The organism is Leucobacter sp. (genome assembly GCF_053528595.1).
The window spans coordinates 1-56,147 of record NZ_JAIVPF010000002.1; the positions used below are offsets into that span (position 1 = coordinate 1).

Here is a 56,147-nt window from a genome sequence, read left to right on the forward strand (position 1 = left end):
GATCTTCGCCCGCTGAGCGGCGTCTGAGATGTGTTCGACCTTCTTCTTGCGGATGTCCCGTGCGGCCTGGTCGGAGCGCATCGGGGTGCAGATCAGCGAGAACGACCGTTGGATACCGGTGGAGAGCAGCACTGGGGACAGGAAGCCGGGATAGACCATCGAGCGGGGCCACTCGGAGACCCAGAGCACGGCGTGGTGGGCGGAGTCGGTCCGCAGCCGGGTCCAGGACTCGTTGACCGCGACCGGTCCGGCGGTGGCGAGGGATTGGCCGAGTTCGCCGTGGCGTTCCAAGGTGGCGGCGATCGCCGGGTCATACGCCGAGCGCAGGATCACCGCGATCTCACCCGGGCTCAGCCAGCCCGAGGGGGTCAGGTCAGCAGACCGCAGAGCGGCCACGAGGGTGGACATCTCTTGGCGCAGGACGGCGGCGGCGCCGCGGATACCGCCGCCGGCGGTTCTGATCTGCCGGGCGGCGTTCTTCATGTCCAACGACAAGCTCAGGGTGGTGCCGTGGCGTTCGCCGGCGGGGCCGGCGCGGTCGATCAGCTCGGCGTAGGTGGTCGCGGCCCAGGTGCCGTCTGCGGTGCCGTGGCTCGCCCACCATTCCGCGAGCCCCGTGCCCGAGTCCGGCAGGGTGCGTTCGAGGACTTGGAGGGTGGCGATCCGGCCGGAGCGGCACACCGTCGCCAGGACCCGGCCCCAAGACGTGACCCGCCGTTCCTGCTCACCAGGGTCCAACAGGACGAACGCCGGATGGGACACCTCGCAGACCACGGTGAGCGTCTGGGCGTGGGGGTCGTGGATCATCCCCGCCCCGGTGTCGGGGTCGGTGTACTCCCGCAGACGCGCCCGGTCGCCGGGCAGCGCGAGGGTGCCCACGGGGCGGGGTGTGACGACGCGGCGGCGATAGAGGAGCTGTCCGCCGGTCGAACGCCAGAGCCACCAGAACGCCACCGGCAGCCACTCCACCGCGGGCCGCCCGGCGATGGGTATCCACGTCAAGGCGGCGGCGATCACCCAGACCGGGGCGGTGTAGGCGAGCAGGATGCCACCCCCGGCGTAGAGGGCTCCGACGATGGACAGGACGCCGGTGGCGAGGGTGATGAGCTGCGACAGGGACAACCCCAACAACACCCCGCGGCGGGTGAGACGGGAGAACTTCACCGGCACCAACTCCGCCGAGGCCACAGCACTCTCGTTCTGCTTGGTAGGCACGAGGGTTCACTCCTTCCCGGTCGGCTTCGGTGCAGGCGGCGGAGGCTGCTTCGGAGGACGCACCTCCGCACCCGACGGCCCGCCGGTGGGTGTCTTCGGTGCCGGCGTTGATCGCGGTGGCGCCTGCGCGGCCGGTGGGGTGCTGCCGGTCTGGCCGGCGGAGTCGGCGGCGGCCTCGCCCTGGTTGCCCAGGGCCTTGCCGGCCTTGGGTCCAGCGGTCGCGGCGTCCTTGGCGACCTTCGCCGCGACCACGGCCGCGGCTGCGGGACCAGCCGCCGCAGCACCAGCGCCGGCGCCTGCTCCACCGCTTGCCCCGGCGCCGCTGCTCGCGGCCGCCTTCCCACCACCGGCCCCCGCCGAGCCAGCAGTGCCGCTGGATGCCTGCGGCTTCGGGTTCTTCGGCTCCGGCGGCTTCTTCCCACCACCACCGCCGTTGTCGCCCTTGCCCCCACTGCTGTCGTCGAGGACCTTCTTCGGCTCATTCCCGCCCTGCGGCTTCGCCGGAGTCGGGACGGGCCGGTTGAGGGCGTTCTTGGCGTCCTGCTCCGATCCGATCGCGTGGTACATGTCGAACCCGACGAAGCTGAGGAACTTGTAGGTCAGGTAGGGCGCGAAGGCGGCCATCGCCATCAGCACGATCCCAGCGATCGGGTCCGCCACCGAGGCCAGGTCCCCATCGATCGGTGCCGACACCTGCGTGATGGCGACCAGGAACATCACGACGAGGACGAGCTTGGAGACGATCAGGGCGATGACGAACATCGCCCACTTGCTGATCCACCCCTTGGTGGCATCCCAGGAGGCGCCAGAGAACGCCAGCGGGGCGAGGACGATCGCGACCAGCAGCAGCGCCTTCCGCACCAGAAGACTGAGCCAGACGATCGCGGCTGCGCTGATCGCGAGACCGGCGAGGAAGATCGTGATGATCGCCCCGACGCCGGGTGCGGCGATGTTGATGCCCACCAGCCCGGCAGCGAGGAGGGTGATCTTGTCACCCATCGACTCGGTGGTCTCTCCGGCGGCTTGGATGATCCCGATGCAGAGCTGATCGACGATCTCCAACAGCAGCGCGGTCAGGGTGATGACCACAAAGCTGCCGAGCACAGACTTGGCGAGCCCGAGGGCGGCACGACTGAGCGCGGTGGGGTCGCGTCTGATGAGTCCGGTGATGAGTTGGAGGCAGAAGAACAGCAGCATCACGAACACGGCGATGCCGAACAGGATGTTGTAGACCGCCACATACTCCGGCGACGTGACGTCGACGAGGGTGGTGGTGTCGAAGACCGTCCAGACGGCTTCGAACAACCATCCGGCGGCGGCGCCCATCGCGCCGGCGAGCCAGTCGAACGGGGCGGAGACCAGGCTGGCGGCGGCTTCGCCGGCGGTGTCGCAGACGGTTGAGACGAGGGGGATATCGCATACACCCACCGCAGATCACTCCCTAACGCAGAGTCGAAGGTTGGTGGATGGGGTCAGACCTGCTGGCCGACGTCCCAGAAGAAGTTGATGAGCGTCACTGACGCCCCGCAGATGACGGCGGCGCCGCAGCTCACGAGGACGCCGATCTTCCCCCTGCCGGCGAGGTTGGGGTTGGAGCTGTTGGCGCCGAAGCCCCAGACGATCGCCGAGATGATCAGCGCCAGGACGGAGAGGATGAGGCCGATGGTCATGACGGCGCCGACGATCGTGCGGAGCTGGCTGATGCCGGGCAGGCCGGTGTCGTTGGGGTCAATGTCGACGTTCATCGGCAGCACGGCCGGCAACGTGGTGGCGGCAGCGGTGGTGGTTTCGGTGAGCAGGCTCAGGACGGTCATGACGGGGTGCTCCTTCGGGGCGTCGGCGAGAGACGGGGTTCTCGTCGATCAGGTGCACCGCCCGCCCCACACGGTCGGAGCCGATGAGGGGGCCGCTGGTGGGGTGTGGTTCAGAGTTGTCGGCCGAGGTCGATCAGCCAGTTCAGCCAGGCCACGCCGCCGCCGGCCAGGACTGCGGCACCGAGGGCGGTCCAGGCGCCGATGCGGGCTTTGGTGGCGGCGGAGTGGTGGCCGTTCGCGGTCGACAGCGCCCACACGATGGCGCAGACGATCAGCATCAGTACCGCGATGATGAGCACGAAGGTGAGCAGGGCGCCGATGACCTCGCGCAGGTCACCGATCCCTTCGAGGCCGTCGAAGTCGGGGAACACGTCCATGACCGATCAGCTCCCCACCGGCAGGGTCCGATGATGGAGATGACGGAATAGCCCCGGCCAAGACTGGCCGGGGCTATGCGTGAAGAGGGAGAGGTCCATGCCCGGCAGGTGCGCCGGGCGACCCGGGGATTAGGTCAGTTCGGCGACGAGGCCACAGACGCGGTTCTCGATGTCGTCGCGGATGGTGCGCACGGCGTCGAGTCCTTGCCCTGCGGGGTCGTCGAGCTGCCAGTCTTCGTAGCGCTTGCCGGGGAAGATCGGGCAGGTGTCGCCGCACCCCATCGTGATCACCACGTCCGCGGCGCGCACGGCATCCGTGGTGAGCAGCTTCGGGCGCTCGGCGGTGATGTCGATACCGACCTCCGCCATGGCCTCGACCACGGCGGGGTTGAGCTGGTCGGCGGGTTCGGAGCCGGCGGAGCGGACGTGGATCTTCCCGGCGGCCATGCGGGTGAGGTAGGCGGCGGCCATTTGGGAGCGTCCGGCGTTGTGGACGCAGACGAACAAGACCATCGGGATCGGCGGGGTGGTCATGATGCTCCGTTTTCTGCTTGGTAGGGGTTGGTGTGGAACCAGGCGCGTGCGGTCCAGAGGGAGACGTAGACGAGGCCGACGAGGACGGGCACCTCGATCAGCGGCCCGACGACTCCGGCGAGGGCTTGGCCGCTGGTGGCGCCGAACGTGCCGATCGCGACGGCGATGGCGAGTTCGAAGTTGTTGCCTGCCGCGGTGAATGCCAGCGTCGTGGACCGGGCGTAGCCGAGGCCGAGGCTCTTGCCGAGCAGGAGCCCGGCGAACCACATGAGCGCGAAGTAGACCAGCAGCGGCAGGGCGATCCGGGCGACGTCGAGCGGGTTGGAGGTGATGGCGTCGCCTTGGAGGGCGAACAGCAGCACGATCGTGAACAGCAGCCCATAGAGCGCCCACGGCCCAATGCGCGGGATGAAGCGGTCTTCGTACCATGCCCGGCCCTTGCGTTTCTCGCCGATCCAGCGGGTCGCGAACCCGGCGATCAGGGGCACGCCGAGGAAGACGAGGACGTTGAGGGCGATCTGCCCGACCGACACGTCAAGGCCTTGAGTGTCGAGGCCCAGCCAGCCGGGGAGGATGGTGAGGTAGAACCAGCCGAGCACCGAGAACATCACGACTTGGAAGATCGAGTTGATCGCCACCAGTACGGCGGTGGCTTCCCGGTCGCCGCAGGCCAGGTCGTTCCAGATGACCACCATCGCGATACAGCGGGCGAGACCGACGATGATGAGGCCGGTGCGGTACTCCGGCAGATCGGGCAGGAAGAGCCAGGCGAGGGCGAACATGACCGCCGGGCCGAGCAGCCAGTTCAGCACCAGCGAGGAGATGAGGAGGCGCTTGTCGCTGGTGACGGCGGCGATCTTGTGGTAGCGGACTTTCGCCAGCACCGGGTACATCATCACCAGTAGGCCCAGGCCGATCGGCACCGAGATCCCGCCGATCTCCATCCGAGCAAGCACATCCGAGAGGACGGGCACGAACCGGCCCAGGAGGAGCCCGGCGATCATGGCCAGGCCGATCCAGGCCGGCAGCCACTTGTCCAGCGTGGACAGGCGCTTCGCGGCCGGGGCCTGCGTCGGGGTCGCGGTGCTGGTGGTGTTCTGGTGTGCGGGCATTCTCGGTCTCGGGCTCCTCGTCGTCGCTGCTGGCGCGGGCTGGGTTAGCGGGTGGGCTTGGTGGCGCGGATGATTGCGGCGTGCATCCCGTCGGCGGCTTCGTGGGTGAACTCCACGCTCGCATCCGCGAAACCAGCTTTGGCGAGCCCGTCGAGGTATTCGGTCTGGGATAGGGCTCCGGCGATGCAGCCGACGTAGGAGCCGCGCTCGGCCCGCTGTGCCGGGGTGAGGCGGTCTTCGGCGACGACATCGGAGATCCCGATCCGCCCGCCTGGGGTGAGGACGCGGAACATCTCGGCGAGCACGGCGGGCTTGTCGGTGGAGAGGTTGATGACGCAGTTGGAGATCACCACGTCGACCGCCCCATCGGGCAGCGGCACGTCCTCGATGGTGCCCTTGAGGAACTCCACGTTGGTCGCTTCGGCCTTGGCCTTGTTCTTCTCGGCCAACGCGAGCATCTCGTCGGTCATGTCCACCCCGTAGGCGAATCCGGTCGGCCCGACCCTGCGGGCGGAGAGGAGGATGTCGATGCCGCCGCCGGAGCCGAGGTCGAGCACCCGCTCACCCTCGTGCAGTTCGGCGACCGCGGTCGGGTTGCCGCAGCCGAGGCTCGCCTCGATCGCTTCGAGGGGCAGGCCGGCGGCGGTCGCGTCGTCATAGAGGCCCGCGCCGAAGCTGCGCTCGGTCGGAGCACAGCACGAATCCGAATCGGTCTCCTCAGCAGCAGGCGTGTTGGCGCAGCACGAGCCTGCCGGGGTCTCCTCGGCCAGGAGGTCGGCGTTGCGGGTGCCGCGGGTCACGGCGGTCGCGGCCTGCGCGTAGCGGGCGCGGACCTGCTCGCGCAGCTCGGTGTTCTCACTCATCATGTCCTCCTCGGGGTCAGGCAATCCGACTACGTATTGATACTCTTCGATGTATCGACAGTTGTCAATGTGTGGCGTAGGATCAGAGCCATGACGACTCCACTGCCCCTGATCACCGCCAATGCGGGCGGGTGCTGTGCTCCGGTCACGGGCGGGGTGCTCGCGGTCGAGGACGCCCAGCGGTTGGCGCGGATGTTCAAGGCTCTCGGTGATCCGACCCGCGTCAGGCTGCTGTCGATGATCGCGGCGCAGTCCGGCGGTGAGGCGTGCGTGTGCGACCTGACCGAACCGGTCGGGCTCTCCCAGCCCACGGTTTCGCATCATATGAAGCAGCTCGTCGACGCCGGCCTGGTCACCCGCGAGCAGCGCGGCAAGTGGGCCTACTACGCCATCGTGCCCGAGATCCTCTCGATGCTCTCCGCCGCGCTCGACCCGCACACCTTGGGTGCGGGTACGCCTGCCTCGTCCTGCTGATCGCTGGGGCAACGGGGCTGGCCTGCGTAACGGCGCCAACCCCGTGCATTAAATGTACGAATCGCACATTAGATGTAACTTCGGGCCTTAGTCCCGGACGGTGACATGCAGGTGGTCGTCGTGCCGGGTGGTGACGTCGGTTCCGCGTTCGTAGGGCCGCCAGCCCTCATCTGCTCGGGCGGTCGACCAGATCTGGTTCTGCCAGATCAAATACTCGATGCCAAGGGTCTCGGCGTGCTCTTGCATCCAGTTCGTGACCTCCCAGCCGAGGTCAAGTGCCGGTCCGGTTGCCGCCTCGCCGATGGCGTTACCGAACGTCCCGTCGCAGGCCCGCCCGAGCGGGTGCTCCGAGACCGTGCCGGGCCGCGGTGAGTAGCAGGCCCAGGAGGTGTCGGGGAACGCGGCGATGGTCTGGGTGTAGAGGTGCAGCATCCGCGCGGTGATCTGCCCATCCGAGGTCGGGTCGGGCACGAGGCGGTCGGGGTCGCCGTCGACCGGCTCCGGCTCACCACCGGGACTACCGTTGCTGGTGTCGCAGTCGCCTTGGGATGTGCCGGTCTCGGGTTCGGGGAGGTCGGCGGCGTTGTGGGTGTTGAGCCAGGCGGCGGGGTCGGTGTGTTCACCGTTCGTGCCGCCGAGGCGGACCTCGAAGTGCAGATGTGGCCCGGTGGAGTTGCCGGAGCTGCCGGTGTCTCCGATGTGCTGGCCGGCCGTCACCTGGTCGCCGACCTGGACGCGGATGCCGTGCTCCCACATGTGCGCGTACACCGTCGCGACCGTGGTGCCGTCGATCTGATGCTCAATGACGATGAGGCCGCCGTAGCCGCCGGAGAACTCCGCCACCGTCACCGTGCCGTCCGCAGCGGCGAGGAGGGGTGTGCCGTCGGGTGCGGCGAAGTCGGTGCCGGTGTGGAAGGAGTCCTCGCCAGTGATGGGGTGGCTGCGTGGCCCGTACTCGCTGGTGAGGACCCAGGTGCCCTCGGGCATCGGAAACACCACCCGCGACGACCCCACCGCCACCGTCTGCACCACAGCGTCCCCGGTCGATCCGCTCGTCCCGGTGGCGGCTGTGTTCGTCGTGGTGAGCGCGGTGAGGATGGTTTCGGCGACCGGCTCGTAGTTGCGGTACCGGTCCGGGTAGGCGGAGACTTCGACGGCTTGGGCGGCCTCGCCCTTGTCCATCTCCTCCCATCCGGGAATGTCCAACAGCCCCCGCGGTGAGGGGTGGTTGGGTCCGGTGGGGCCGCCGAAGAACGCCTCAGCCTGGTAGACGGGGTCCATCAGCTCGGCGACCGTGCCCCACCCGGATTGCGGCCGCATCTGAAACAGACCCAGGGAGTCGTGGTCGGAGCCGTCGCCGTCGTTGGGGTAGTCCGCGGACTCCGGGTAGGCGGAGGTGTTGGCGAGCATCCGCAGGGTGGACTCGGTGAGCGCGGCCATCAACGCGATCTGGAGGCCGTCGCGGGTCACCCCGTCGATGCGGTTGCCGGTCTCGATGATCATTGCCGCGTGAGTGAGCTGGGTTCGGTTCAGCGTGAACGTCTCACCGTTCGCGGTGGTGACCTCCAGTTCGTCGGGGACGTCGCCGACGGTGACATTGGAGCCGCCGGGGATGGTGCAGGAGCCGGTGGCGCTCAGGGCGGGGTTCATCACCACGCCGATCCCGATCAACACTAGCGATGGTGCGAGGAGGACCAGGGCGAGGGCGGCGATGGCGAGCTTCTTCAACACAACGCGTCACCTGCCTATCGGAGGGGGTTGTCGAGTTGGGACAGCCGCAGCAGGTGACAGGTCTCGTAGGTCGGGCCGCAGACCACGAACACCGTGAACGCCACCGAGTGCTCGGAGGTCGCCTGTTCGTCGTTCCAGAGCCCGGTGCGGTGGCGGGTGCCCTCGATCGTGACCGCGACAGTGCCCTCGGCGAGTTGGCCGGGCTGGGCCTGCTCAACCGCTGTCTCCCAGGCTTCGGGGACGAACGTGTTGTCGATGGTGAGGTGCTGGGTGGTGGCGTACTGCCGCAGCTCCAGCCAGGCATCGCGGGACGGGAGGTAGGCGGCGATGTCTGAGGCCAGCCCGGCCTGCTCTTCGCCGGTGGGGTCGCCGACGTCGAGGACCACGCTGGTGTAGTCCAGAGGCATGAACCCCGACGCGGTGTCCCACTCGAACAACGCAGTGGCGACGTTGCGGGCGAAGGCCTGCGGATCATCCGAAGCCCGCACCACCGGCAGCCGCGGTGTCGTGGTGGGCACCGGATCGGATGGTGCGGTGACGCTCGGCTTAGGGCTGCCGCCGTCATCGTCGCGGTCCGGGTTGGGTGGTCCGGCCAGGAGGCCGTAGACGCCCACACCGGTCAGCACGAGGACGATGACCGCCGCGGCGAGGGCGGTGATGACCCGGCGGCGGGTCCGGGGTTCGGAGAGGTCGGGAGTCTTCATACCCACCAGGTGCACTCCCACCACCAACCGAGGCAGGTCAAGGGTGGCCGTCAGAGAGCACGCAGATGGGCGCGGGCCGGCACCGGCTCATCGTCAGCGGCCTCGCGGTCGCGGTCGCGCAGGGTGCGCAGTTCGTCGGCGAATCGGCTGGTGCCCTCGGCCGTGGCAAGGAAGGACTCGATCTGCTCATCGCTCAGCTCGACGGCGAGGTGTTCGGCGTCGTAGTGGGTCCACCACTGCTCCAGCTCGCCCCAGGTGAGCACGAATGCCCGCACCGGGTACTGGGCGGGCTCGCCGTCGTCGTCGGTGACCGGTCGGGGACGAGGCGGGCGCTTACCGGTCTTCGTCTGCTTAGCGCGGGCGAGGGCGTTGGCGGCAAGCTGATGCAGGTCCACCTCCCGTCGTTCTCTGGCGGTCTCGGCGGCGGCGCGGATCGCCTCATAGATCGGATGCACGGCAGCGCCGGCGTCGATGCGCTCCAGTTCAGCGCTCACCTGTGCTCGGAGTTCGGCGGGTTGGGCGGGGTCTTCGGCGATCTTCTGGAGGTAGCCGATCTTCTCCAGCGTCGTGTGCGAGGCCCCGCCGGGGATCATCGCGGCCGCCTGCTCGCGTGTCCTGCCAGCGGGTCCGAGCGACGGGGGTGCAAATTTTGCCCGCCCGTCAGTGCCGGGCTGATTCTCCGAGCTGAACTGGGTCGCCTGCTCGCGCCGCGCGGCGTCCTCGGCCATCAGCGCCTTCAGCTCCCGATACAGGGCGGCGGCTTCGGTCTGGGTCAACGGCTTGTGGAGCACGTTGTCGTCTTGCTCGGCCAGCAGATGGCCCAGTCGATCCGAGACGCCCGAGCGGACCCAGACGTTGACCTTGCGCCAGCCGAGCTTCTTGATCGCCGCCAACCGCCTGGCCCCACACACCAGCACCCCGTCGGGGGTGATGGTGATGGGCTGCAACAGCCCGTCCCGCCCGATCGAGGCAGCGAGTTCGTCGATGTTGCCGAACGCGGTGCGGTGCCGGCGCCCGACCCGGATCGAGTCGACGGTGCGCTCCAGCTCGATGTATCCCGCCGGTGCGGTCACGACCGATCACCACCAGGCTCGGGGTGGCCGGGCGCGGCCAGGGCGATGGTCAGGATGAGGTCGTCGTCGCGCAGCAGCACCGGCAGGGTCTCGCCGATCAGCAGCCGGAGCAGCACACCCCGCCCGGTGCCGGTGGCGGCGTAGGCGGGGTGCGGGTTACCTAGCAGTGCGCGCAGCAGCGCTGTCCACGAGGAGCGCGGGATGTCCAGCAGCGCGCGGGCGTGCTTGTCCCGCCGCAGCGCCTCGTAGGCGCTCTGGCGGGTGCCGGTCTTGGTCAGCGCCCCGCAGACATGCTCGACCCCAGCCCTGGCGGTGGCCGGCTCCCAGCCCAGCAGCGTAAACAAGGCGATGGCGTCCTCGGCCGCCGACCCGGCGGACATGCACGCCCGATCCGAGCCGCGCCCACCACCATCAGAGCCCGCCCCGGCAGCGTCCGTCTCCGCGTCGGCGTCCTCGTGGTTGTGGGGGTCGGTGATATGGAAGGCCGGGTGATAGTCGGCCAGGGGGTTCTCCCGGTCGGAGAACCGCTCCGGGTCGTGGAACGCCGAGACGTGCGGGCGACGAGCCTGGTGCACCGAGCAGAGCAGTCCTTGGGCGCGTTCTTCGAAGATGCAGGTGATCCGCACCGCGTGCGTGATCACCGCCCAGGGGTCACGTGCTTCGCGGGCGGCGCGGGTGATCATCACCTTGAACGCCGCGCTGGCGGCCTCCCACGGGTCCAAGCCGTGCTTCCTGGCGAGCGGCTCGTACTTCTCGGCGGTGTGGGTCATCAGTCCCGCGGCCGTCGGATCATGGCTCCATGAGCCTGGTCCCGCTTCGTGGAGCCGGTGCAGCAGGGCGCGGAGCCCGTCGCTGCTCGTGAAGTCCTCCCCGCCCTCGCCGTCGGGAGCCTGTCGGACGTGCTGGTCGGTGGTCGTGGTCATGGTCTGGCACCTCCTGACAGGTAGGTGCACGCGCGTCCCCACACCACCGGCCGCAGCGGCGGAGTGATGGTGGGGGCGCACATCTGTGGTCACCCCAGCCCGATCCCCGAACGGCTCACCCACGACTGGTGCCGACTCCCGCGGCCGAACTCTGAGACGTCCGGCAGCCGCCGGGCGCGCTCACTGATGGCTTTGCCGGCCTTGCCGAGACCGCGGCCGCTGGCCTGCGTGACGTGGCCGGTGAGATTGCGGGTGCGACGGGCCAACTCGACCTCAAAGTCGATACCCCGCCCCGCGAGGGTCGCCGACTGACGGGCGAGCAGATCGGCGGGCCGCACCCATTCCACACCCCGCGCCCGCCGCGCATCGGCCACGCTCTTCGGGTCCATACCGCGGTTGCGTTGGGCGGCCCTGGCCGCCCGTATCGCCTCCGGCGCCGTCTCCTCCGCCGGTTCGCGGACCCCGCGGGGCGTGTCCTGGTCAGCGGACTGGCGTCGACGATCAGTGGGGTGCTGGTGGTGGTGCCGGTCGCGGCCGGGGTCGGTGGTGGTGCTCATGGTGTCCTCGCCTCCCTGGAGGTGCCCTTGTCGGTCGTGTCGTCGGGAAGGTGCGCGGCGGTGAACCAGCGACCGACCGTGGAGGGATGGACCCCGAGGTGGCGGGCGATGCGCTTGTTGGACCACCCCTGACCGCGCAGCGAGGCGGCGACATCTCGCCTATCCCGCCCGACCGGCCCATCGACCACGGTGGTCTCGGCCTGTTCCTCGTCATGGGGTGTCTCAGCCCGCACCGACTCAGCAGTGGCCCGGTCGCCAGGCAGGGCGGGCGGTGGGCCGGACACGGTCTCAGTCGGCTCGTTGCGTGCGTCTCCGATTCCGACGAGCGGCTGTAGTGCTTCGAATCCCGGCACGGGCCGGGTCAGGATCACGGTCAGATGGGTGATCGCCAGCAGCACCAACGGTGGCACGGCCGCCACCGACGCGGCCAGCACACCGGGCACATCGGCGTCGGCGGCGACCACCGCGTGCAGGGCGTTGGCGGTGACCGAGACGATGGCGCCCGCTGCGAGGAGTGCCCAGGGGTACCAGGCGGATCGTTGGCCGGCGAGGGCGACGACGGAGACGGTGGCGACGACGATGATGCCGTCCACGATCAGGGGCCACGCCCACGCCTGCCCTTCGTCGACGCCCGAGCGGCGCGCGAGGTCGGCCAGCGCGGTGAAGGAGAGCCAGAACGCGCCGAGGGCGATCAGCACCGTCCCGGCCACGGCCGTGATGACGGCGAGGCGTCCACCGCGACGCCGCACCACCAGACTGCTCGGCGGGCTCATGACAGCACTCGCTCCGTCGCGCGCTGTGGCACCCTGCGCGGCTCCTCGCCAGGTTGGTCGGCGGATGGGTGCGGTGCGGGTTGGGCGGTGCGGTAGGCCGAATGGATCGTCGCCGAAACCTCGTGCCTGGTGAGACCCGCATGCTCGGCGGCAGGCGCGAGAGCCGCGTAGGCGTCTGTTGGTGGGGTGTTGTTCTCGGCCAGGCGGCACGCTGCCCAGAACAGGCCGCGGTTCCGCTCGCCCTCAGGTCGTTCAGCGACCCAGGCGGCCAGTCGTTCGGCGCTGACGTCGCGCACCTGGCCGGCCGGACGCGTTGCCGGTGTGGGGCGGGGGTCGAGGAAGTCCCGCAACCGATCCGAACCCAACGACGCCGCCCGGCTGGGGTTGATCCGCCGCACCCGATAGGACGCGCGGCCTCGCTCACCGGCCACGGCTGAGGGTGGGACGACGATGTAGCCGCCGTCGCCACGGAAGTCGACCCCAGCGCGGGCCGCCTGCCACGACCGCTGCGCGCCACCGGGCATCGCTGGGTAGTAGGCGTGCATCCCTCCTGAGGGAGTGGAAACTAGGAGCTGCCAGCCGTCCACCAGGCCCGCCTCATGCGCGCGACCAAAGGCGTCGAACCCGTTGGTCGGACCGTGGACATCGACATCGACCACCACGACCCCAGAGGCGACGCCGGTCGGCACGCCGATGTTCGCTGTCGGGTGCTGACGCCACCACGCCGCGATCTGGTCGGGGTCGGTGGTGGCGTCGTGGAAGCCATGCTCGGTCAACGGACGCTTGCCGCCCGGCACGCACGGGAACACCGGCACCCCAGCGGCGAGCTTCCGCGCCGCCGCCGACAGAGACGGTGCATCCGCGGCCCGCGCCAGGACGCCGGTCAGGACCTCCGGCGCGACCATCACAGCCCCCGTCCAGCCGGAGCCACCGAGACGGTTGTGGGACGTGGCTCAGGCGCAGAGGCCACCGGTCGCCGAGACGCCACACGTTCGTGCGCTGGCTCGCTGCGTTGGGGTGTCTCGCGGCCAAGGCACGGCGGGGTGCCGTCGGCGACCTGGGTCGTGTCGAGCTGGTCGAGGATCGCCAGGGCGGTCTTGCGGACCCGCTCCCCGGTGGCCTTGACGACTTCCACCGGCTCTTTCCCGTCGACGCGAGCCGCCCAGGTTGAGACGTACGGGATCGTGTACCCGGACGTGTCCATTCCGTGTGCGGCACCGACCATCAAAGCGACGGATTCGGCTTCTACTTCCCCGATGCCGCGATGCTGACGTGCCTCCTCGGCGTCGGGACCGTGCAGGAGGACGTGGCCGAGTTCGTGGGCGAGGGTCTTGACCTGCGCGGCGGGGTCCATGTTCTCCCGCACCGCCACGGTGTTCGCGGTGTAGTCGGTCATCCCGTTGGCCCCGTGGATCATCCCCTCATGCGGCACCCCCAAAACCGAGAAACCCGCCGCCTCGACCTGCGCCGACAGGCCCTCCCACAGCCCTGCCGCGGCCTGGCCCTCCAGCAGCTTCGGCGCAGGTGCTTCGGGGATCGGGTCACCGGCGGTCTGCGAGGCGTCCCACACGTAGGCCGGACGGACGCCGACCATCTTGGAACGCACCACCTCACCGGCACGTGGCTTCTCGCCCTTCCCGAGGCGGCGCCACGACTCCGCATCCGCCGGGGTGGCGGTGGCGAAGCGTCCGGTGACCGGGGCGAGTATCTGATACCCCGGCTGGCCCCTCTGCACCTGCCTACCCAGGCCCTGCCACTGCCGATACCCAGCCACATAGGACGGGAACGGGTCGGGCACCAGGCCGGCCTCGAACGCTGCCTGGTGCTGCTCCCAGATCAGCAGCGTGTTGGAGAACGATCTGGTCCTGAACCGTGCCGCGAACGCGAGCGCACGCGCCCAGTCCTCACCGGAGACGAGCTGCTCGACCGCGCCGGCCAGGCGCTCGTGCAGCTCATCGAGCTTCGCCTCCCGTGCGGCTTTGGCTTGCTCCCTTGTCGTGGCCATCGTGGTGTCCTCCCGCTACCCTGAGCACCGGGCCAAACTGGGCTCGGTGACCATCAGGTACGCCGGGACCACCAGCACAGACGAGACGGACAACGACGGTGACCGTCAGGAACGGCGGTGAACCCAACGAGTCCCTCCCGGCCTACCAGCCCGTAACCCGGATACGCGCCGGATCGGTCGATGATGCGGATAGGCGTATCGCAAATGCGAAGATGCGTATCGAAACGGTCAGGCTTCTTCGTGCCGACTGAGCTGCCGGTACCGGCCGGGGGTGAGGCCGACGGCCTGGCGGAACAGTCGCGCAGCGTGGCCCCGGCTGCGCCAGCCGACCTCCCGCATCGCCTGCTCGACAGGCAAGTTCGTCTCGCGTAGCAGGCGGGCTAGGTGCTCGGCACGCAGCGTCGTCAGGTACGTCATCGGCGTCTTGCCGTAGGCATCGACGAACACGCGCCCGAGCTGGGACGGGGAGAGGTGCACGGCGCCGGAAAGTTCTCGCAACGTCCACCGACGGGCTGGATCAGCGCGCAGTAGATCGGCAGCGGCCCTGGCCTCTGCCCGCAGGGGCGCGAACCGGCGGTGGCGTGGCAGACCGGGTCGCATCGATTTGCGTTGTGTTGGCGACCTCCGCGTCGCGGTCGTTTTGACGTACGGCGCTACCACATCCAGGACGGCAAAAAGGAGCGCTTGCAGCCGATAAAACTGCTCTGGTGAGGGGCCATCGATGCTCAGCGCAACAAGCTCATCAAGCCACGGCATCAGCATCCCGGCACGGTCCTCGCCGAGGTGCAGGATCTGAGCTGGCTCCGAGTACAACTTCTGGGTAAAGTCCTGCGCGTCCCATCGATCCGCTAGCTGTGCTACGTGTTGCCAGAACACCTGATCGACCACGTAGTCGTGATCGAGATAGAGAGTGGTCACGGTGATCACGCGCTCAGGTTCACTGCCACACAATGTATTGGTACCTAGCGCGACGACGTCTCCGGCGGCTACGGGCTTCTCGCCGAACTCGCTCAACAAGATCGCTGAGCCCGCGCGGACAAAGATCAACTTCACACAGTCGTAAGCCACAGGCGCGATAGGGCGGCGTACCGATCGCGTGCGTGCGACGACCGGCGCGAACCAGCCGATATCGGGTGAATCTAAGCCCTCCATCTCTACTCGCCTGCCTTGCGACTTATAGTCGCGGCGGATGCTCCACAAATGACGTTCACCGAAATGGATATGCCCTGCCCGAAGGTGCCGGGCCCGCGACCGCGCCTGACTTCAACGACACCTGGCTATACATGCCCACCACGGGCGCTCTGATCGACGGCGACGGCCAAGGCACGCGCCTGCCCGTCCCGGCCGATCGCGCTTGCCGTCTTGCCCTGGGCCTCCGCGACCTGCTTCGCGCCTCGAAGGTCCCCATGAGGCACCGGGACAACGCGGCTAGCATCGCGTTTCGGTAGGCAAGAACGGTGTGGCCGTCGACAACGCCTTGGACGCCTTTGCCTTCGGTGTTCTCGAAGGACTCCGCCGCGGACAGCCCACTGATCTTAGGCGTCGACCGACCGATCACCATCTTCGTCGCTGCCGCCGCAAAGTAAGTGCGTGCGGGTCAGCGCTGCTGCTCCGTCTGGTGAGCGGGGGCCCGTCCGACGCTGCCAATGGCCTCAAATAGCAGCGAGGGTCGTCCGCCGAGGGAGTTGACGAAGATGGCCGTGACGGAAAGGGCCATCGCGATCATCGCCCAGACGGGGTAGATTAGGCCGGTGGTGGCTGCCGGAATGCCGATGCCGTTGAAGAGGAACGCCAGGGCGACGTTCTGCCGGGTGCGGCGGTAGCTGAATTGGCTTGTCTCACGCGCGGTTAGGATCGCGCGTAGGTCGTCGCGGACGATGACCACATCGGCGGATTCCACTGCGATGTCGGTGCCGCCGCCCATGGCGATGCCGACATCGGCCTGCATCAGGGCGGGGGCGTCGTTGATGCCGTCACCGACCATGGCCACCCGGGTGCCGCCAGCCTGGAGCTCGCGCACAAGTTCAGCCTTGTCCTCGGGCAGCACCCCGGCCCGGACCTTCTCGATGCCGACCTGCGCGGCGACGTGGGCAGCGGCGCGGGCGTTGTCGCCGGTCGCCAGCACCGGGGTGATCCCCGCGGCGCGCAGTTGCTCGACTGCCTCGACCGCCTCGGAGCGGATCTCGTCACCGAGGGCGATGACCCCAAGCAGCTGCCCGTCGGCGGCGACGGTCACCACGGTGCGCCCGATGCTCTCCAGCCGCTCGACGGTGGCCGCGAGGGGGCTCAGGTCGAGGCCGTAGTCGATCAGGAAGTCGGGCCGGCCGACCAGCACGGCGCGGCCATCGACGGTGGCGGTGACACCGAAGCCGGTGACGGAGGTGAAGTCCCGGGACGCCGCCAGGGTGAGGCCTCGGTCAGCTGCGGCGGTGACCATAGCCCGGGCCAGCGGGTGCTCGGAGTACTGCTCGGCTGCCGCGGCGGTCGTGAGGAGGTCCGCCTGGTTCGTGCGGGCCTCGATCTCGCGGACGGCGGGTTTGCCCTCGGTGAGGGTGCCGGTCTTGTCCAGCACGATGGTGCGGACCTGGCCGAAGGTCTGGAACGCCTCCCCGGTGCGCATGATGATGCCCTCGTCGGCGGCCTCCCCGGCGGCGCGCACGATCGCCAGCGGCGCGGCGATACCCACCGCGCACGGGTAGCCCATCACGAGCACGCCGATGCCGGCGAACACTGCCCGGCGCACGTCGGGCTCGCCGGCCAGCGCCCAGGACCCCAGCAGCCAGCCGACCAACGCGAGAGCGGCCACGATCAACACGGTGGGGGTGTAGACGCGCAACACGCGGTCGACCAGGTGCAAGATGCCGGGCTTGAGCGCCCGGGCGTCCTCGACGTGGCGCACCACCTGGGCCAAGAAGCTGTCCGTCCCGACCCGAGTCGCCTCCACCAACAGGGTGCCGGCGCCGTTGATGGACCCGCCGATCACCTCTCCGCCGGCAGACCGTTCGGCCGGGACGGGCTCTCCGGTGACCAGCGACAGGTCGAGGGTGGAGTAGCCCTCGACCACTCGGCCGTCGACGGGGACCCGGTCCCCGGGCCGGATTCGCACCAGGTCACCCGCCGCGATCTGGGCGACGGGTACTTCCTGCTCGGTGCCGTCGTGGACCAGGCGGGCGGTGTCCGGCTGGAGGTCGAGCAGCTTGCGCACAGCCTGGCTGGAGCGGGTCTTGACCAGTAGGGACAGCCACTCGGAGAAGATGTGGTAGTTCGTCACCAGCACGGTCACGGCGAAGAACGGCGCGGTCGGGTAGTCGGGGAAGGCGCCGGTCAGGCCGATGATCCCGCCCACGATGCCGCCGAACGCGCCGACTTCTAGCAGCACGTGCTGGTTGAGGATGCCCCGCCGCGCGGCCTGGTAGGCCATGCTCAGAATGTGCGGGGCGACGGCGAACACCACCGTCAGGGCCAGGGCACCTGTCAGCCACCCGGCCGCCGTCTCGCCGATCAGCCCCCACTGACGCCCGGAATAGGCCAGCGCGGCCGGAGCGATCATCGCCAGGGTGCCGAGGGCGGAGCGGGCCCGACCGGCCGGGCGCAGGATCGCGTAGGAGACGGGAACCATCAGCGCCACGACCGAGGCGGGCACCAGCACCGACCAGATGCCGGAGACTTCCAGGGTCAGGGCGATGGCAGTCAGGCTGGCCGCGACCGCGACCAGCAACCGCTCACCCTCCCGGACAAGGTCGGCCTCCTCCTCCTCGAACGGCCGCAGCTTGCGCGGGTCGTACAGGTCATAGCCGATGTCGCGCAGCGTCCCCAGGATGTCCTCGGGGCGGATGACGTTCGGGTCGTAGTCGACCAAGGCCTGCTCGTGGGTCAGGCTGACCGCGACCTTGTCCACCCCGGGCTGGCGGCCCAGCGCCTTCTCGATGGTGCCCGTGCACAAGGAGCAGTGCAGGCCCGCAATCCGGGCGCGGATGCGGGCGTGCCCGGCGAGGTAGCTCGGCTCCTCCGCCCACAGTTGGTCTGGCTGTTCCGTCTGGGTCACAGTGCTTGTCTCCGCTTCTTGGTCGTCTGCCGCGGCGTCTCAGCCGATGACCGGATAGCCGGCCGTGGCGAGCCGCTCGGCGATCTGTTCGGTGCTGGTCTGGGAATCGTCGTAGCTCACCGTCACCTCGTTGGTGGCGGAGTCCGGGGCGACGTCACTCACGCCGCCAAGGCGCGTCAACGCCTTGCGGATCGCGTTCTCGCAGCCTCCACAATGGATGTATTCGACGCGAAACGTATAAGTCGTCACAGCACACCTCCTCTGGTTGCTACCAACCATAAACCTTCCAGTTGAGTGGAAGGTCAAGCAAGGAGGGCAAGGCATATTCCACGCCGGCCGGAGAGTCCGCCTCAGGCGGAGGGGTTGACCCTCCAGCTAGGAGAAGGTCAAAGGTGGTCATGACCAGGCAAGGAGAGACCCGAACGGAAGGAACGATCCGCCATGGCACTTATCGACGACCGAACCCAGCAGCTCATCAACGTCCTCGCCGACTGCGTCGCCAAGTGTGAAGCGTGCGCGAGGGACTGCGCAGCCCAAGGCAACGCCGACTTGGCCGACTGCATCTCGCTATGTTCCGAGTGCGCCACACTCTGTCAGGCGTGCATCACACTGGTCGCGCGCAACAGCCAGTTCTCCGCCGCGATGTGCGAGACGTGCGCTGATGCCTGCGACCGATGCGCGACAGAGTGCTACCGCACCGAAATGATCGAGTGCGCGGAGGCCTGCCGGACCGCCGCGGAGGCGTGCCGAGAGATGGCAGAAGCCACCGCCTAGCGATGCCCTAGCGCCTCGGTCCCGGCTTTCTGTCGGACATGCTCAATCAGTCGGCAGGTACCGCCCACCTCCGGCAGGCGGTCGGCTTCGGTCGCCAGTTCAGTGAGTTGCCCACGAAGGTCCTCTAGTTCTCGGATTCGCCGCTCGATGCTGTGCATCTGCGCATCGATGAGGGTTCGGACGTAGGAGCAGGGTGCCACCCCTCGCTCTCGGAACGACAGGATCTCCTTCACCTCATCTAGCGTGATGCCCAAGCGTTTGGCTGTCCGGATGAAGGTCAGCCGGTCCAGGTAGGACGCGTCGTAGTCTCGGTAACCCGACGGCGTGCGAGGCGGTTCCGGTAGAAGCCCGATGGACTCGTAGTACCGAATCGTCTTCGGATTCTGGTCACCGAGGCGCGCCAACTCGCCAATCTTCATTCCTGCATCTTACAGTTGGATGGAAGGTTCTTCCACTCTCGAAGTCATCACGCGTCTTGCAGATCAAGGTGTCAACCAACGTTGACAGCACTTCGTGCGGTCAACGCCTGCTCACCTGACCGTCGAAAGGCGGTGGCGTGGTGACGGTCTCGATGCGCGTGATGTCGGCGGGCGATGGCTACAAGTACCTACTGCGCACGATCGCGGCCGCGGATGGCGACCGCGCCCTGTCCACGCCGCTGACGAGGTACTACGTGGAGGCGGGCACACCGCCGGGCCAGTGGCTCGGGTCCGGCGTCGTCTCACTTGGCAAGGGGCAGCTCGCGGTTGGAGATCGGGTGTCGGAGGCCCAGCTTCAGCTCTTGATGGGGATGGGCCGTGATCCGATCACCGGCGACCCGCTCGGGCGCGCGTTCCCTGCCTACAAGTCGGTGCCGGAGCGGATCGAGGCACGGATCGCCGACCTCGACCCCGCCATGAGTCCGGGCGCGAAGGGCGAGGCGGTCGCGCAGATCGAGGCCGAGGAGACCGACCGCGGCAGACGCCGGGCGGTGGCCGGGTTCGACTTCACCTTCTCGGTTCCGAAGTCCGCATCGGCGTTGTGGGCGGTCGCCGATGCAGGGACGCAAGCGCTCATTGGGGAGGCGCATCATGCGGCGGTTGCGGAGGTGGTTGCGTTCATGGAGCGCGAGGTTGCAGCCACCCGCTCGGGTGCAACCGCCGGGGACGGGGCCGTTGCGCAGGTCGATGTGACCGGGTTGGTGGCGACGGCGTTCGATCACTTCGACTCCCGTGCCGGCGACCCCCACCTGCACACCCACGTCGTCATCAGCAACAAGGTGCAGACCGCGTTTGACGGCAGATGGCGCAGTCTGGATGGGCGGCCGATGCACGCCGCCGTGGTCGCGCTGTCGGAGCTGCACGAGGCGGTGTTCGCCGACCACATGACCCGCACCTTCGGCGTCGAGTGGGAAGCAAGGGACATGGGCCGGGACCGGAACCCGGCCTGGGCGATCCGCACCGTGCCAGAGGAGCTGGTCCAGGAGTTCTCCACCCGTGCCCGACACATCGACGCCGAGAAGAACCGGCTCATCGCCGAGTACGTCGCCCGGCACGGCCGCCAACCCTCCACGGCGACCGTGATCAAGCTGCGCGCCCAAGCCACCCTTGCCACACGCCCGGAGAAGGAGGTGCGGTCGCTGGCCGACCTGACTGCCGAGTGGCGCATCCGCGCCACCGGGGTACTCGGCCAGGACGCCACCGACTGGGCGCTCGCCGTCACCGACAACGACAAGCCGCTGCTGCTGCGCGCCGATGACGTGCCGCTCGATGCCATCGGGGAACTCGGCCAGACCGTGGTCGGAGTGGTGGGTGAGAAGCGGTCCACCTGGCGGCGATGGAACCTCATGGCCGAGGCATCCCGGCAGACGATGGGCTGGCGCTTCGCCACCATGCAAGACCGCGAAGCCGTCGTCGCGATGATCGCCGATGCCGCCGAGCAAGCCTCGCTCCGGCTGACGCCGCCCGACCTCGCCACCAGCCCGGCCGCGTTCCGGCGGGTGGACGGCACCAGCGTGTTCCGACCCAAGCACTCGACCGTGTTCTCCTCCGAGCTGCTCCTGGCCGCCGAGGACCGACTGCTCGACCGCTCCCGCACCACGACCGGGCCGACCGTGCCGCTGGCGACGGTCGAGAAGATCACCACTCGTGCCGATGCGAAGGGTCGGATGCTCGGGGAGGATCAGGCCGACGCGCTCATGAAGATCGCCGTCTCTGGCCGGATGCTCGACGTGCTGGTGGGACCGGCGGGCGCCGGGAAGACCACCGCGATGAATGCCCTGCGCCGGGCGTGGGAGACCGAGCACGGTAAGGGCTCGGTGGTCGGTCTGGCACCTTCCGCCGTGGCCGCGCAGGTCCTCGCCGACGATCTGGGTATCCAGACCGAGAACACGGCGAAGTGGTGGCAGAACCACCTCATCCACGGCGAGGACCTCCAGATGGGTCAGCTCGTCATCATCGACGAAGCCTCCCTGGCCGGAACCCTGTCCCTGGACCGCATCACCCACCTGGCCGAACGCGCTGGGGCGAAGGTGCTGCTGGTCGGTGACTTCGCCCAACTCCAATCCGTGGACGCCGGCGGAGCGTTCAACCTGCTCGTGAGCCACCGGGACGATGCTCCCGAACTGGTCGACGTCCACCGCTTCACCAACGCATGGGAGAAGACCGCCTCCCTCGCCCTGCGGCACGGACGCACGCAGGTGATCGACACCTATCTCGACCACCACCGCATCCACGAAGGCGACGGCGAAGCAATGACCGACGCCGCCTACACCGCCTGGCGCACCGACCGAGAAGCCGGCCGGGTGTCGGTGCTGATCGCTGAGACCCGCGACGACGTCACCACCCTCAACACCCGTGCCCGCGCGGACCTGATCCTTGACGGCACCCTTACGCCCGGTCGGGAGGTCGAGCTGACCGATGGCACCACCGCTGGGGTCGGGGACACGATCATCACCCGCCGCAACGACCGGCGCCTGCGCAACGGCAAGAACTGGGTGCGCAACGGCGACACCTGGACCATCAAAGACGTCCGCGACGACGGCTCAATCACCATCCGCCCCACCGAGCGCAGGTTCGGCAGCTCGATCGTCCTGCCCGCGTCGTATGTGTCCGAGCATGTTGACCTCGGCTACGCGGTCACCGCGCATAGGGCGCAGGGCGTCACTGTCGACACAGCACATGTCCTGGTGGAGCCGACGACCACGCGGGAGAACTTCTACGTCGCCATGACCCGCGGCAAGCACTCCAACCAGGCCTATGTGGTCCTGGACCGGCCCGACGACGCCCACCCCGAACCGCACCCGGGCGACAACCCCGACGCCACCGCCCGCAGCGTGCTCTACGGGGTACTCCAGCACGTCGGTGCCGAGCTGTCCGCGCACGAGACCATCACTGCCGAGCAGGATCATTGGGGTTCGATCGCTCAGCTTGCTGCCGAGTACGAGACCATCGCCGCTGCCGCACAGCACGACCGCTGGGCCACCCTCATCCACGCCGCTGGTCTCAGTGAGGAACAGGCCAACACTGTGATCGAGTCCGACGCGTTCGGCGCGCTGACCGCCGAACTCCGCCGCGCAGAGGCCAACCATCACGACCTCGACCGCTTGTTCCCACGCCTCGTGACCGCTCGCGGGTTCGATGATGCCGACGACATCGCTTCCGTCCTGCACCACCGCGTCGCCCGTGCCACCGCACGGCCAGCAGGATCTGGCCGCGTCCGCAAGTCACCGCGGCTAGTCGCCGGGCTCATCCCACACGCTGGAGGATCGATGACCGAGGACATGCGTCAAGCGCTCGAAGAACGACGTGAGTTGATCGAGCAGCGGGCGGATGCCGTACTCGACAGCGCCCAGGCGGAGGACGCCGCCTGGACGAAGGCACTCGGGACACCGCCTCGCGATCAGGCGAAGCAACGGGTCTGGCGTCGGCACGCTCGCACCATTGCTGCCTACCGGGACCGCTACGGCATTACCGATGACAGGCCCCTGGGCACGGCACCGGAAAGCACGGCGCAGAAGATCGACCGAGCCAGAGCAGAGGTTGCGCTGCGCCAACTCGCCCCTGAGCACGAACCCGACCAGCAGCGTCCTCCGACCGCGCCGGTACGCCGCGGACCGCGCCTATGAGGCACTACCAAATGCGGCGGGGCATCCGAGCTAGCAGGAACGCATCACAAGGTTGCCGTCTCGAAGCATCCGGGGTGCTGTTCGAGGGGACGTTCAGAGGGAAGGGCCATCGCGCCGAGTGGTCCGGGGTGCCTTGTCGCGGCTGAACGCTGTTCCCAGCGGCGATCGCTGCGGGCTGTCGCGGAGGTCTTCTTGCATGTGGAGCATGTTGGTGATCTGGCCGGCGTCGGTGACGATGCGTGCCCGCCCATCACCGATCAACTCGTGGGGTCCGACGCTGGCGGCACTGGTCACCGGGCCAGGGACCGCGCCAACATGACGGCCCAGCTCATGCGCCCGCTGCGCCGTACGCAGAGCGCCTGAGCGTGCGCCGGCCTCGACCACGACCGTCGTGCTCGACAGGGCAGCCAACAGCCTGCCGCGTGCCAAGAACCTGTGCCGGGTCGGTGCAGTGCCCGGCGCAGTCTCGCTGACCAGCAGCCCCACGTCAGCGATTCGGTCCAGTAGCTCTCGATGCCCGGCCGGATACGGCCGATCCACGCCACCAGCCAACACTGCGATCGTGTCTCCACCGGCGCCCAAAGCTGCTCGGTGTGCGGCACCCTCGATCCCGTACGCGCCACCTGCTACGACTACACGCTCGTCCCGAGCGAGCTCAGTGGCGAAGTCGGTGGCGACGTGCTCCCCGTAGGAGGTTGCGGCCCTGGCCCCGGTGATCGTCACCAGGTCCGACAGTGGACGGAACAAGAATGAGTCCGCCCCACGAGTCCACAACGCAAACGGTGCCCGATCACCGAGGTTGTTCACCGCCGCCGGCCAGTACCTGTCACCAGGGACCATAGCGCCGATCCCGTCCCGTTCGACGTGACGGAGGCGCTCGGCCAGTTCATCGGGTCGTGACGCCGTGCTCAACCGGTCGCGCCAGACTTGTGCGTCCACTCGGTCCAAACCCGGAACCTTCCCCTCGCTGTCCAGGAGCCCCAGCGTCTCCACCCCACCCAGGCGGGACAGCAACCGCCCTGTCACCGCATCGTCGGGCTCAGCCAGCATCGTCAACATCATCCGCGCCGTGTGGTCATCCTTCGCAAGATCGCTGAACGAGGTCATGATCGGGGGTCCTCTCGGTGAGACGTCACCGAGGAGGTACGCGTGTAGCGACGGGGTTCCGCATGTCCGCTGTCGGGAGTAAAATGGAAGCAAGTAGAGGCGATTTTCATCAATGTGTCGCCGTCGCCCCCAGTGCGATGGCACGACCGCCCGGAACCATCTCGGGTAGTCCTTCAAGGTTCTTTATCGCCAGGACTGTGGAGAGGACTGCCGTCATGTTCCGTCTCATCTGGGCCGCCAGCGTTCACACCCGGTACTTCCTGCGCCGGTATATGCGCACCAACATCTTGCTTGATGTCATCCGTACCCGTCGTGGCCTCAAGTGGGGCGTGCCCGTCATGCTTCTGGCGATCCCGTATCTCTACGTCACCGGCATTCTCACCGTGGTCATCCGGGATGGTGGACCCGGATGGCTCAACCTGTTGGTGATACTCGCGATCTGGAACGCTTTGAAGATGATCTGGATCGGCCCGATCAGCCTTGTCCTCTTGGCGCGCGCACGTCTTCGAGAGCTAAGCGAGCGTCGCGCGCCGTGGGTATCCACCGCGTCGACCGATGAGAGCCAGAACCTCGCCGATGCTCCGCTCGGAGCGCACTAAGACTGTCCGCGTACCGACCCTGCTGGTCAGTCGACGGACTCGGACAGCTCTAACCACCGCTCCTCCAACTGCGCCACTTCGGCCTCCATCTCGCGCAGTTCGTCAGCGTGTCGCTGTAGGCCTTCGTAGTCGCTCTGATCGTGCTCGGCCAGGCGCCGGTGTACCACCTCGATGTTGCCTGACACCCTCTCCAGCCGGCGCTCGATTGCGCTGATCTCCTTCTGGGCCGCTCGACGCTCCGCACCGGACAGCGCCGACGTTTCCTCAGGCTCAGCCGACGTCGTGGCGAGGTCGGGCCTGTCGGTCGGCGTGCTCGTCTGTTCCTGGCGCAGCCGCAGGTACTCATCGACTCCGCCCGGTAGATGCCGCAGCCGCCCGTCCAGGATCGCGTACTGCTGGTCGGTGACTCGCTCCAACAGGTACCGGTCGTGGGAGACGACGATGAGCGTTCCCGGCCAAGAGTCGAGCAGGTCCTCCATCGCGGTGAGCATCTGAGAATCAACGTCGTTCGTAGGCTCATCTAGAGCGATGAGATTAGGTTCGCTCAGCAGCAACAACAGCAGTTGCAGTCTCCGCTTCTGGCCTCCGGAGAGGTCATCGACGCGGGCGGAGAGGTGTTCACGGGCGAAGCCAAGACGTTCGAGCAACTGCGCCGGGGTGTGGACCTTGCCCTCGATCGTGAACGTCGTCTTGGTGCGGGCAAGCACCTCACGCACCCGGTCGCCGCCGATCTCGGCGAGTTGGGAGAACTGCTGATCCAGCACCCCGACCCGCACCGTCTTACCGTGCTTGACCCGCCCGGTCGTCGGGGCGAGGGTGCCGCACACCAGCCCCAGCAGGGTCGACTTCCCGGCGCCGTTCGCGCCGAGGATGCCAGTGCGCTCACCGGGCGCAAGCCGCCAAGTGACCTCGCGCAACACCTCGTGCTCGCCGAAGCGCACCGAGGCGTCCTCGATGTCGACCACGTCCTTGCCCAGCCGGGCCACCGCTAGCCGCTGCAGCTCGATCGGGTTCCGCACCGGGGGGACGTCCTCGATGAGCTGGTTGGCCGCGTCGGTGCGGAACTTGGGCTTAGAGGTGCGGGCCGGCGCCCCGCGACGCAGCCACGCGAGCTCCTTGCGCATCAGGTTCTGCCGCTTCGCCTCGGCTGCCGCAGCCATCCGGTCACGCTCGACCCGCTGCAGCACATAGGAGGCATACCCACCCTCGAACGGCTCCACGATCCCGTCGTGTACCTCCCACGTCTCGGTGCACACCTCATCCAGGAACCACCGGTCGTGGGTGATGACCAGCAGCCCGCCGACGTTCTTCGCCCACCGGTTCCGCAGGTGTTCGGCCAGCCACGCGACCCCCTCGACATCGAGGTGGTTCGTCGGCTCGTCCAGGGCGATCAGGTCCCAGTCGCCCACGAGGAGCGCGGCGAGGGCCACCCGGCGCCGCTGCCCACCGCTCAGCTCACCGACCCGCGCTTCCCACGGGATGTCCGAAGCGAGCCCGCCGATCACATCGCGGATGCGCGCATCACGGGCCCACTCATGCTCCGGCCCGTCGCCCACGATCGAACGGCCGACCGTCTCAGCCGGGTCCAGGTCGTCGCGCTGGTCGAGCACCCCGAACCGCACGCCGCTGCGTCGGGTCACACGGCCCGCGTTCGGCTCGATCCGTCCCGACAGCATCCCGAGCAAGCTCGACTTGCCATCACCGTTGCGACCAACGATCCCGATCCGGTCGCCCTCCTCCAGCCCGAGCGTCAGCGACTCGAACACCACCCGGGTCGGATACTCCAGCCGGAGTCCTTCGGCGCCCAGCAGATGCGCCGCCATCAGGCCACACCCGCCAGTTCCCCGACCCGGAACTCGCGTCGAACCCGAGCACGACGGCGCCCCGAAAGCCCCGCCGCCCCCCGAATCCTCCCGCGACAGCGGTAGAGTGAAAGCGTCCGATCCCAATGCCCTATCGGGGTGCTCGGCTCGTCGAGGATCAGCACGTTCGGCTGATCGAGCAGGATGAGCAGCAGCTGCAGCCGTCGCTTCTGGCCGCCGGAGAGATCCTTCACCGGGGTCGAGAGCTGCGCGCTCGTGAAGCCCATGCGCTCCAGCATCTGCCCGGGGGTGAGCTCCTGCGCCCTCGATCCCGCGCCCACCGTGAAGCTCGTGCGCAGCCGGCCGATCACCGTGCGCACCGGCTCGTTCAGGTGCTCCTCGAGCTCGTCGAGCCGCTGCGTGAGCGTCGCCACCTTCACGGTCTTGCCGCGCTTGACGCGTCCCGACGTCGGCTCCACGTCACCCGAGATGAGCCCCAGCAGCGTCGATTTGCCCGCGCCGTTGACACCCAGGATCCCCGTGCGCTCGCCGGGCGCGAGCAGCCACTCGATGCCATCGAGGATCACGCGGTCGCCGTACACCACACCCGCGTCGACGAGGTTCACGACCTCCTTGCCGAGGCGCTGCACGGCCATCGACTGCAGGGACACCCTGTCCCGGATCTCGGGCACGTCGGCGATGAGCTCGTTCGCGGCGTCGATGCGGAACTTCGGCTTCGAGGTGCGGGCGGGGGCGCCGCGGCGCAGCCAGGCCAGCTCCTTGCGCGCCAGGTTCTGCCGCTTCTGCTCGATCGCCGCGGCCTGCCGGTCGCGCTCGACCCGCTGCAGGATGTACGCGGCGTACCCGCCCTCGAACGGCTCGACGACGCGGTCGTGCACCTCCCACGTCGTCTCGCACACCTCGTCGAGGAACCAGCGGTCGTGCGTCACGACGAGCAGCGCGCCCTGCCCCCGCGGCCAGCGCCGCTTGAGGTGCTCTGCGAGCCAGGAGATGCCCTCGACGTCGAGGTGGTTCGTCGGCTCGTCGAGGAAGAGCAGGTCGTACTCGCCCACCAGCAGGCTCGCGAGCGCCACCCGGCGCCGCTGCCCGCCCGAGAGCGCGTCGAGCGGGGCCTCCCAGCCGAGGTCGCCGACGAGGCCCGCGATCACCTCGCGCGTGCGCGGATCCCCCGCCCACTCGTGCTCGGGGCGGTCGCCGACGATCGCGCCGCCCACGGTCTCGCCGTCGGCGAAGACGTCGGCCTGATCCAGCACGCCGATGGTCGTGCCGCCGCGCATCGTGACCTGCCCGCCGTCGGGTTCGCGCCGACCGGCGAGCATCATCAGCAGCGACGACTTGCCGTCGCCGTTGCGGCCGACGATCCCGATCCGGTCCCCCTCGGCGACCCCCAGGGTCACCGAGTCGAACACGGTCTTGGTCGGTACCTCGAGGTGCAGGGCCTCGGCCCCCAGAAGATGCGCCATAACCTCTCCAGTCTACGGCGCTCCCCGACAGCAGGCTGCGCGCCGACGGGTGACGGCGGGCGACCCGCTGTGCCAGAGTGGTGATCAGCGGCGACCGCGGAGGGGGCGGGCATGGGGAGCTCACACGGGGAAGAGGCCAGGCACGACGGCTGGTCGCCGTTGCGGATCGTGCTCGGGATCGTCGCGGTGCTCGCCGGCGTCGCGCTCGTCCTCGCGCCGCTCTCCTCCCGGGCGATCGCCGTCGTAACGGGGATCGGTCTCGTGCTCACCGGCATCGTCGTCCTGCTCCGCCTGCGAGCGGACCGCGCCGAGCACCCCGAGGGCCCCGGCGGCTTCGGCCGCGCGCTCGGCATCGCGATCATCGTGTTCGGCGCCGTCATCGCACTCTGGCCCACGGCGGGCGCGCCGTGGCTCGCGTTCCTCGTCGGCGCCGGGCTGATCGCGCACGGCCTGCTCTCGGCGATCCGCGCGATCCGCCTCCGCGCTCCCGGCCGAGCGGCTGACATCATCGCGGCGAGCGCGGCCGTGGTCTTCGGCGCGCTGACCTTCACCTGGCCCGTGCTCACGCTCGAGATCTTCCGTTTCGGCGTGGGCGCGTGGTTCGTCTTCTTCGGCCTCCAGCTGCTCGTGTCGCTGCTGATCCGCCGCGAGCGCGCCGCCCCGCGCGAACCCTCCCGCTTCGGCCGGTGGATGCGCACGATCGGCGCGTGCGCGGCACTCGCGGTCGCCCTGCTCTTCGCCGCGGGCAGCGGCGCGATCCGCGGCGGCGCCCCGCTGCCCCAGCCGGGGCCGTTCTACGCGGCTCCCGCCGAGGTGCCCTCGGAGCCGGGCCGTCTGCTGCGCTCCGAGCCCCTCGCGGAGGGCGTGCCCGCGGGAACCGAGGCGTGGCGCATCCTCTACACCACCACCCACCCCGACGGCTCCCCCGCGATCTCGAGCGGCACCGTCCTCGCGCCGCAGCAGCGAGACGGCGATCCGCTGCCCCTGCTCACCGTCGCGCACGGCACCACCGGCGTCGTGCCCAAGTGCGCGCCCTCGCTCGGCGCGGCCCCGTTCGCCGACGGCGCCGGCGCCGCGCTCGAGCAGCTCGTCGCGCAGCACGGCTGGGTCGCGGTGATCTCCGACTACATCGGGCTCGGCACCGCGGGCACCCACCCGTACCTCATCGGCGACGCCGAGGCGCGCAACGTGCTCGACGCCTCCCGCGCCGCACAGGAGTTCCAGCAGATCAGCACCACGACCGACACGGTGATCTGGGGGCATTCCCAGGGCGGGCAGGCCGCGCTGTGGACGGCGCAGATCGCGGGCGACTACGCGCCCGAATTCACGGTCAAGGGCGTCGCCGCCTTCGCTCCGGCGGCCGATCTCCTCGGTCTCGCCGAGGCCGACAAGAATGACGCGGCCGGCAAGACCGTCTCGGCGTACATCGCCTCGACCTGGGATCGCATCTACCCCGAGCTGCAGCTCGAGCGCCACCTCACGCCCGGCTCGGCGGGCGGGGTCGAGAAGATCCGGGATCTCTGCTTCAACGGAACCGACGTGCTCTCGGCGGTGCTGCGCGGCACCCAGGTGCCCAACCAGGTCTTCCCCGACCGGCTGCTCGACGGGGAGTTCGGCGATCGGCTCGAGGCGCAGACGCCCACGGGACCGTTCCCCGCACCGGTGATGGTGGCGCAGGGACTCGCCGACCCCCTCGTCAAGCCGGGCATGCAGCGCGACTGGGTCGAGGCGCGCTGCCGCGCCGGCGAGCAGATCGACTACCGCACCTTCCCGGGGCTCAGCCACACCTCTCTCGTCGACGCCGACTCGCCGCTCACCCCGCAGATCGTGCAGTGGACGCTCGACCGCTGGAGCGGCGCGCCGCCCACACCCAACTGCGACGCGCTGCCGGAGTAGTCGTCCTCACCGAGAGCGCGTGTGCGACGAGAGGGTCGTCATTCTGCGCGCAGTCGCAGAATCCACGACGTGTGGATCCTGCGACTCGCAAGCTCGCGCAGGATGACGGAGAGCTCTCACCGGATGGCGGAGAACTCGCGCAGGATGGCTGAGAAGCGGCGTCAGACGCTGCAGCAGGATCCCCCGCAGCACGCCCCGCCCGACTCGGCGTCGCCGAGCAGGTTGAGGATCTCGGCGCTCTCGGCGGCGGCCGCGGCGGCGATGCCGGCGTCCTGATTCAGCTCGATCGCCTCGGTCTGGGTCTTCTCGGTCATGTGCTCTCCCTGGTCTCGATTCCGCTGCGCTCCGCCGGGGCGGCGGAGCCCCGTTTCCGCCGTGCTCAGCCGGCGGTGGTCCCTGATCCCTCGCCGTCGCGCAGCCCGAGCACCTGCTCGAACGCGCCGGCGAAGGCGTCGGCCGACTGCGCACCCGACACCCCGTACTTCTGGTCGATCAGGAAGAACGGCACCCCATTCACCCCGAGCATACGCGCACGGGTGATGTCGCGCTCGACGGCCTCGCCGTAGGCCTCGTCGTCGAGCGCGGCGCGCACGGCATTCGCGTCGAGACCCGCCTCGGCGCCGAGACGCGCGAGCGTGTCCGGATCCGACATGTCCTCTCCCTCCGAGAAGTACGCGCGGAACAGGCGCTCCTGCAGCGCGGCCTGCACGCCCTCCTCCTTCGCGAGGTGCAGGATCCGGTGCGCGCGTGCGGTGTTCGCGTGCTTCACGCGGTCGAACGCGAAGGCCACGCCCTCGGCTTCGCCCAGCTGCGTCATCTGCCCCAGCATCTGCTCGACCTGCGCCGCGGGCATGCCCTTGTGCTTCACCAGGAAGTCGATCTCGCTGCCCGCGAAGTCGAGCGGGGTGTCGGGCGCCAGCTCGAAGCTGTGGCTCTCCACCTCGACCTCCACGTCGGGACGGGCCTCGCGGAAGGCGGCGACGCCGGCTTCGAAACGGTGCTTGCCGAGGTAGCACCACGGGCACGCGATGTCGGACCAGATGTCGACGCGGATCTTCTCACTCATGCGGGGTACAGCACGGAAACGGCCGCGGCTATTCCCGGGGCACGCGGATCCGCGCGAGGCTGGGGCGGGAAACCGCAGGGGCGCGCCACGAGGACGTACCGGCGCGTCAGCCCTCGAGCACGCGTGCGCCGGGCACCGGCCCCGTGACGGTGAGCGCCTGCACGCCCCCGCGGGTCAGTGCGCTACGCAGTTCGGCGGCCGACTGGGCGCTGTCGACCAGGAAGGCGACCGTGGGACCGGATCCCGAGACGATGCCCGCGAGCGCGCCGCGCGACTCGCCCAGTTCGAGCAGGTCGGTGAGCTCGGGGGCGAGCTTGAGCGCCGCCACCTGCAGATCGTTGTGCATGGACTCCGCCAGCGAGTCTGCGTCGCCCACGCGCACGGCCTGCAGCACCGCCGTGTCGACCTTGACCTGATCGGGCTGACGACCGAGGTCGACCAGGTGCTCGTCGCGATGCCGGTCGAGCGCGCGGTAGACGACCGGGGTGTTGAGTCCCGTCTCCGAGAGCGCCAGCACCCAGTGGAAGGCGCCCTTGGCGAGGGCCGGGCTCAGCTCGTCGCCGCGGCCCGTGCCGACGGCCGTGCCGCCCTCGAGCGCGAAGGGCACATCGGCGCCGAGTTCGGCCGCGAGCGGCAGCAGCCCGGAGCGTCCGAGGCCGGTGCCCCAGAGCTCGTCGCAGGCGACGAGCGTGGCCGCGGCGTCGGCGGATCCCCCGCCCATGCCGCCCGCGATCGGCACCCGCTTGAAGACCGTCAGCGCGGCGCCGCCCGCGTAGCCGGTGCGCTCGGCCAGCAGCCGCGCAGCCGCGACCGCGAGGTTGCTGTCGTCGAGGGGCAGCCCGCTCGCGTCGATCGGTCCGATGAAGCGCACCGAGAAGCCATCCGCCTCGGTCGCGGTCACCTCCTCGAACAGCGACACCGCCTGGTACAGCGACGCGACGTCGTGGTACCCGTCGTCCTGGATCGCGCCGACGCGGAAGAACACATTGACCTTGCCCGGTGCACGCACCGTGATCGATCGCAGCCCCCTCGTGCTCATACCCTCCACGCTAGCGCACCGGCGGGTTCGCACGTTGCACGGATCTCAGACGCCTCGCGCACGACTGCGCGCGATCGCCAGGTAGTCCTCGATGCCGAGCTGCTCGGCACGGGCCGTCGGATCGAGGCCGGCGCCCTCGATCACCGCCACCGCGCGGTCGAGCGGTCCCAGCACGGGCTGCAGCGCCTGGCGCAGCATCTTGCGGCGCTGCGCGAATGCCGCATTGACCAGTTCGAAGGCGAGCCGTCGCTCCGCCTCGTCGCCGCGCGGCTCGTCCCGTCGCTCGTAGCCGACCAGCACCGAGTCGACGCCGGGCACGGGCCAGAAGATGCGCCGGCTCACGTTACCGGCGATCCACCACTCCCCGTACCAGGCGGCCTTCGCGCTCGGGGCGCCGTACTCCTTCGAACCGGGCGACGCCGCGATGCGGTACCCGACCTCGGACTGCACCATGACGAGGCCGCGGCGCAGGCTCGGGAGCATCTCGAGGAAGTGCATGAGGATCGGCACCGACACGTTGTAGGGCAGGTTGGCCACCAGCACCTCGGGGAGCGCGGGGAGCGCGTCGAGATCGCTCGCGGTCACCTCGAGGGCGTCGCTCCGGATCACGCGCAGCCGCGGCCGTTCGGCGTCGGCGAAGATCTCGGGCTGCATCGTGCGCGCGGTGCTCAGCAGTTCGGCGGCGAGGCGGTGGTCGATCTCGACGGCCGTGACGTCGGCGCCGGCCTCGGTGATGCCGAGTGTGAGCGATCCGAGTCCCGGGCCGACCTCGATGACGAGGTCCCCCGCCTCGACTCCGGCGAGCCGTACGATCTTGCGCACCGTGTTGGGATCGATGACGAAGTTCTGGCCGAGCTTCTTGGTCGGCGAGACCCCGAGGCGCTCCGCGAGCTCCCGCACCTCGGCCGGGCCCAGCAGTCCTCGGCTGTCGCTCACGCCGAGTCCCCGACGGCGGCGGGTTCGGGATCCCGCGCGCCGGCGCCGCTCTCCGGCTCCCACGAGCCGTAGACCCGCTCGGTGTTGGCGGCGATCCGCGCGCAGACCTCCTCGAGCGGCTGCTCGAGCGCCTCGGCCATGCGACGCACCGTGTGCGGCAGCAGGTAGGGCGCGTTGGGACGCCCTCGGAACGGCTCGGGGGTGAGGAACGGCGAGTCGGTCTCGGCGAGCACCAGCTCGGGGCGCGCCACCGTCAGCGCCTCGCGCAGCGCCGGCGCGTTCCTGAAGGTGGTCGTGCCCGCGAACGACATGTACCAGCCGTGCTCGTTGCAGACCCGGGCGAGTCTCGCATCGCCCGAGAAGCAGTGGAACACCGTGCGCTCGGGAGCGCCGACGCGGAGCAGCGTCGCCACCACCTCGTCGTGAGCGTCACGATCGTGGATCTGCAGCGCGATGCCGTTGGCCTTCGCGATCTCGATGTGCGTCTCGAACGACTCGATCTGCGCGTCGCGCCCGTCCTCCCCCGTGCGGAAGAAATCGAGGCCGGTCTCCCCGACCGCGCGCACGCGGGGCTGGGCGGCGAGGCGCGAGATCTCGGAGAGGTGGGCGCTGAGGCAGCCCTGGGCGAAGAGCTTCGGAGCCTCGTTCGGGTGCAGCGCGACCGCGGCGAGCACGCGCGGATCGCTCTCGGCGAGCTGCGCGCTCCAGCGGCTCGTCTCGAGGTCGGTGCCCACCTGCACGACGCCCCGCACCCCCACCGACTCCGCACGGGCCAGCGAGTCGAGCGGATCGAGCTGGTCGATGCCGTCCTCGAACTCGAGGTGGGCGTGGTTGTCGTAGAGCGGGATCGGCAGGGGCTCGGGACTCGGGGGGCGGGTCAGATCCCGTCCCTCCGTCTTCGCCCGCTTGCGCAGTCCCCCCTCGGGCGCGCTCATCGGGAGTCGACCTCAGCCGCCGCTTCCGCCTCGTTCGCATCCGCGATGCGCGGGAAGAGCACCGCGAGCGACTGCTGCTCGGTGCCCGCCGGAAGGCGGCCCCAGTCGCCCGCCTCGCGGATCGGCTGCGCCGCGAGGGCGCCGAGCGCGGCCTCGGCGCCGAGCGCGGTCCACAGCTTCGCCGTGGCCAGCGGGATCACGGGCGCCAGCAGTACCGCGAGCACGCGCAGCCCTTCGGTCACGGTGTACAGCACGGTCGCGAGCCGCTCCCGCTGCTCGGGATCCTTGGCCAGCGCCCAAGGCTCCTGCTCCGTGATGTAGCCGTTGAGGGCGTCGACCAGCTCCCACACCGAGGCGATCGCCTCGTGGATCGCGAAGGCCTCGATGCGCTCGTCGGCGCGGGCCGCGACCGTGGCCGCGAGATCCCGGATCTGCGCCTCCGACTCGGTGTCGGCGATCGCCGACGGCTCGGGCACGCGGCCGTCGAAGTACTTCTGGTTCATGGCGAGCACCCGGCTGGCGAGGTTGCCGAAGCCGTTGGCGAGCTCCGCCTGGTAGCGGGCCGCCAGATCCTCCCAGCTGAAGGAGCCGTCGTGGCCGAACGAGATCGCCCGCATGAAGTAGTAGCGGAACGCGTCGCTGCCGAAGGTATCGGTGATCTCGTTGGGCGCGATGCCCGTGAGCTTCGACTTCGACATCTTCTCGCCGCCCACCAGCAGCCAGCCGTGCGCGAAGACGTGATTCGGCACCTCGAGGCCGGCGGCCATGAGCATGGCCGGCCAGATCACCGCGTGGAAGCGCAGGATGTCCTTGCCCACGAGGTGCGTCGCGGGCCAGCGGCGCTCGAACTGCTCCGGATCAGCCCCGTAGCCGATCGCGGTGACGTAGTTGAGCAGCGCGTCGAACCACACGTAGGTGACGTGGCTCGAGTCCCAGGGGATCGGGATGCCCCAGTCGAAGGAGGTGCGGGAGATCGACAGATCCTCGAGCCCCTGCTGCACGAACGCGATCACCTCGTTGCGCGCGCTGGCCGGCTGCACGAAGTCGGGACGCTCCTCGTAGAGCGCCAGCAGCCGGTCCTGGAACGCGCTCATCTTGAAGAAGTAGTTCTTCTCCTGCAGCAGCTCGAGCGGCTTCGAGTGGATCGCGCAGACCTTCTCGCCCTCGAAGGCGCCCGTGCCGTCGACGATCTCGCTCTTCGGCTTGAACTCCTCGCAGCCCACGCAGTAGAGCGCCTCGAATTCGCCCGCGTACACGTGCCCGTCGTCGTAGAGCTTCTGCAGGAACTTCGCGACGCCGGTCTCGTGACGCACGTCGGTGGTGCGGATGAAGTCGTCGTTGGAGATGTCGATCGTGTCGAGCAGCGGCTTCCACGCCGACTCGACCAGCCGATCGGCCCACTCCTTCGGCGCCACCCCGTTCGCGGTGGCGGTGCGCAGGATCTTCTGGCCGTGCTCATCGGTGCCGGTGAGGAACCAGGTGTCGTCGCCCGCCTGACGATGCCAGCGCGCGAGCACATCGGCCGCCACCTCCGTGTACGCGTGCCCGATGTGGGGCGCGTCGTTGACGTAGAAGATGGGCGTGGTGAGGAAGAACGAGGAGGGCTGCGCCTGCGAGCGCTGTGCCTGGGGGTCCGGTGCCATGGGTTCCATTGTATTGGGAACCGGTGACACCCTCGTCCGGTGTTACGCGGCCGCCGCGACCACGATCTCCGGCTCGTGCTTCACGGGGAAGTTCACCGAGTTCGCGATGAAGCAGACCTCGCGCGCCTCGGCGTGGGCCGCGCGGGCCGCCTCCACCATCGACGCCTCGGCGACGGTCACCCGCGGCCGCAGCACGACCTCGGTGAAGGCTCCGCCCATCCCCTCCTGGCGCATGGTGCCCGTCGCCCCGTCCGTGTAGGCGGTCACCACCACCCCCGCGCGCACCGCCATGTGCAGGTAGGACAGCATGTGGCACTGCGCGAGGGCCGTCACGAGCAGCTCCTCGGGGTTCCAGCGATCGGCGTCGCCGTGGAAGGTGCGGTCGGCCGAGCCCTCCAGCTCGGCCTTGCCCTCCGCGCGGATCAGCAGCTGACGGCCGTACTCCCGGTACCCGCTCGTACCCGATCCCCGGTTGCCCGTCCACTCGATCTCGATGCGGTACTCGTGCAGATCCTTCATGAGCCCACCCTACCGCCGGGGCCGGAGCCGACCCCACGCCCCTCCTCCGAGAAGCGGGAGGCTCCCGCAGACGGGCTCGGGGAGGATGAGCGACCGGCCCCCGGAACGGGAACGGCGGAGACCGGGGACCGAACCCGGGAAGAGGCCCCAGGGAGCCGAGAGTAAGATCGAGCGTATGAGCGAAGCGACCCTCACCGAAACCAGCATTCCCCAGCAGCGTCTCGTGGCCACCGAGATCCCCGGTCCCCGCTCACGAGAGATCCACGAGCGCCGTCGGGCGGTGGTGCCCCCCGGCGTGCACAGCGTGCTGCCCGTCTACATCGAGCGCTCGCACGACTCGATCGTCGTCGACGTCGACGGCAACCACCTCATCGATGTCTGCGGCGGCATCGGCGTGACCACCATCGGCCACACGGACGACGCCGTGGTCGCGGCCGCCACCGCGCAGCTGAACAAGGTCACCCACACCCTCTTCACGATGACGCCGTACGAGCCCTACGTGCACGTCGCCGAGTACCTCGCGCAGCACGTGCCGGGATCGACCCCCGAGCGCCCCTACAAGACCCTGCTCATGAACTCCGGCGCCGAGGCCGTCGAGAACGGCGTCAAGATCGCCCGCAAGCACACCGGCCGCCCCGGCGTCGCCGTGCTCGAGCACGCCTACCACGGCCGCACCATGCTGACCAGCAGCATGAACCACAAGGCGGTCCCCTACGCCTACGGCTACGGCCCGCGCGCCGGCGACATCTACAAGGCCCCCAACTCCTACCCGCTGCACGACGGCCTGACCGGCCCCGAGGCCGCGGCCCGCACCATCGCGCACCTGGAGAAGATCGCGGGGGCCGAGGATCTCGCCTGCCTGGTGGTCGAGCCGATCCAGGGCGAGGGCGGGTTCATCGTCCCCGCCGACGGCTACCTGCCGGCGCTCGCCGACTGGTGCCGGGAGAACGGCATCGTCTTCATCGCCGACGAGGTGCAGGCCGGCATGGCCCGCACCGGCACCGTCTTCTCGATCGAGCAGTTCGGCGTCGAGCCCGACATCGTGCTCTCCGCGAAGGGCATCGCCGGGGGGCTCCCGCTCGCCGGCATCACCGGCCGCGCCGAGATCATGGACAAGTCGCAGCCGGGCGGCCTGGGCGGCACATTCGGGGGCAACCCCGTGTCGTGCGCCGCGGCCGTCGCGGTCTTCGAGCAGATCGAGCGCGAGCACCTGCTCGCCGAGGCGAAGCGCATCGAGGCGAGCTTCACCGCCGGCCTGAACGGCCTCCAGGAGAAGCACCCCGCCATCGCCGAGGTGCGCGGCCGGGGCGCGATGCTCGCCATCGAGCTCGTGAAGCCCGGCACGCTCGAGCCCGACGCCGATCTCGTCGCGAAGGTCATCGACTTCGCGGCGAAGCAGGGCGTCATCCTGCTGAGCAGCGGCATCTACAACCAGGCCATCCGCTTCCTGCCGTCGCTCAAGATGACCGACGAGCTCATCGCCGATGTCATCTCGGTGCTCGACGAGGCGTTCACCGCGGCCTGAGGCGGCCTCCGCCCCGCCGGCCCCCTGCATCGCCGCCAACTGCCGAGACGGGTTTGCCCGGTGGTCGCAAGGAGCGGAGTCCAGCAGGTGCCCTCCGCCGGTTGAGCGACGAGTTCGCGAGGAGCCGAACGAACTCGGAGACGGACCGTGCGCCGCTCGATCGGCGGAACGGATCACATCGTGATCTCCTCCGTGCGGTCCTCACCCACCGCGTGCACGTCGATCACGATCACGGTGACGTTGTCGCGACCCGCGTTCTCGAGCGCCTGCTGCACGAGCGTGCGCGCGGCCTCCTCGGCGGTGGGCTGGGTCGCCAGGAAGTGCTGGATCCCGATGTCGGTCAGCTCCTTCGTCAGACCGTCGGAGCAGATGAGCAGGCGCTGTCCCGGGATCAGGGCGAGCGCGGTGTAGTCCGGGATCGGCGCCTCGTTGAATCCGACCGCCCGGGTGATCACGTTGGCGTGCGGATGGACCTCCGCCTCCTCCTCGGTGATCGCACCGGTGTCGATGAGGTGCTGCACGACCGAGTGATCGACGGTGATCTGGCTCAGCGCGCCCTTGAAGTACTGGTAGACCCGGGAGTCCCCGATGTTGAAGACCTTCCAGGTCGGCTCGTCGTCGGAGCTGACGCAGACCCCGGTGACGGTGGTGCCGGCCCCGAGCTCGGTCTCCCCCGCGTCGAGCTCGATGTCGTCGACGGCGTCGCTGAGCATCTCGTCGATGTCCGATTCGCCGATGCTCGTGTTGCCGCCGAGCTCGGCGAGCCGGCGCACGACCGCGGCCGAGGCGATCTCGCCCGCCGAGTGCCCGCCCATGCCGTCGGCCACCGCGAAGATGGGCGGCAGCGCGACGTAGCTGTCCTGGTTGGTCTCGCGGCGGCGACCGACGTCGGTCATCGCGAACCAGGAGAGCTCGATCTCGACATCGCGGTCTTTGCGGTAGCGCAGACGCCGGTGAGACGCGTTCTCACCTCGGGTCGTCACTGCTTCCGCTCCATAGACATCTCGAACATCCTATCGCGCCTGCGCCCGGCGCGAAGACGCGGGAGCGGGCGCCCCGAGCTCGGTGACGAGGGTGACCGTGCGATCGTCCTCGGATGCCGTCATCTCGAGGCCCTCCGAGGCCGCCCAGTCGAGCAGTTCCCCGACGCTGTCGATGCCGGTCGCACCGGTCGAGGCGCCGGATCGGGCGAGCCGCCGCACGAGATCGCCCTTGGCCGCCTTGTTGAAGTGGTTCAGCGCCCGCACCTCGCCGTTCGCGCCGCGCTGCACCACGTTGAGGAAGTATCCCCGCGGCAGGGGCGCGAGCGCGCCGTAGTCCTTCGAGCGCAGGTCGAGCAGCAGGGTGTCATCGGCCCAGCGGACATCAGCGTGGGCCTCGCCCCACACGCGTGTGAGCGGAGCCCCGAGTTCCGGCAGGCGCGATCCGGCCGAGAGCCGGTAGGCGGGAATCGGATCCCCCGCGCTCAGCAGGCCGAACAGCGCCGACTGCACCAGTACGTGCTCATCGAGCCAGGAGCGCGCCTGAGCGTCGAGCGAGGCGACGTCGAGCGCGTCGTAGAGCACGCCCGTGTACCGCTCGATCGCGGGCATCACCCCGCTCGACTCGAGCCGCAGGTTGTGCTCGAGCTCCCCGCGGTTCTTCACGCCGAGCTTCAGGCTCTTCGCGGCGGCCTCCTCGTCGCGGCTCAGCTCGACGAGCGCGGCGCGCACCTGCTCCCGCGCGGTGCCCAGCGCCTCCGGAGCGTGCAGCGCGCCGGGATCCAGCGCGCCCGCTCCCCCGACGCGTTTCGTCTCCGACGGCGGCAGCAGCACGAGCATAGGGGGCTCCTCTCGGGATGCGGGTGGACGGGTGGGCTTCGATCTCGACAGGCTCGATCGGCTGGCTGCAGGCTCGATCGGCGGGACACGAGCCCGATCGGCGGCCCGCGGAGACGACGAGAGGCCGGAGCCGCTCCCGAGGGAGTGGCGTCCGGCCTCGGCGTCGGAAGGGAGGAACTGCTTACGGAACGAGAGCAGCCCTGCCGGCGACGATGGTCACGGTGTCGTGGTCGACCGAGAGGAAGCCCCCCTCGGCGTCGACCTTGACCTTCTCACCGTCGGCGGTGGTCACGCGCACCTCGCCATGCGCGAGCTTGGCGAGCAGCGGCTCATGGCCACCGAGGATGCCGATCTCGCCCTCGACCGTCTTCGCGACGACCTGGGCGGCGGTGCCGGTCCAGACCTCGCGATCGGCGGAGACGACGCTGACGTTGAGCGCCATGCTCAGGCCAGATCCTTCTGCATCTTGGCCCAGTTCTCCTCGACGTCCGAGATGCCGCCGACGTTGAAGAACGCCTGCTCGGCGACGTGGTCGAACTCGCCCTTGGCGATCGCGTCGAACGACTCGATGGTCTCCTTGAGCGGAACCGTCGAGCCCTCGACACCGGTGAACTTCTTCGCCATGTAGGTGTTCTGCGAGAGGAACTGCTGGATGCGGCGCGCGCGGGCCACGGTGATCTTGTCCTCTTCGGAGAGCTCGTCGACGCCGAGGATCGCGATGATCTCCTGCAGCTCCTTGTTCTTCTGCAGGATCTGCTTGACCGTGGTGGCCACGCGGTAGTGATCCTCGCCCAAGTAGCGGGGGTCCATGATGCGGCTGGTCGAGGTCAGCGGGTCGATCGCCGGGTACAGGCCCTTCGAGGCGATCTCGCGCGAGAGTTCGGTGGTCGCGTCGAGGTGGGCGAAGGTGGTCGCCGGGGCCGGGTCGGTGTAGTCGTCGGCGGGCACGTAGATCGCCTGCAGCGAGGTGATCGAGTGGCCGCGGGTCGAGGTGATGCGCTCCTGGAGGATGCCCATCTCGTCGGCGAGGTTCGGCTGGTAGCCCACGGCGGAGGGCATGCGGCCGAGCAGCGTCGAGACCTCGGAACCGGCCTGCGTGAAGCGGAAGATGTTGTCGATGAAGAGCAGCACGTCCTGCTTCTGCACATCGCGGAAGTACTCCGCCATGGTCAGAGCCGACAGTGCGACGCGGAGACGGGTCCCCGGCGGCTCGTCCATCTGGCCGAACACGAGGGCGGTCTTGTCGAAGACGCCGGCCTCGTCCATCTCGTGGATGAGGTCGTTGCCCTCACGCGTGCGCTCGCCCACGCCGGCGAACACCGAGACGCCGCCGTGATCCTGCGCCACGCGCTGGATCATCTCCTGGATCAGAACCGTCTTGCCGACGCCCGCGCCGCCGAAGAGGCCGATCTTGCCACCCTGCACGTAGGGGGTGAGCAGGTCGATCGACTTGATGCCGGTCTCGAAGAGCTGCGTCTTCGACTCGAGCTGGTCGAAGGCCGGGGGCGTGCGGTGGATGCTCCAGCGCTCGCTGACCTCGATGGTCTCGCCCTCGGGGAGGTTGAGCACGTCGCCGGTCACGTTGAAGACCTTGCCCTTGGTGATGTCGCCGACGGGCACGGTGATCGAGTCGCCGGTGTCGACGACCTCCTGGCCGCGCACGAGGCCGTCGGTGGGCTTCAGGGCGATGGCGCGCACGAGGTTGTCGCCGAGGTGCTGGGCGACCTCGAGCACGAGCTTGAAGGACTCGGAGCCCTCACCGAAGTCGATGGTGGTCTCGAGAGCGTTGTAGACGGCGGGGATCGCGTCGTGCGGGAACTCGATGTCGACGACGGGGCCGGTCACTCGAGCGATCCGCCCGACGACCTTCGTTGCGGCCTCAGTCGCCACTGCGGCGGTTTCGGTCATGTTTCTCTCTCTTCGTGCTTCTCTAGCTCGACAGCGCGTCGGCGCCGCCTACGATCTCGGAAATCTGCTGGGTAATCTCGGCCTGGCGAGCGTTGTTCGCGAGGCGCGTGTAGTCGCGGATCAGCGTGTCGGCGTTGTCGCTCGCCGACTTCATCGCCTTCTGCGTCGCGGCGTGCTTGGCGGCCGCCGACTCGAGCATCGCGTTGAAGATGCGCGACTCGATGTAGGCCGGCAGCAGCTGGTCCAGCACCGTGTCGGCGTCGGGCTCGAACTCGTACAGCGACTCGGGGCCCTCGGTGGCCTCGGCGACGCCCTCGACCACCTGCAGCGGGAGCAGGCGGTGCACCTCGGGGACCTGGCTCACCATGCTGATGAGGCGGTTGTAGACGAGGTGGATCTCCTGGGCCCCGCCCTCTTCGGCCGCACGGCCGAAGATCTCGAGCAGGGACTCGGCGACCTCCTTGGCCGTCTCGAAGCTCGGGTTCTCGGTGTCGCCGGTCCACACGCGCTCCGAGGGACGGCGGCGGAAGGAGAAGTACCCCTGGGCCTTGCGGCCGATCAGGTAGTACACGACTTCCTTGCCCTCCTCGTGGAGGAGCTCGGTGAGCTCTTCCGCCTCCCGCAGCACCTGCGAGTTGAAGGCGCCGGCGAGACCGCGGTCGGAGGTGAAGATCACCACTGCCGCCCGCTCGACCGTCTCGGCCTCGGTGAGCAGCGGATGGTCGGTGTTCGAGTGCGTGGCCACGGCCGAGACCGCACGCGTGATCGCGGTGGCGTAGGGCGTCGACGCTTCGACGCGGGCCTTCGCCTTCTGAATGCGAGAGGCTGCGATCAGCTCCATCGCACGGGTGATCTTCTTGGTCGTCTGGGCAGAACGGATCTTCTGCCGGTAGACCCGAAGTTGCGCTCCCATGTCTCTCCTGTACTGGTCGGGGCTGGCTGGTCAGGCGGCTCGGGATCGGTGGGGGCTCGCGCCCCCACCGGGTCCGTCGCTACTTCTTGACGACCAGCTGCTCCTGCTTGATCTCTGCCTCGTCGAGCGCCTCGAACTGCTCGTTCAGGGCCTTGCCCGACGACGTGCGGAACTCGCTCTTGAACTTCTCGATCTGCGCGGTGATCTCGGCGACGGTGTCGTCGTCGAGCACGTTGGTCGAGCGGAGCGTGTTCAGCGCCTCCGAGTTGCGGCCCAGGTAGTCGAGGAACTCGCGCTCGAAGCGCAGGATGTCCTCGACCGGCACCTCGTCGAGGTAGCCGTTGGTACCGGCCCAGATCGAGACCGTCTGCTCCTCGACCGGGTACGGCGTGTACTGGGGCTGCTTGAGCAGCTCGGTGAGGCGTGCACCGCGCTCGAGCTGCTTGCGGCTCGCCGCGTCGAGGTCGGACGCGAACATCGCGAACGCCTCGAGGGCGCGGTACTGGGCGAGCTCGAGCTTGAGGGTACCGGAGACCTTCTTGATCGACTTCACCTGCGCGTCGCCGCCGACTCGCGACACCGAGATGCCCACGTCGACCGCCGGACGCTGGTTGGCGTTGAAGAGGTCGGACTGCAGGAAGATCTGGCCGTCGGTGATCGAGATCACGTTGGTCGGGATGTAGGCCGACACGTCGTTGGCCTTCGTCTCGATGATCGGGAGGCCGGTCATCGAGCCGGCGCCCAGCTCGTCCGAGAGCTTCGCGCAGCGCTCGAGCAGGCGAGAGTGCAGGTAGAACACGTCGCCCGGGTAGGCCTCGCGCCCCGGCGGGCGGCGCAGCAGCAGCGACACGGCGCGGTAGGCCTCGGCCTGCTTCGACAGGTCGTCGAAGATGATGAGCACGTGCTTGCCGTCGTACATCCAGTGCTGGCCGATGGCCGAGCCGGTGTACGGTGCCAGGTACTTGAAGCCCGCGGGATCGGAGGCCGGCGAGGCGACGATGGTGGTGTACTCCATCGCGCCCGCGTCCTCGAGCGCGCCCTTCACCGAGGCGATGGTCGAGCCCTTCTGGCCGATCGCGACGTAGATGCAGCGCACCTGCTTCGTCTTGTCGCCCGACTCCCAGTTGGCCTTCTGGTTGATGATCGTGTCGATCGCGATCGCGGTCTTGCCGGTCTGGCGGTCGCCGATGATGAGCTGGCGCTGGCCGCGGCCGACGGGGATCATCGCGTCGATCGCCTTGATGCCGGTCTGCAGGGGCTCGTGCACCGACTTGCGCTGCATGACGCCGGGGGCCTGCAGCTCGAGGGCGCGGCGGCCCTCGATGCCGGCGATCTCGCCGAGGCCGTCGATCGGGTTGCCGAGCGGGTCGACCACGCGGCCGAGGTAGCCCTCGCCCACGGGGACCGAGAGCACCTCGCCGGTGCGGGTGACCGGCTGGCCCTCGGCGATGTCGGTGAACTCGCCGAGCACGACGACGCCGATCTCGTCTTCCTCGAGGTTCTGGGCGAGGCCGAGCGTGCCGTCCTCGAAGCGGACGAGCTCATTGGCCATCACGCCGGGGAGGCCCGCCACGTGGGCGATGCCGTCAGCGGCGTCGACCACGGAGCCGACCTCGGTCTTCTCCGCCTGGGTCGGCTCGTACGACGCTGCGAAGTCTTTCAGCGCGTCGCGGATCTCGTCCGGGCTGATTGAGAGTTCTGCCATTTCGTTTCCTCTGTCTGGTCCGGAAGCGCCGCCCCCGGTGGTGAAAAGTTGTGCCTTAAGCGGCGAGCTGCTGCCGGAGATCTTCCAGCCGGGCGCGGATGCTGCCGTCGATCACGTCATCGGCGAGCTGGATGCGCACGCCGCCGATCAGGTCGGGGTCGATGACGGTCGTGATCTTGACCGGGCGCCCGGCCGACTGCTCGAGCGCGCGGGCCAGACGATCCTGCTGTGCTGCGGAGAGCGGCGCCGCGACGGTGACGGTCGCGAGCTCGCTGCCGACCTGATCCGCCGCCGTGCGGGCCGCTTGACGCAGCGTGGCGTCGAGACGACGGCCGCGCGGGTTCGCCACGAGGTGGCTCACGACCGCGACGGTCGACGCGGAGGTCTTTCCCGACAGGAGGCGCTGCACCAGCGCCACCTTGCCCGCGGGCTCGGCGAGCTTGCTGCCCAGGTTGAGCTGCAGCTCGTGGCTGCGGTCCACCAGATCGGCGACCGCGAGCAACTCGTCCGAGAGCGCCGGGTTGGCGATGCCCTCGGCGCGCAGGCCGAGCTCCTCGACACCCGCGACGAACTCGTCGACGTTCGACCACCGCGCCTGCACGGCGGCGACGAGCACGGAGCGCGCGTCAGCGGAGATCCCGCCGAACAGTCGCTCGACCACCTGGGTCTTCGCCTCGGCGCTCGCGGAGGCGTCGCCGAGGGCGGCAGCGAGCGCGGGGCTCTCTGCGATACGGCCCGCCGCCCGCAGCAGTTCGCCGCCGGCAGCCTGATCGAGCCCCGCCCGCAGCGCGGTGCGCGCCTGGGCCAGTGCTTCGCGTGACGCGCTTCCCATTACTTCGCCGCCTTCTCGGATGCCTCGAGGTCGGCGAGGAATCGATCGACCAGGGCCGAGGCCTTCTGGTCGTCGGTCAGGCTCTCGCCCACGACGCTCGAGGCGAGGTCGATGGCGAGCGAGCCGACGTCCTTGCGCAGCGAGACCACGGCGCTCTGGCGCTCGGCCTCGATCTGGCTCTGCGCGGCCTGGGCGACGCGGTTGGCCTCGACCACCGCATCCTCCTTGGCCTTCGCGACGATCTTCGCGCCGTCGGCACGGGCGGCGTCGCGGATCTCGCCGGCCTCCTGGCGGGCGCTGGCGAGCTGCGCGGTGTACTCCTGCAGCGCGGCCTCGGCCTTCGCCTGGGCCTCGTCGGCCTTGGCAATGTTGCCCTCGATCGCCTCTGCACGCGCGTCGAGCATCGCCTGCATCTTGGGAAGGAAGACCTTCCAGAAGGCAATCAGAAGGATGACGAATACAACCGCTGACCAGACAATGTCATAGGTCGCCGGGAGCAACGGGTTGGGCGCCGCATCCTCAGCAGCAACAACGATTGTGTTGATCATCGTTGCCTCCTCTCAAGGTTGTTGCAGATGCGGGTTTAGTAGCCGAACATGAAGGCGGTGCCGATGCCGACGAACGCCAGCGCCTCGGTGAACGCGATGCCGATCCACATCAGGACCTGGAGACGGCCGGCCAGCTCGGGCTGGCGGGCGACGCCCTCGATGGTCTTGCCCACGACGATGCCCACGCCGATGGCGGGGCCGATGGCGGCGAGGCCGTAACCGACGGTCGCGATGCTGCCGGAGATTTCTGCGAGAACAGACACGTTATGTGTTTCCTTCCGTAGGTGAGGAACGGCGGTTGCCGAACTCGGTTGGTATTAGTGGTCTTCGGCCAGCGCGAGCTGGATGTAGACCGCGGTGAGCAGGGTGAACACGTAGGCCTGCAGCACTGCGACGAGGATCTCGAAGAGCGTGAACGCGAAGCCGAACGCGAAGGTGAAGACGCCGAGCGCGGGGAAGAAGCCCCCGGCGTACAGGATGAAGAAGTTGGTGGCCGCGAAGAACAGCACGAGCAGCAGGTGCCCGACCATCATGTTCATGAGCAGACGGAGGGTGAGCGTCACCGGGCGGATGACGAAGGTCGAGATGAGCTCGATCGGCGTCACGATGATGTACACCGGCCACGGCACGCCCGAGGGGAAGAGCGAGTTCTTGAAGAAGTTCTTCGGGCTCTTCTTGATGCCGGCGTAGATGAAGGTCACGTACGACACGACCGCGAGCACGAGCGGCGTCCCGATGACCGAGGAGGCCGCGATGTTGAGACCCGGGATGATGCCAGTGATGTTGAAGGCGAGGATCATGAAGAACATGGCGGTCAGGATGGGCAGGAAGCGCCGCCCGTCGACCTTGCCGAGCAGGTCGTCCGCGATGTTGATGCGCACGAAGTCGAGCGCCATCTCCGTCAGCGACTGGCCCCGGGTCGGGATCACGCGCATCCTGCGGGTGCCGAGCCAGAACAGCACGAGCAGGAGCACGGCCATGACGATGCGGATGAGCATGATCCGGTTGATCTCGAAGGGCGTGCCTTCGAACCACAGCGCCGGAGGGAAGAACTCATTGATCGACGGCGGATGGAACTCCCCATCGGCGGCGAAGATACTTGGGGTCACGAGGTGCATAGCGTTTGCGAACAGCGCCATTCTCCTGATTCGGGGTACAGACATGGCTGTACAGCGTCGAACGATGGTCGTGCCCCCGGCCTGACAGGCATGACTCAAGCACGACCCGGCAGGGAACTCCTCAATCCTAACAAGGATTCAGCCCGAGGCGAAACTCGCCTCCGGTTTCAGGGGCGGGATATCCGCTCAGCGCGGGTCGGAGACGTACGGGAGCCTCGACTTGGTCACCACGAGCACGTCGAGCACCAGGGAGACGATCACACCGGCGAGCAGGCCGAAGAAGAACATGCGGGGATCCAGCCAGGGCTGCCCGCGCAGGATCAGCAGGGCGACGATGAAGCCGATGAACTTCACGAGCCAGGCGCCCATCACGATCCCGAAGAAGATCGGCACGTAGATCGGGCTCTCCACGAAGCGGTTCGCGAAGGCGATGCTGCCCACGGTGAGGAGCAGGAAGACGCCCGCGAAGGCCGCGCCCATCGCACCGCCGGTCAGGCCCCGCTGCTCGGAGACGAGCCACCCGATGCCGCCGAAGAGGACGACCAGCGCGATCGTCGCCAGGATGCCCCACCGCAGCGCCTTCAGCAGGATCGGCTGCGAGGTGGGCATGGGGGTGGGCTCCTGCTCGAACGACTCGGGCGTCGCGGGGTTGCTCACTCGGGGATCCTTTCGTCTGCCTCGTCTGTTTCGCCTGCGCGGTCCAAGGCCTTCCGCGAGCTGCTCCGGGCGTCATCGGCGGGGGTTCCCCGCTCCCCCAACCGTACCAAGCGCCGCTGCGCGACGGCTGCGCGCACCCGCGAGATCGGGAAGAACAGCACCAGGCCGCACGCAAGCGCCCCGAGCAGCAGCACGGCCGTCGGCAGCACGAGGTTCTGCAGCGTGAACACCAGCAGCAGGGCCACCGACAGCACGGCGGTCCCGAGATAGAAGATGAGCACCGCCTGCACCGGGGAGTGCCCCATGTCGAGCAGGCGGTGGTGCAGATGCAGCCGGTCGGCTGAGAAGGGGCTCTTGCCGGCCCGCAACCGCCGAAATACTGCGAGGGAGAAGTCGGCGAGCGGCAGCGCCAGCACCGCGACCGGCAGGATGATGGGGATGTACGCGGCGAGCACGAGCTTCTGGTCGAGCGCGGCCGGGTTGAGCTCCCCCGTCACCGAGATCGTCGAGGTCGCCATGAGCAGGCCCACCAGGAGCGCGCCGGTGTCGCCCATGAACATGCGCGCCCGGTGCCAGTTGAAGGGCAGGAAGCCGGCGCAGACCCCCACGACCACGATCGCGAGCAGGCTCGCGAACGCCACGGAGTCGAACTGGCCCATCTGCGCGTGCAGCAGACGCGTGTAGATGAAGAACAGCGAGTTCGCGATGATGGCGACCCCCGCCACCAGGCCGTCCAGGCCGTCGACGAAGTTGACCGCGTTCATCACGAGCGTCATCAGGAACACCGTGATCACGAAGTTCACGATCGGCGATCCCACGATGAGGGTGTCGCCGAGCGGCAGCGACACGATCTGCACGCCGTTCCACGCCAGCAGGCCCGCGGCGGCCAGCTGCGCGGCGAGCTTGATCATCCAGTCGAGATCGAGCAGGTCGTCGAGCACCCCGACCACCGCGATGATGGCGCAGGCGCCGAGCAGCGCCCACATCCTCGAGCCCTGGTCGTAGAGCGACGCGAACTCCTCCTGGGTGCCGGCGATCGCGAACGCCGCGAGGATGCCGGCGAACATCGCCACGCCCCCGAGCCGCGGCGTGGGCGTGCGGTGCACGTCGCGCGCCCGCACCTCGGGCGCCAGGCGGAACCGACGGCTCAACCGCAGCACGGCGTAGGAGGCCGCCGCGGTGACCACGGCCGCGGCCGCCACGACGACCAGATAGGGCAGCATCTCAGTCCCCGAAGGTCACCTGCGGCAGCAGCTCGGCGATCGCCTCGCGGCTCACCCCGCCCTCGCGCAGCACGCGCAGCTCGCCGCCGTCCTCGCCGAGACCCGTCGCGTCGACGATCGTGGAGGCGACGCCGTCGCCCTCCGACTCGCCCGCCTCGAGGTAGACCGCGATAGAGTCGCCGAGCATCTCCTGCGCCCCCGCCGCGGTGCGGGCCGCGGGCTCGCCGGTCCGGTTGGCCGAGGAGACGGCGAGCGGCCCCGTCTCCTCGAGCAGCTCGAGTGCGAGCGGGTGGTTCGGGATCCGCAGTGCGACCGTGCCGCCGGTCTCGCCGAGATCCCAGCTCAGCGAGGGATTCGCCCGGGTGATGATGGTGAGCGCGCCCGGCCAGAAGGCCTCCGCGAGGCGGCTGAGGGGGGTCGTCACCTCAGCGGCGAGCGCGGCGAGGGTGTTCGTGTTCGGGATCAGCACCGGAGGCGGCGACTGTCGACCGCGCCCCTTGGCGTCGAGCAGCCGCTGCACGGCGTCCGGGGTGAAGGCGTCGGCCGCGACTCCGTAGACCGTGTCGGTGGGCATCACGACGAGCTCTCCCCGCCCGATCGCCCGGCGCGCGGTGCGCATGCCTGCGAGCAGCTGGGAACTATCGGAGCAATCGAACACCTCGGCCATAGCCCACCACTCTACTCCCGGCTGCCTCCCGCCGGCTGAGCGCACCGCCGCGCGAGGTCTCTCACCGCAGCGCGGTCGTGGCCCGATCGCGGCCAGCGAGATCGCGATGGGTCGCGGCCGCACGCCACCCGTCGGCGGTGAGCAGGCGGCGGATCGCCGACCCCTGGGTCTCCGCGTGCTCGAGCACCAGGCCGCCCCCGGCGCGCACGAGCTCCAGGCCGACGAGACTGATCGCGCGGATCAGGTCGAGTCCGTCCACCCCGCTGTAGAGCGCGAGCTCGGGGTCGTGGTCCCGCACCTCCGGGTCCCGCGGCACCATGTCCTGCGGCACATAGGGCGGATTGGAGACGAGCAGGTCGACGCGGCCGACGAGGTGCTCCAGCAGCCCGGGATCCCGGACGTCGCCGAGCAGCAGCTCGACCCGGCCGGCCCCCCACTCGTCCACGTTGCGCACGGCCCACGCGTGCGCCTCCCGGCTCTTCTCCACGGCCCAGACGCGCGCGGTCGGCACCTCGGTCGCGATCGCGAGCGCGATCGCACCGCTGCCGGTGCAGAGGTCGACGGCCAGGGGTTCGGCGGCGGGGACGGCCTGCAGCGCGTCGATCGCGAACTGCGCGACCGTCTCGGTCTCGGGCCGGGGCACGAACACGCCGGGGCCGACGGAGAGCTCGATCGAGCGGAACGGGGCCCGCCCCGTGAGATGCTGCAGCGGGATCCTGCGCGCCCGCTCCTCCGCGAGCTCGCGCGCCGCCCCTGCCCGTTCGCCGTCGACCGCCGAGCCGAGCACGGCGAGCGCCTGCACCCGCCCCCGGGACACCCCGAGCACGTGGCCGAGGATCAGCTCCGACTCGGTCGCGGGATCCTCGATCCCGCCCGCCTCGAGCACCGCCCGGAGCTCTCCGAGGAGCTCCTCCGCCCGACCTTCGTGCTCCGCGCCCCGCTCATTCACTCCCCCACTCTCCCACACCTCGGGACGACCGTCGGCCCGCGGCGACACCCGTCCCCGGCGTGCCCGGAGACGGTCCGGCCGGAGTCCGCCTCCCGGCCGCGGTATCCGGGACGCGACGATCCGGGTCCGGCCCGCCGATCCGCTGTAACACCGCGTCGCATCGCATAAGTTATCGATACCTCTCGGATAACTTCACGCTATAGTTTTCGGTGGCTCCAAACCGACTCCCCATCCACTCCAGAAGGAGATCGAAGCGCATGTCACGCACCTACGACAACATCACCCAGGCCTTCGGCAACACGCCCCTCGTGCGGCTCAACCGCGTCACCGAGGGCGCCGAGGCCGAGGTGTTCGCCAAGCTCGAGTTCTACAACCCCGCCGGATCCGTGAAGGACCGCATCGGCATCGCGATCATCGACGCCGCCGAGCAGTCGGGTGCGCTGCAGCCCGGCGGCACGATCGTCGAGGGCACGAGCGGCAACACCGGCATCGCGCTCGCCTTCGTCGGCGCGGCGCGCGGCTACCGCGTGATCCTCACCATGCCCGAGACGATGAGCATCGAGCGCCGCAAGCTGCTCGCCGCCTACGGCGCCGAGATCGTGCTCACCGAGGGCCCCCTCGGCATGAAGGGCGCGGTCGCGAAGGCCGAGGAGATCGCCGCGAACACCCCCGGCGCGATCCTCGCCCAGCAGTTCGCCAACCCGGCCAACCCCGCGATCCACCGCTCCACCACCGGCCCCGAGATCTGGAACGACACCGACGGCCAGGTCGACATCCTCGTCTCGGGCATCGGCACCGGCGGCACCATCACCGGCGCCGGCGGCTACCTCAAGGAGCAGAACCCGGACATCCGCGTCGTCGCGGTCGAGCCCATCGACTCGCCCCTGCTCACCGAGGGCAAGGCCGGCCCGCACAAGATCCAGGGCCTCGGCGCGAACTTCGTGCCGGAGATCCTCGACCGCGAGATCTACGACGAGGTCATCGACGTCACCCTGGCCGACTCGATCGCCAAGGCGCGCGCTCTCGGCACCGACGAGGGCATCCTCGCGGGCATCTCGGGCGGCGCCGCCGTGTGGGCCGCCGCCCAGGTGGCGAAGCGCCCCGAGAACGCCGGCAAGAAGATCGTGGTCGTGGTGCCCGACTTCGGCGAGCGCTACTTCTCCACGGTGCTGTTCGAGGACCTCGAGGTCTAGCATCTCCACGACGGCGGGCTCGCGCGGAAATCCTCTGCGCGAGCCCGCCGTTGCCGGAAGCATGGATCCGCAGCGGGCGTCCAGGCGCACCGGGAGCCGCTCCGGGGCGGCGTCGACGCGCCCCGGAGCGCGGATCCGCCCACTTGAGTTCGAAGGGTCGCAGTGAGCATCTTCTCCCGCATCCGCGAAGACATCGGCGCCGCGAAGGCCGGCGACCCCGCCGCACGCAGCAGCGTCTCGGTGTTCCTGATCTACTCGGGGCTGCACGCCGTCTGGTGGCACCGCGTCTCGCACGCCCTCTGGACGCGCGGCCTGAGGTTCCTCCCCCGCGCGCTCTCCCAGCTCGTGCGCTTCTTCACCGGTATCGAGATCCACCCCGGCGCCACGATCGGCCGACGCCTCTTCATCGACCACGGCATGGGCGTGGTGATCGGCGAGACCGCCGTGGTGGGCGACGACGTGCTGATCTACCACGGCGTGACGCTCGGCGGCACGGGGCACAGCCGCGGCAAGCGCCATCCCACGATCGGCGACCGCGTGATCCTCGGCGCCGGCGCGAAGGTGCTCGGCAACATCGAGCTGGGTCACGACAGCGCGGTCGGCTCGAACGCCGTCGTGGTGCACTCCGCGCAGCCGTGGACCACGCTCACCGGCATCCCCGCCCAGGGACGGCCCCGCCGCGGGGCGCCCCTCGCCGAGACCCCGGATCTCGCGGACTTCTACGTCATCTGAAGCTCGCTGGGCGAGGCTGCCCCGCCGGGGGCATCGCACGGCGGCATCATCCGCGCACCGCGGGGCGTCAGCGCAGACGCCGTCCGTGCTCCTCCATCCAGCCCTTCGTGCGGCGCTGCTCGATCACGATCATCGTGATCCCCAGCAGCCAGAACGGGATCTGCACCGCGAAGGCCACCTTGAACGCGCCGAGCGAGTAGTGCTCCGGTGATCCCGCGCCCTGGAGATCGAGCACCAGCCCGACGAGCACGATCACGAGCAGCGAGGCGGTGAATCCGGCGGTGTTCACGAGACCGGTGCCGAAACCCGTGAAGCTGCGGGGGGTGTGCGACCGCGACACCTCGAAGGCGATCATCGACGCCGGGCCGCCGAGCGGCATCACCACGAGCAGCAGGATCAGCAGCCACATCGGGGGCGCGCCCGGCCAGAGCAGCACCGCGATCCACACCGCCGCGATCGACACCGTGATGCCCACGTTGATCCAGACGCGGCGCTCCACGAAGCGGGAGCTGATCGGCCCGAGCATCAGGCCCGCCAGCATCGACGAGATCACCGTGAGGCTGAGCAGCCCGCCCGCCGCCGGCTGCGAGAGGCCCACTCCGCCCACCAGGAACGGTGTGCCCCACAGCAGGATGAACACGTTCGCGGCGAAGGGCGAGGTGAAGTGCACCCAGTACGCGAGCCGCACGCCGGGGATCCGCAGCAGCCGTCGCGCGCGCGACCAGAAGCCCAGGCCGCGCATCCGCGGCTCCTTCATGACGGGGATCAGCTCGGTGGCCGGCGGCGCCATCTCGACGACGCCGGTGGCCGGCGGAGTGGCGAGGGATCGCGCCTCCCGGCTGAGGCGGCCCTGGCGGCCGATCAGGTGCTCGAAGAGGGTGCTGTCGCCGGGCCGGTTGCGCAGCACGAGCGCACCGAGGATCGCGACGAGCAGTCCGACCGCGGCGACGCCGAGGAAGCCGTTCGTCCAGCCCGCCACGCTCACGAGCAGCGCGAGCGGAGTCACCGAGACCAGCTGGCCCGCCTGCCCGATGAGGCCCGTGAACTGGCTCACCGTCGGCAGCTGCCGCACCGCGAACCACTCGGGCAGGATGCGCATCACGCTGATGAAGGTGCAGGCGTCGCCCGCCCCGACCAGCACGCGGGCGAGGATCGCGAGGCTCACATCGGGTGCGGTCGCCATGACCGTCTGCCCGATGATCATGAGCACTCCGCCGCCGAGGATCATGTTCGTCGATCCGAAGCGGTCGAGCAGCACGCCCACCGGGATCTGCAGCCCGGCGTACACGACGAGCTGGATCATCGCGAACATGGACAGCGTGGTCGCGTCGATGCCGAAGTGGTCCTGCGCCGCGGGCCCGAGCGCCGAGAGCGACGACCGGTTGATGATGGCGACCGCGTAGGCGAGCGCCGCGACCCCCCAGACGACCCAGGGAAGCAGGGGTCGAGCGGTTCGCATGTGCTCCATGCTATCGGCCCGGGTCGCTCCTCCCGGCATGCCGGGCGGGGGGGGGTGGCGGAGCGGGCGGAGCGCTGCGGGCCGCGCTCAGTCGCGGGGCGGCAGCGGCGGTCCGTCGGGGAAGTCGCTCCGGGTGAGGTCGAGGAAGAGCGCGTCCTCGAGCTGTCCGCCCGGGCGCACCTGGTAGTCCCGCAGCACGCCGATGCGGCGGAAGCCCAGGCGCTCGTAGCTGCGGATCGCGCCCTCGTTGTGGACGTTCGGGTCGAGGGTGACGCGGCTGATGCCGTCGGCGAACTCGGCGCGGATCGCGAGTGCGAGCGCCTCCTCGCCGATGCGGCGGCCTCGGAAGCGGGTGCCGAGGAAGAGGTGCATCACAGTGGTCGGGTACTCGGGATCCTCGCCCCGCAGCACGTACATCGCGCCCGCGCACTCCCCCTCGACCTCGATGATGCGCGTGGTGTCGGGAGCCTCGATGAACTCCTCCCGCACGCGCTCCGGCGTATAGCCGACCCACCACACGGCCACCTCGGGTTCGGCGAGGATCGCGAGGAGCGGCTCGAGGTCCGCGTCGCGCGGCGCGCGCAAGGTGACGAGGGGGCCGACGATGGGGGCTTCGAGCGGAGCGGAGGCGGTCATGGTCTCATGATAGGGCCGCGGGAGCGCAGCCGCGCGCGCCGGCCCCCTCCGGAGACGACGGCGCCCCGGGGCGGCGCGATGCCACCCCGGGGCGCGGAACTCCGACGGCTACTGCCCGAGCGCCTTCAACCGGTCCTCCTCGTCCATGCGGATGCAGGACTCGATGACGGGATCCAGAGCGCCGTTCATCACGGCGTCGAGGTTGTAGGCCTTGTAGCCCGTGCGGTGATCGGCGATGCGGTTCTCCGGGAAGTTGTACGTGCGGATGCGCTCCGAGCGATCCATGGTGCGGATCTGGCTGGAGCGGTGCGCCGACGCCTCGGCCGCGGCCTCCTCGGCCTGCCGCGCGAGCAGCCGGGCCCGGAGCACGCGCATCGCGGCCTCGCGGTTCTGCAGCTGCGACTTCTCGTTCTGCATCGCGACCACGATTCCCGTGGGCAGGTGGGTGATGCGCACGGCGGAGTCGGTCGTGTTGACCGACTGGCCGCCGGGGCCCGAGGAGCGGTAGACGTCGATCTTGAGGTCGTTCTGGTTGATCTCGACCTCCTCGGGCTCGTCCACCTCGGGGTACACGAGCACGCCCGTGGTCGAGGTGTGGATGCGGCCCTGCGACTCGGTGACGGGCACGCGCTGCACGCGGTGCACGCCGCCCTCGTACTTGAGGTGCGCCCACACGCCCTGCGACGGATCAGTCGCGTTCGACTTGATCGCGACCTGCACGTTCTTGTACCCGCCGAGATCGCTCTCGTCGGCCTCGAGCATCTCGGTCTTCCAGCCCTTGGACTCCGCGTAGTGCATGTACATGCGCAGCAGATCGGCGCCGAAGAGCGCCGACTCCGCGCCGCCCTCGCCGCCCTTGATCTCGAGGATCACGTCGCGCGCGTCATCGGGATCGCGCGGGATCAGCAGCCGTCGCACCTTCTCCTGGGCGTCGGCCAGACCGGTCTCGAGATCCGGGATCTCCTCGGCGAAGGCGTCGTCCTCCTTGGCCAGCTCGCGAGCCGCCTCGAGGTCGTCGCCCAGCTGCTGCCACTGCTCGTAGGCGGCCTTGATCTTGCTGAGCTCGGCGTAGCGCCGGTTCACCTTCTTGGCGCGCGCGGCATCGGCGTGCAACGCGGGGTCGGCGAGCTCCTCCTGCAGCTGCTCGTGCTCGACGAGCAGCTGCTCGACCTGCTCGAACATCAGAACTTGCCGGAGCGCTGGATCTCGGCGAGCAGTGCCGCGTTCGACTCGGTGGCGCGCAGGCGCTCGAGCACCTTCTCGGAGGCGTCGTCGTCGCTCAGCGCCGCGCGGATGGTCGAGAGCACCGCGGCCTCGCCGGCACCCAGCATCGCGTCGGCGTTGCGGGTGTTCGACGCCGAGAGGTCGACGGCCGGGGCGACGCCGGGCAGCGACTTCTCGAAGCGGATCTCGTTGTTGACCACGGCGCGCACCTCGCGCAGCAGCATCTTGTCGGCGTCGATCCCGGTCTTCGCGTGCACGGTGGCGAGCACGGTGAGCGAGCCGCCGTTCTCCACGTTGCGAGCCGCCGCGAGCAGGCGCTTGATCTGGCCGAGCGCGAACTCGTCGATCTCGTCGAGGCCGGGGCGGGCGGCGGTGTGCTGCGCCTGCGCGTAGGCCCGAGCCAGGCGGTTCAGCGAGTCGACCAGCACGACCACGTCGTGGCCGAGCTCGACCAGGCGCTTGGCGCGCTCGACCGCCAGCTCCGCGATCGTGGCCTGATCCTCGGCGGGCCGGTCGAAGGCGGCGACGACGACCTCGCCGGGGATGGTGCGCTGCAGCTGCGTGGCCTCTTCGGGCTGCGCGTCGGCGAGCACGAGCATGAGGTGGGCCTCGGGCCGGTTCGCACTGACGGCCTGCGCCAGCTCGGCGAGCACGGGCACCCCCGCCTGGCGGGCGGGCAGCACCAGCAGGCTGCGCTGGCCGAGGCCGATGGGGGCGGCGACGTCGATCGCGCGGCCCAGCAGGCGGTCGGCCGTCGTCTCCAGGCGCAGGCGCTCCTGCGGGAAGACGGGCGTCAGCTCCGCGATGTCGGAGCGCTTCTCGTTCTCCTCGACCGGACGGGCGTTGACGCTGTCGATCTTGACGATCGCGTTGTACTTCTGACGCCCCCCGCTCTCGCCATCCCGGGGCTGCCTGATGGCCCCGACCACGGCG

The 56,147-nt window shown here is 69.4% G+C and carries 54 protein-coding genes and 1 pseudogene (1 of these 55 running past the window's edge); 8 read left to right on the forward strand and 47 right to left on the reverse strand.

From position 1 onward, the window contains the following. From ACWKZU_RS00125 to arsM, 7 genes are all read right to left on the reverse strand, one after another. Positions 1-1,215 (reverse strand): SCO6880 family protein (locus ACWKZU_RS00125; RefSeq protein ID WP_449280363.1); only part of this gene is annotated, 1,215 nt, incomplete at its 3' end. Between the two features lie 6 nt (positions 1,216-1,221). Then, complete coding sequence (locus tag ACWKZU_RS00130) at positions 1,222-2,643, reverse strand: conjugal transfer protein TrbL (RefSeq protein ID WP_449280364.1); 1,422 nt, start codon at positions 2,641-2,643, stop codon at positions 1,222-1,224. A 44-nt stretch (positions 2,644-2,687) separates the two neighbouring features. Further along, entirely contained in the window at positions 2,688-3,029 is a 342-nt protein-coding gene (locus ACWKZU_RS00135) for a DUF6112 family protein (RefSeq protein WP_449280365.1), read from the reverse strand. 110 nt (positions 3,030-3,139) lie between these two features. Next, the gene (locus ACWKZU_RS00140) at positions 3,140-3,406 is read right to left on the reverse strand and encodes a DUF6112 family protein (protein ID WP_449280366.1); all 267 of its coding nucleotides are present in this window, start codon (positions 3,404-3,406) and stop codon (positions 3,140-3,142) included. Positions 3,407-3,535: 129 nt separating this feature from the next. After that, on the reverse strand, positions 3,536-3,940 hold the full coding sequence (locus ACWKZU_RS00145) for an arsenate reductase ArsC (RefSeq protein WP_449280367.1): 405 nt from the start codon (positions 3,938-3,940) through the stop codon (positions 3,536-3,538). Then, positions 3,937-5,052, reverse strand: coding sequence for an ACR3 family arsenite efflux transporter (arsB, locus tag ACWKZU_RS00150; protein ID WP_449280368.1), 1,116 nt, complete (start codon positions 5,050-5,052; stop codon positions 3,937-3,939). The genes ACWKZU_RS00145 and arsB overlap by 4 nt, the downstream gene beginning before the upstream one ends. Positions 5,053-5,096: 44 nt before the next feature. Next, entirely contained in the window at positions 5,097-5,915 is an 819-nt protein-coding gene (gene arsM, locus ACWKZU_RS00155) for an arsenite methyltransferase (protein ID WP_449280369.1), read from the reverse strand. A gap of 90 nt (positions 5,916-6,005) precedes the next feature. Between arsM and ACWKZU_RS00160 the strand changes: the two genes are divergently transcribed. Beyond that, positions 6,006-6,389, forward strand: coding sequence for an ArsR/SmtB family transcription factor (locus ACWKZU_RS00160; protein WP_449280370.1), 384 nt, complete (start codon positions 6,006-6,008; stop codon positions 6,387-6,389). A gap of 87 nt (positions 6,390-6,476) precedes the next feature. Here the strand turns inward: ACWKZU_RS00160 and ACWKZU_RS00165 are convergent, their stop codons facing one another. The 11 genes from ACWKZU_RS00165 to ACWKZU_RS00215 form a co-directional block, all read right to left on the reverse strand. Beyond that, positions 6,477-8,120 carry a M23 family metallopeptidase gene (locus tag ACWKZU_RS00165; RefSeq protein WP_449280371.1) on the reverse strand — a complete coding sequence of 548 codons (1,644 nt, stop codon included), beginning with the start codon at positions 8,118-8,120 and terminating at the stop codon, positions 6,477-6,479. Between the two features lie 14 nt (positions 8,121-8,134). Then, positions 8,135-8,824, reverse strand: coding sequence for a hypothetical protein (locus tag ACWKZU_RS00170; RefSeq protein ID WP_449280438.1), 690 nt, complete (start codon positions 8,822-8,824; stop codon positions 8,135-8,137). Positions 8,825-8,874: 50 nt separating this feature from the next. Beyond that, positions 8,875-9,897, reverse strand: a complete 1,023-nt coding sequence (locus ACWKZU_RS00175; RefSeq protein WP_449280372.1) for a ParB N-terminal domain-containing protein — start codon at positions 9,895-9,897, stop codon at positions 8,875-8,877. Then, the gene (locus ACWKZU_RS00180) at positions 9,894-10,820 is read right to left on the reverse strand and encodes a hypothetical protein (protein ID WP_449280373.1); all 927 of its coding nucleotides are present in this window, start codon (positions 10,818-10,820) and stop codon (positions 9,894-9,896) included. Before ACWKZU_RS00180 ends, ACWKZU_RS00175 begins: the two co-directional genes overlap by 4 nt. 89 nt (positions 10,821-10,909) lie before the next feature. After that, positions 10,910-11,377: a hypothetical protein gene (locus tag ACWKZU_RS00185; protein WP_449280374.1), complete on the reverse strand. Its 468-nt coding sequence runs from the start codon at positions 11,375-11,377 to the stop codon at positions 10,910-10,912. Further along, positions 11,374-12,150 carry a DUF2637 domain-containing protein gene (locus ACWKZU_RS00190; RefSeq protein WP_449280375.1) on the reverse strand — a complete coding sequence of 259 codons (777 nt, stop codon included), beginning with the start codon at positions 12,148-12,150 and terminating at the stop codon, positions 11,374-11,376. The genes ACWKZU_RS00185 and ACWKZU_RS00190 overlap by 4 nt, the downstream gene beginning before the upstream one ends. Continuing rightward, positions 12,147-13,055 carry a bifunctional DNA primase/polymerase gene (locus tag ACWKZU_RS00195; protein ID WP_449280376.1) on the reverse strand — a complete coding sequence of 303 codons (909 nt, stop codon included), beginning with the start codon at positions 13,053-13,055 and terminating at the stop codon, positions 12,147-12,149. Before ACWKZU_RS00195 ends, ACWKZU_RS00190 begins: the two co-directional genes overlap by 4 nt. Then, positions 13,055-14,155: an ArdC-like ssDNA-binding domain-containing protein gene (locus ACWKZU_RS00200; protein WP_449280377.1), complete on the reverse strand. Its 1,101-nt coding sequence runs from the start codon at positions 14,153-14,155 to the stop codon at positions 13,055-13,057. The genes ACWKZU_RS00195 and ACWKZU_RS00200 overlap by 1 nt, the downstream gene beginning before the upstream one ends. A gap of 228 nt (positions 14,156-14,383) precedes the next feature. Continuing rightward, positions 14,384-15,307 carry a helix-turn-helix transcriptional regulator gene (locus ACWKZU_RS00205; RefSeq protein ID WP_449280378.1) on the reverse strand — a complete coding sequence of 308 codons (924 nt, stop codon included), beginning with the start codon at positions 15,305-15,307 and terminating at the stop codon, positions 14,384-14,386. 445 nt (positions 15,308-15,752) lie between these two features. Beyond that, positions 15,753-18,200, reverse strand: coding sequence for a heavy metal translocating P-type ATPase (locus ACWKZU_RS00210; protein ID WP_449280379.1), 2,448 nt, complete (start codon positions 18,198-18,200; stop codon positions 15,753-15,755). 39 nt (positions 18,201-18,239) lie between these two features. Continuing rightward, on the reverse strand, positions 18,240-18,449 hold the full coding sequence (locus ACWKZU_RS00215) for a heavy-metal-associated domain-containing protein (RefSeq protein WP_449280380.1): 210 nt from the start codon (positions 18,447-18,449) through the stop codon (positions 18,240-18,242). Positions 18,450-18,641: 192 nt separating this feature from the next. Between ACWKZU_RS00215 and ACWKZU_RS00220 the strand changes: the two genes are divergently transcribed. Then, positions 18,642-18,974, forward strand: a complete 333-nt coding sequence (locus tag ACWKZU_RS00220; protein ID WP_449280381.1) for a four-helix bundle copper-binding protein — start codon at positions 18,642-18,644, stop codon at positions 18,972-18,974. Here the strand turns inward: ACWKZU_RS00220 and ACWKZU_RS00225 are convergent. Next, positions 18,971-19,393 carry a heavy metal-responsive transcriptional regulator gene (locus ACWKZU_RS00225; RefSeq protein WP_449280382.1) on the reverse strand — a complete coding sequence of 141 codons (423 nt, stop codon included), beginning with the start codon at positions 19,391-19,393 and terminating at the stop codon, positions 18,971-18,973. The two genes, ACWKZU_RS00220 and ACWKZU_RS00225, sit on opposite strands and share 4 nt — an antisense overlap. A gap of 152 nt (positions 19,394-19,545) precedes the next feature. On the opposite strand from ACWKZU_RS00225, the gene mobF reads away from it, so the two are divergent. Beyond that, positions 19,546-23,079, forward strand: coding sequence for a MobF family relaxase (mobF, locus tag ACWKZU_RS00230; RefSeq protein ID WP_449280439.1), 3,534 nt, complete (start codon positions 19,546-19,548; stop codon positions 23,077-23,079). Between the two features lie 93 nt (positions 23,080-23,172). On the opposite strand, the gene dprA is transcribed toward mobF, so the two are convergent. After that, positions 23,173-24,186, reverse strand: coding sequence for a DNA-processing protein DprA (dprA, locus tag ACWKZU_RS00235; protein ID WP_449280383.1), 1,014 nt, complete (start codon positions 24,184-24,186; stop codon positions 23,173-23,175). 215 nt (positions 24,187-24,401) lie between these two features. Between dprA and ACWKZU_RS00240 the strand changes: the two genes are divergently transcribed. Beyond that, positions 24,402-24,785: a sulfate permease gene (locus ACWKZU_RS00240; RefSeq protein WP_449280384.1), complete on the forward strand. Its 384-nt coding sequence runs from the start codon at positions 24,402-24,404 to the stop codon at positions 24,783-24,785. Between the two features lie 26 nt (positions 24,786-24,811). Here the strand turns inward: ACWKZU_RS00240 and ACWKZU_RS00245 are convergent, their stop codons facing one another. Together ACWKZU_RS00245 and ACWKZU_RS00250 are read right to left on the reverse strand one after the other, a co-directional pair. Beyond that, positions 24,812-26,608 (reverse strand): ABC-F family ATP-binding cassette domain-containing protein, encoded by a 1,797-nt coding sequence (locus tag ACWKZU_RS00245; RefSeq protein ID WP_449280385.1) that lies wholly within the window; start codon positions 26,606-26,608, stop codon positions 24,812-24,814. Positions 26,609-26,739: 131 nt separating this feature from the next. Beyond that, a pseudogene (locus ACWKZU_RS00250) lies at positions 26,740-28,071 on the reverse strand (ABC-F family ATP-binding cassette domain-containing protein); the annotation flags it as partial. 111 nt (positions 28,072-28,182) lie between these two features. Between ACWKZU_RS00250 and ACWKZU_RS00255 the strand changes: the two are divergent. Further along, complete coding sequence (locus tag ACWKZU_RS00255; protein ID WP_449280386.1) at positions 28,183-29,967, forward strand: lipase family protein; 1,785 nt, start codon at positions 28,183-28,185, stop codon at positions 29,965-29,967. Between the two features lie 161 nt (positions 29,968-30,128). On the opposite strand, the gene ACWKZU_RS00260 is transcribed toward ACWKZU_RS00255, so the two are convergent. The 7 genes from ACWKZU_RS00260 to ACWKZU_RS00290 form a co-directional block, all read right to left on the reverse strand. Beyond that, a complete protein-coding gene (locus ACWKZU_RS00260; RefSeq protein ID WP_449280387.1) occupies positions 30,129-30,281 on the reverse strand; it encodes a hypothetical protein in 153 nt (50 codons plus the stop codon). Positions 30,282-30,346: 65 nt separating this feature from the next. Beyond that, on the reverse strand, positions 30,347-31,033 hold the full coding sequence (locus tag ACWKZU_RS00265) for a DsbA family oxidoreductase (protein WP_449280388.1): 687 nt from the start codon (positions 31,031-31,033) through the stop codon (positions 30,347-30,349). 106 nt (positions 31,034-31,139) lie between these two features. Then, positions 31,140-32,072, reverse strand: a complete 933-nt coding sequence (locus ACWKZU_RS00270) for a 4-(cytidine 5'-diphospho)-2-C-methyl-D-erythritol kinase (RefSeq protein ID WP_449280389.1) — start codon at positions 32,070-32,072, stop codon at positions 31,140-31,142. Positions 32,073-32,117: 45 nt separating this feature from the next. After that, on the reverse strand, positions 32,118-33,008 hold the full coding sequence (gene rsmA, locus ACWKZU_RS00275; RefSeq protein ID WP_449280390.1) for a 16S rRNA (adenine(1518)-N(6)/adenine(1519)-N(6))-dimethyltransferase RsmA: 891 nt from the start codon (positions 33,006-33,008) through the stop codon (positions 32,118-32,120). Beyond that, on the reverse strand, positions 33,005-33,943 hold the full coding sequence (locus ACWKZU_RS00280; RefSeq protein ID WP_449280391.1) for a TatD family hydrolase: 939 nt from the start codon (positions 33,941-33,943) through the stop codon (positions 33,005-33,007). The genes rsmA and ACWKZU_RS00280 overlap by 4 nt, the downstream gene beginning before the upstream one ends. Beyond that, a complete protein-coding gene (gene metG / locus ACWKZU_RS00285) occupies positions 33,940-35,586 on the reverse strand; it encodes a methionine--tRNA ligase (protein WP_449280392.1) in 1,647 nt (548 codons plus the stop codon). The genes ACWKZU_RS00280 and metG overlap by 4 nt, the downstream gene beginning before the upstream one ends. A 42-nt stretch (positions 35,587-35,628) precedes the next feature. Beyond that, on the reverse strand, positions 35,629-36,105 hold the full coding sequence (locus ACWKZU_RS00290; RefSeq protein ID WP_449280393.1) for an OsmC family protein: 477 nt from the start codon (positions 36,103-36,105) through the stop codon (positions 35,629-35,631). Between the two features lie 175 nt (positions 36,106-36,280). Here ACWKZU_RS00290 and ACWKZU_RS00295 point away from each other — a divergent pair, with 175 nt between their 5' ends. Next, positions 36,281-37,630, forward strand: a complete 1,350-nt coding sequence (locus tag ACWKZU_RS00295) for an aminotransferase class III-fold pyridoxal phosphate-dependent enzyme (protein WP_449280394.1) — start codon at positions 36,281-36,283, stop codon at positions 37,628-37,630. A 173-nt stretch (positions 37,631-37,803) separates the two neighbouring features. On the opposite strand, the gene ACWKZU_RS00300 is transcribed toward ACWKZU_RS00295, so the two are convergent. From ACWKZU_RS00300 to prmC, 14 genes are all read right to left on the reverse strand, one after another. Beyond that, positions 37,804-38,613, reverse strand: coding sequence for a PP2C family protein-serine/threonine phosphatase (locus tag ACWKZU_RS00300; RefSeq protein WP_449280395.1), 810 nt, complete (start codon positions 38,611-38,613; stop codon positions 37,804-37,806). 30 nt (positions 38,614-38,643) lie between these two features. Next, a complete protein-coding gene (locus ACWKZU_RS00305; RefSeq protein ID WP_449280396.1) occupies positions 38,644-39,450 on the reverse strand; it encodes a YaaA family protein in 807 nt (268 codons plus the stop codon). Between the two features lie 181 nt (positions 39,451-39,631). Next, positions 39,632-39,892, reverse strand: coding sequence for a F0F1 ATP synthase subunit epsilon (locus tag ACWKZU_RS00310; protein ID WP_449280397.1), 261 nt, complete (start codon positions 39,890-39,892; stop codon positions 39,632-39,634). Positions 39,893-39,894: 2 nt separating this feature from the next. After that, the gene (gene atpD, locus ACWKZU_RS00315) at positions 39,895-41,358 is read right to left on the reverse strand and encodes a F0F1 ATP synthase subunit beta (protein WP_449280398.1); all 1,464 of its coding nucleotides are present in this window, start codon (positions 41,356-41,358) and stop codon (positions 39,895-39,897) included. A gap of 22 nt (positions 41,359-41,380) precedes the next feature. Beyond that, entirely contained in the window at positions 41,381-42,271 is an 891-nt protein-coding gene (locus ACWKZU_RS00320; protein ID WP_449280399.1) for a F0F1 ATP synthase subunit gamma, read from the reverse strand. Between the two features lie 79 nt (positions 42,272-42,350). Beyond that, positions 42,351-43,976: a F0F1 ATP synthase subunit alpha gene (atpA, locus tag ACWKZU_RS00325; protein ID WP_449280400.1), complete on the reverse strand. Its 1,626-nt coding sequence runs from the start codon at positions 43,974-43,976 to the stop codon at positions 42,351-42,353. 55 nt (positions 43,977-44,031) lie between these two features. Continuing rightward, positions 44,032-44,808 carry a F0F1 ATP synthase subunit delta gene (locus ACWKZU_RS00330; protein WP_449280401.1) on the reverse strand — a complete coding sequence of 259 codons (777 nt, stop codon included), beginning with the start codon at positions 44,806-44,808 and terminating at the stop codon, positions 44,032-44,034. Further along, complete coding sequence (locus ACWKZU_RS00335) at positions 44,808-45,356, reverse strand: F0F1 ATP synthase subunit B (protein WP_449280402.1); 549 nt, start codon at positions 45,354-45,356, stop codon at positions 44,808-44,810. The genes ACWKZU_RS00330 and ACWKZU_RS00335 overlap by 1 nt, the downstream gene beginning before the upstream one ends. A gap of 35 nt (positions 45,357-45,391) precedes the next feature. Continuing rightward, positions 45,392-45,619, reverse strand: coding sequence for an ATP synthase F0 subunit C (atpE, locus tag ACWKZU_RS00340; protein ID WP_053384488.1), 228 nt, complete (start codon positions 45,617-45,619; stop codon positions 45,392-45,394). A gap of 54 nt (positions 45,620-45,673) precedes the next feature. Then, positions 45,674-46,495, reverse strand: a complete 822-nt coding sequence (gene atpB, locus ACWKZU_RS00345) for a F0F1 ATP synthase subunit A (RefSeq protein ID WP_449280403.1) — start codon at positions 46,493-46,495, stop codon at positions 45,674-45,676. Between the two features lie 165 nt (positions 46,496-46,660). Beyond that, a complete protein-coding gene (locus tag ACWKZU_RS00350; RefSeq protein ID WP_449280404.1) occupies positions 46,661-47,131 on the reverse strand; it encodes a 3-oxoacyl-ACP reductase in 471 nt (156 codons plus the stop codon). Continuing rightward, entirely contained in the window at positions 47,128-48,354 is a 1,227-nt protein-coding gene (locus ACWKZU_RS00355; protein WP_449280405.1) for an MraY family glycosyltransferase, read from the reverse strand. The genes ACWKZU_RS00350 and ACWKZU_RS00355 overlap by 4 nt, the downstream gene beginning before the upstream one ends. 1 nt (position 48,355) lies before the next feature. Next, complete coding sequence (locus ACWKZU_RS00360) at positions 48,356-49,021, reverse strand: L-threonylcarbamoyladenylate synthase (protein WP_449280406.1); 666 nt, start codon at positions 49,019-49,021, stop codon at positions 48,356-48,358. 61 nt (positions 49,022-49,082) lie between these two features. Beyond that, positions 49,083-49,970 (reverse strand): peptide chain release factor N(5)-glutamine methyltransferase, encoded by an 888-nt coding sequence (gene prmC / locus ACWKZU_RS00365; protein ID WP_449280407.1) that lies wholly within the window; start codon positions 49,968-49,970, stop codon positions 49,083-49,085. 257 nt (positions 49,971-50,227) lie between these two features. On the opposite strand from prmC, the gene cysK reads away from it, so the two are divergent. Then, positions 50,228-51,163 carry a cysteine synthase A gene (cysK, locus tag ACWKZU_RS00370; protein WP_449280408.1) on the forward strand — a complete coding sequence of 312 codons (936 nt, stop codon included), beginning with the start codon at positions 50,228-50,230 and terminating at the stop codon, positions 51,161-51,163. A gap of 162 nt (positions 51,164-51,325) precedes the next feature. After that, on the forward strand, positions 51,326-51,895 hold the full coding sequence (gene cysE, locus ACWKZU_RS00375) for a serine O-acetyltransferase (RefSeq protein WP_449280409.1): 570 nt from the start codon (positions 51,326-51,328) through the stop codon (positions 51,893-51,895). A gap of 67 nt (positions 51,896-51,962) precedes the next feature. Here the strand turns inward: cysE and ACWKZU_RS00380 are convergent, their stop codons facing one another. The 4 genes from ACWKZU_RS00380 to rho form a co-directional block, all read right to left on the reverse strand. Further along, positions 51,963-53,354: an MFS transporter gene (locus tag ACWKZU_RS00380; RefSeq protein WP_449280410.1), complete on the reverse strand. Its 1,392-nt coding sequence runs from the start codon at positions 53,352-53,354 to the stop codon at positions 51,963-51,965. An 87-nt stretch (positions 53,355-53,441) separates the two neighbouring features. After that, positions 53,442-53,990 (reverse strand): GNAT family N-acetyltransferase, encoded by a 549-nt coding sequence (locus ACWKZU_RS00385; protein ID WP_449280411.1) that lies wholly within the window; start codon positions 53,988-53,990, stop codon positions 53,442-53,444. Between the two features lie 108 nt (positions 53,991-54,098). Beyond that, positions 54,099-55,172, reverse strand: a complete 1,074-nt coding sequence (prfA, locus tag ACWKZU_RS00390; RefSeq protein WP_449280412.1) for a peptide chain release factor 1 — start codon at positions 55,170-55,172, stop codon at positions 54,099-54,101. Further along, positions 55,172-56,147, reverse strand: partial view of a transcription termination factor Rho gene (gene rho, locus ACWKZU_RS00395; RefSeq protein ID WP_449280413.1) — the end only. Its footprint extends 1,076 nt past the window's final position; 976 of the gene's 2,052 nt are visible here — the last part of the coding sequence; the start codon falls outside the window, past its right edge — the gene reads right to left on this strand; the stop codon is at positions 55,172-55,174. Before rho ends, prfA begins: the two co-directional genes overlap by 1 nt.

Bases quoted from the DNA above. Each gene is read 5' to 3' on its own strand.
- ACWKZU_RS00225 (WP_449280382.1), bottom strand. From the start codon at position 19,393: ATGAAGATTGGCGAGTTGGCGCGCCTCGGTGACCAGAATCCGAAGACG.
- ACWKZU_RS00385 (WP_449280411.1), bottom strand. From the start codon at position 53,990: ATGACCGCCTCCGCTCCGCTCGAAGCCCCCATCGTCGGCCCCCTCGTC.
- mobF (WP_449280439.1), top strand. From the start codon at position 19,546: ATGCGCGTGATGTCGGCGGGCGATGGCTACAAGTACCTACTGCGCACG.
- ACWKZU_RS00170 (WP_449280438.1), bottom strand. From the start codon at position 8,824: ATGAAGACTCCCGACCTCTCCGAACCCCGGACCCGCCGCCGGGTCATC.
- ACWKZU_RS00380 (WP_449280410.1), bottom strand. From the start codon at position 53,354: ATGCGAACCGCTCGACCCCTGCTTCCCTGGGTCGTCTGGGGGGTCGCG.
- metG (WP_449280392.1), bottom strand. From the start codon at position 35,586: ATGGCACCGGACCCCCAGGCACAGCGCTCGCAGGCGCAGCCCTCCTCG.
- ACWKZU_RS00310 (WP_449280397.1), bottom strand. From the start codon at position 39,892: ATGGCGCTCAACGTCAGCGTCGTCTCCGCCGATCGCGAGGTCTGGACC.
- ACWKZU_RS00200 (WP_449280377.1), bottom strand. From the start codon at position 14,155: ATGGCCACGACAAGGGAGCAAGCCAAAGCCGCACGGGAGGCGAAGCTC.
- ACWKZU_RS00360 (WP_449280406.1), bottom strand. From the start codon at position 49,021: ATGGCCGAGGTGTTCGATTGCTCCGATAGTTCCCAGCTGCTCGCAGGC.
- atpD (WP_449280398.1), bottom strand. From the start codon at position 41,358: ATGACCGAAACCGCCGCAGTGGCGACTGAGGCCGCAACGAAGGTCGTC.
- ACWKZU_RS00160 (WP_449280370.1), top strand. From the start codon at position 6,006: ATGACGACTCCACTGCCCCTGATCACCGCCAATGCGGGCGGGTGCTGT.
- ACWKZU_RS00195 (WP_449280376.1), bottom strand. From the start codon at position 13,055: ATGGTCGCGCCGGAGGTCCTGACCGGCGTCCTGGCGCGGGCCGCGGAT.
- ACWKZU_RS00145 (WP_449280367.1), bottom strand. From the start codon at position 3,940: ATGACCACCCCGCCGATCCCGATGGTCTTGTTCGTCTGCGTCCACAAC.
- ACWKZU_RS00240 (WP_449280384.1), top strand. From the start codon at position 24,402: ATGTTCCGTCTCATCTGGGCCGCCAGCGTTCACACCCGGTACTTCCTG.
- ACWKZU_RS00335 (WP_449280402.1), bottom strand. From the start codon at position 45,356: ATGATCAACACAATCGTTGTTGCTGCTGAGGATGCGGCGCCCAACCCG.
- arsM (WP_449280369.1), bottom strand. From the start codon at position 5,915: ATGAGTGAGAACACCGAGCTGCGCGAGCAGGTCCGCGCCCGCTACGCG.
- cysK (WP_449280408.1), top strand. From the start codon at position 50,228: ATGTCACGCACCTACGACAACATCACCCAGGCCTTCGGCAACACGCCC.
- ACWKZU_RS00305 (WP_449280396.1), bottom strand. From the start codon at position 39,450: ATGCTCGTGCTGCTGCCGCCGTCGGAGACGAAACGCGTCGGGGGAGCG.
- ACWKZU_RS00180 (WP_449280373.1), bottom strand. From the start codon at position 10,820: ATGACCACGACCACCGACCAGCACGTCCGACAGGCTCCCGACGGCGAG.
- ACWKZU_RS00185 (WP_449280374.1), bottom strand. From the start codon at position 11,377: ATGAGCACCACCACCGACCCCGGCCGCGACCGGCACCACCACCAGCAC.
- ACWKZU_RS00190 (WP_449280375.1), bottom strand. From the start codon at position 12,150: ATGAGCCCGCCGAGCAGTCTGGTGGTGCGGCGTCGCGGTGGACGCCTC.
- ACWKZU_RS00355 (WP_449280405.1), bottom strand. From the start codon at position 48,354: ATGCTGCCCTATCTGGTCGTCGTGGCGGCCGCGGCCGTGGTCACCGCG.
- ACWKZU_RS00140 (WP_449280366.1), bottom strand. From the start codon at position 3,406: ATGGACGTGTTCCCCGACTTCGACGGCCTCGAAGGGATCGGTGACCTG.
- ACWKZU_RS00270 (WP_449280389.1), bottom strand. From the start codon at position 32,072: ATGAGCACGAGGGGGCTGCGATCGATCACGGTGCGTGCACCGGGCAAG.
- arsB (WP_449280368.1), bottom strand. From the start codon at position 5,052: ATGCCCGCACACCAGAACACCACCAGCACCGCGACCCCGACGCAGGCC.
- prfA (WP_449280412.1), bottom strand. From the start codon at position 55,172: ATGTTCGAGCAGGTCGAGCAGCTGCTCGTCGAGCACGAGCAGCTGCAG.
- ACWKZU_RS00255 (WP_449280386.1), top strand. From the start codon at position 28,183: ATGGGGAGCTCACACGGGGAAGAGGCCAGGCACGACGGCTGGTCGCCG.
- ACWKZU_RS00265 (WP_449280388.1), bottom strand. From the start codon at position 31,033: ATGAGTGAGAAGATCCGCGTCGACATCTGGTCCGACATCGCGTGCCCG.
- ACWKZU_RS00220 (WP_449280381.1), top strand. From the start codon at position 18,642: ATGGCACTTATCGACGACCGAACCCAGCAGCTCATCAACGTCCTCGCC.
- ACWKZU_RS00280 (WP_449280391.1), bottom strand. From the start codon at position 33,943: ATGAGCGCGCCCGAGGGGGGACTGCGCAAGCGGGCGAAGACGGAGGGA.
- ACWKZU_RS00245 (WP_449280385.1), bottom strand. From the start codon at position 26,608: ATGGCGGCGCATCTGCTGGGCGCCGAAGGACTCCGGCTGGAGTATCCG.
- ACWKZU_RS00330 (WP_449280401.1), bottom strand. From the start codon at position 44,808: ATGGGAAGCGCGTCACGCGAAGCACTGGCCCAGGCGCGCACCGCGCTG.
- ACWKZU_RS00260 (WP_449280387.1), bottom strand. From the start codon at position 30,281: ATGACCGAGAAGACCCAGACCGAGGCGATCGAGCTGAATCAGGACGCC.
- atpB (WP_449280403.1), bottom strand. From the start codon at position 46,495: ATGGCGCTGTTCGCAAACGCTATGCACCTCGTGACCCCAAGTATCTTC.
- ACWKZU_RS00135 (WP_449280365.1), bottom strand. From the start codon at position 3,029: ATGACCGTCCTGAGCCTGCTCACCGAAACCACCACCGCTGCCGCCACC.
- ACWKZU_RS00290 (WP_449280393.1), bottom strand. From the start codon at position 36,105: ATGAAGGATCTGCACGAGTACCGCATCGAGATCGAGTGGACGGGCAAC.
- ACWKZU_RS00320 (WP_449280399.1), bottom strand. From the start codon at position 42,271: ATGGGAGCGCAACTTCGGGTCTACCGGCAGAAGATCCGTTCTGCCCAG.
- ACWKZU_RS00205 (WP_449280378.1), bottom strand. From the start codon at position 15,307: ATGGAGGGCTTAGATTCACCCGATATCGGCTGGTTCGCGCCGGTCGTC.
- atpA (WP_449280400.1), bottom strand. From the start codon at position 43,976: ATGGCAGAACTCTCAATCAGCCCGGACGAGATCCGCGACGCGCTGAAA.
- ACWKZU_RS00295 (WP_449280394.1), top strand. From the start codon at position 36,281: ATGAGCGAAGCGACCCTCACCGAAACCAGCATTCCCCAGCAGCGTCTC.
- dprA (WP_449280383.1), bottom strand. From the start codon at position 24,186: ATGACCTCGTTCAGCGATCTTGCGAAGGATGACCACACGGCGCGGATG.